This window comes from Melissospora conviva, from assembly GCF_049523535.1.
Classification (GTDB): domain Bacteria; phylum Actinomycetota; class Actinomycetes; order Mycobacteriales; family Micromonosporaceae; genus Melissospora; species Melissospora conviva.
The window spans coordinates 112406-167859 of the sequence record NZ_JBLLDT010000002.1 but is presented as its reverse complement, the minus strand read 5'-3'; the positions used below and the strand labels follow the sequence as shown (position 1 = coordinate 167859).

53 protein-coding genes, 1 tRNA gene, 1 pseudogene and 1 riboswitch (2 of these 56 running past the window's edge) are annotated in these 55454 nt (G+C 72.6%); of the genes and pseudogenes, 31 read left to right on the top strand and 24 right to left on the bottom strand.

The window, feature by feature from the left end:
- From ACK8GG_RS05945 to ACK8GG_RS05930, 4 genes are all read right to left on the bottom strand, one after another.
- Window positions 1-1405, bottom strand: partial view of a glycine hydroxymethyltransferase gene (locus ACK8GG_RS05945; protein WP_440351952.1) — the 5' portion only. Its footprint begins 44 nt before the window's first position; the window shows 1405 of its 1449 coding nt (coding positions 1-1405); its start codon is at window positions 1403-1405; the stop codon falls past the left edge of the window.
- A gap of 17 nt (window positions 1406-1422) precedes the next feature.
- A riboswitch (ZMP/ZTP riboswitch) is annotated at window positions 1423-1513 on the bottom strand.
- Between the two features lie 12 nt (window positions 1514-1525).
- The gene (locus ACK8GG_RS05940) at window positions 1526-2395 is read right to left on the bottom strand and encodes an NAD(P)H-hydrate dehydratase (protein WP_440355764.1); all 870 of its coding nucleotides are present in this window, start codon (window positions 2393-2395) and stop codon (window positions 1526-1528) included.
- Entirely contained in the window at window positions 2379-3110 is a 732-nt protein-coding gene (locus ACK8GG_RS05935) for a histidine phosphatase family protein (protein ID WP_440355763.1), read from the bottom strand. The genes ACK8GG_RS05940 and ACK8GG_RS05935 overlap by 17 nt, the downstream gene beginning before the upstream one ends.
- Before the next feature lie 66 nt (window positions 3111-3176).
- Window positions 3177-3932, bottom strand: coding sequence for a DUF1275 family protein (locus tag ACK8GG_RS05930; RefSeq protein ID WP_440353018.1), 756 nt, complete (start codon window positions 3930-3932; stop codon window positions 3177-3179).
- A gap of 486 nt (window positions 3933-4418) precedes the next feature.
- Between ACK8GG_RS05930 and ACK8GG_RS05925 the strand changes: the two genes are divergently transcribed.
- Entirely contained in the window at window positions 4419-5588 is a 1170-nt protein-coding gene (locus ACK8GG_RS05925; protein WP_440353020.1) for a cupin domain-containing protein, read from the top strand.
- Window positions 5589-5701: 113 nt separating this feature from the next.
- Here ACK8GG_RS05925 and ACK8GG_RS05920 read toward each other — a convergent pair whose 3' ends face one another.
- Entirely contained in the window at window positions 5702-7738 is a 2037-nt protein-coding gene (locus tag ACK8GG_RS05920) for a LuxR C-terminal-related transcriptional regulator (protein WP_440355762.1), read from the bottom strand.
- Between the two features lie 181 nt (window positions 7739-7919).
- Window positions 7920-8426 carry an Lrp/AsnC family transcriptional regulator gene (locus ACK8GG_RS05915; protein ID WP_440353022.1) on the bottom strand — a complete coding sequence of 169 codons (507 nt, stop codon included), beginning with the start codon at window positions 8424-8426 and terminating at the stop codon, window positions 7920-7922.
- A 104-nt stretch (window positions 8427-8530) separates the two neighbouring features.
- Between ACK8GG_RS05915 and pdhA the strand changes: the two genes are divergently transcribed.
- The 5 genes from pdhA (at window position 8531) to ACK8GG_RS05890 (ending at window position 15453) form a co-directional block, all read left to right on the top strand.
- Window positions 8531-9685 (top strand): pyruvate dehydrogenase (acetyl-transferring) E1 component subunit alpha, encoded by a 1155-nt coding sequence (gene pdhA, locus ACK8GG_RS05910; protein ID WP_440351959.1) that lies wholly within the window; start codon window positions 8531-8533, stop codon window positions 9683-9685.
- The gene (locus ACK8GG_RS05905) at window positions 9685-10701 is read left to right on the top strand and encodes an alpha-ketoacid dehydrogenase subunit beta (RefSeq protein WP_440355761.1); all 1017 of its coding nucleotides are present in this window, start codon (window positions 9685-9687) and stop codon (window positions 10699-10701) included. Before pdhA ends, ACK8GG_RS05905 begins: the two co-directional genes overlap by 1 nt.
- Window positions 10698-12101, top strand: coding sequence for a dihydrolipoamide acetyltransferase family protein (locus ACK8GG_RS05900; RefSeq protein ID WP_440355760.1), 1404 nt, complete (start codon window positions 10698-10700; stop codon window positions 12099-12101). Before ACK8GG_RS05905 ends, ACK8GG_RS05900 begins: the two co-directional genes overlap by 4 nt.
- Window positions 12102-12244: 143 nt before the next feature.
- On the top strand, window positions 12245-13933 hold the full coding sequence (locus tag ACK8GG_RS05895; protein ID WP_440353025.1) for a right-handed parallel beta-helix repeat-containing protein: 1689 nt from the start codon (window positions 12245-12247) through the stop codon (window positions 13931-13933).
- A 182-nt stretch (window positions 13934-14115) separates the two neighbouring features.
- A complete protein-coding gene (locus ACK8GG_RS05890; RefSeq protein WP_440353026.1) occupies window positions 14116-15453 on the top strand; it encodes a L,D-transpeptidase in 1338 nt (445 codons plus the stop codon).
- A 167-nt stretch (window positions 15454-15620) separates the two neighbouring features.
- Here ACK8GG_RS05890 and ACK8GG_RS05885 read toward each other — a convergent pair whose 3' ends face one another.
- The 7 genes from ACK8GG_RS05885 to ACK8GG_RS05855 form a co-directional block, all read right to left on the bottom strand.
- Entirely contained in the window at window positions 15621-15989 is a 369-nt protein-coding gene (locus ACK8GG_RS05885) for an FKBP-type peptidyl-prolyl cis-trans isomerase (protein ID WP_440351964.1), read from the bottom strand.
- A 144-nt stretch (window positions 15990-16133) separates the two neighbouring features.
- Complete coding sequence (locus tag ACK8GG_RS05880) at window positions 16134-16688, bottom strand: DoxX family protein (protein WP_440353027.1); 555 nt, start codon at window positions 16686-16688, stop codon at window positions 16134-16136.
- Between the two features lie 213 nt (window positions 16689-16901).
- On the bottom strand, window positions 16902-17477 hold the full coding sequence (locus tag ACK8GG_RS05875; RefSeq protein ID WP_440353028.1) for a hypothetical protein: 576 nt from the start codon (window positions 17475-17477) through the stop codon (window positions 16902-16904).
- The gene (locus ACK8GG_RS05870; RefSeq protein ID WP_440351967.1) at window positions 17474-17986 is read right to left on the bottom strand and encodes an Asp23/Gls24 family envelope stress response protein; all 513 of its coding nucleotides are present in this window, start codon (window positions 17984-17986) and stop codon (window positions 17474-17476) included. Before ACK8GG_RS05870 ends, ACK8GG_RS05875 begins: the two co-directional genes overlap by 4 nt.
- Before the next feature lies 1 nt (window position 17987).
- On the bottom strand, window positions 17988-18491 hold the full coding sequence (locus tag ACK8GG_RS05865) for an Asp23/Gls24 family envelope stress response protein (protein WP_440353029.1): 504 nt from the start codon (window positions 18489-18491) through the stop codon (window positions 17988-17990).
- Entirely contained in the window at window positions 18488-18688 is a 201-nt protein-coding gene (locus tag ACK8GG_RS05860) for a hypothetical protein (protein WP_440351969.1), read from the bottom strand. The genes ACK8GG_RS05865 and ACK8GG_RS05860 overlap by 4 nt, the downstream gene beginning before the upstream one ends.
- A 294-nt stretch (window positions 18689-18982) precedes the next feature.
- A complete protein-coding gene (locus tag ACK8GG_RS05855) occupies window positions 18983-19177 on the bottom strand; it encodes a hypothetical protein (RefSeq protein WP_440353030.1) in 195 nt (64 codons plus the stop codon).
- Window positions 19178-19192: 15 nt separating this feature from the next.
- Between ACK8GG_RS05855 and ACK8GG_RS05850 the strand changes: the two genes are divergently transcribed.
- Window positions 19193-19798: a hypothetical protein gene (locus ACK8GG_RS05850; protein WP_440351971.1), complete on the top strand. Its 606-nt coding sequence runs from the start codon at window positions 19193-19195 to the stop codon at window positions 19796-19798.
- A 94-nt stretch (window positions 19799-19892) separates the two neighbouring features.
- Here the strand turns inward: ACK8GG_RS05850 and ACK8GG_RS05845 are convergent, their stop codons facing one another.
- The 3 genes from ACK8GG_RS05845 to ACK8GG_RS05835 all read right to left on the bottom strand — a co-directional run bounded on the left by ACK8GG_RS05845 (window position 19893) and on the right by ACK8GG_RS05835 (window position 23740).
- Complete coding sequence (locus ACK8GG_RS05845; protein ID WP_440351972.1) at window positions 19893-20234, bottom strand: histone-like nucleoid-structuring protein Lsr2; 342 nt, start codon at window positions 20232-20234, stop codon at window positions 19893-19895.
- A 224-nt stretch (window positions 20235-20458) separates the two neighbouring features.
- Window positions 20459-22183, bottom strand: a complete 1725-nt coding sequence (locus tag ACK8GG_RS05840) for a DEAD/DEAH box helicase (protein ID WP_440351973.1) — start codon at window positions 22181-22183, stop codon at window positions 20459-20461.
- 195 nt (window positions 22184-22378) lie between these two features.
- On the bottom strand, window positions 22379-23740 hold the full coding sequence (locus ACK8GG_RS05835) for an LVIVD repeat-containing protein (RefSeq protein WP_440353354.1): 1362 nt from the start codon (window positions 23738-23740) through the stop codon (window positions 22379-22381).
- A gap of 318 nt (window positions 23741-24058) precedes the next feature.
- Between ACK8GG_RS05835 and ACK8GG_RS05830 the strand changes: the two genes are divergently transcribed.
- The gene (locus ACK8GG_RS05830) at window positions 24059-24748 is read left to right on the top strand and encodes a DUF305 domain-containing protein (protein WP_440356079.1); all 690 of its coding nucleotides are present in this window, start codon (window positions 24059-24061) and stop codon (window positions 24746-24748) included.
- A 20-nt stretch (window positions 24749-24768) separates the two neighbouring features.
- On the opposite strand, the gene ACK8GG_RS05825 is transcribed toward ACK8GG_RS05830, so the two are convergent.
- Window positions 24769-26157 (bottom strand): serine/threonine-protein kinase, encoded by a 1389-nt coding sequence (locus ACK8GG_RS05825; RefSeq protein WP_440355759.1) that lies wholly within the window; start codon window positions 26155-26157, stop codon window positions 24769-24771.
- A gap of 203 nt (window positions 26158-26360) precedes the next feature.
- On the opposite strand from ACK8GG_RS05825, the gene ACK8GG_RS05820 reads away from it, so the two are divergent.
- Window positions 26361-26945 carry a TMEM165/GDT1 family protein gene (locus ACK8GG_RS05820; RefSeq protein WP_440353032.1) on the top strand — a complete coding sequence of 195 codons (585 nt, stop codon included), beginning with the start codon at window positions 26361-26363 and terminating at the stop codon, window positions 26943-26945.
- Window positions 26946-27120: 175 nt separating this feature from the next.
- Here ACK8GG_RS05820 and nhaA read toward each other — a convergent pair whose 3' ends face one another.
- Window positions 27121-28428: a Na+/H+ antiporter NhaA gene (gene nhaA / locus ACK8GG_RS05815; protein WP_440355758.1), complete on the bottom strand. Its 1308-nt coding sequence runs from the start codon at window positions 28426-28428 to the stop codon at window positions 27121-27123.
- Between the two features lie 181 nt (window positions 28429-28609).
- Between nhaA and ACK8GG_RS05810 the strand changes: the two genes are divergently transcribed.
- Complete coding sequence (locus ACK8GG_RS05810) at window positions 28610-30109, top strand: tyrosine-protein kinase domain-containing protein (RefSeq protein WP_440355757.1); 1500 nt, start codon at window positions 28610-28612, stop codon at window positions 30107-30109.
- Window positions 30110-30169: 60 nt separating this feature from the next.
- On the opposite strand, the gene ACK8GG_RS05805 is transcribed toward ACK8GG_RS05810, so the two are convergent.
- Both ACK8GG_RS05805 and ACK8GG_RS05800 read right to left on the bottom strand, forming a co-directional pair.
- Complete coding sequence (locus ACK8GG_RS05805; protein ID WP_440353035.1) at window positions 30170-31648, bottom strand: MFS transporter; 1479 nt, start codon at window positions 31646-31648, stop codon at window positions 30170-30172.
- A complete protein-coding gene (locus tag ACK8GG_RS05800) occupies window positions 31629-31865 on the bottom strand; it encodes a hypothetical protein (protein ID WP_440351979.1) in 237 nt (78 codons plus the stop codon). Before ACK8GG_RS05800 ends, ACK8GG_RS05805 begins: the two co-directional genes overlap by 20 nt.
- A 180-nt stretch (window positions 31866-32045) precedes the next feature.
- Between ACK8GG_RS05800 and ACK8GG_RS05795 the strand changes: the two genes are divergently transcribed.
- Window positions 32046-33161, top strand: coding sequence for a geranylgeranyl reductase family protein (locus ACK8GG_RS05795; protein ID WP_440353036.1), 1116 nt, complete (start codon window positions 32046-32048; stop codon window positions 33159-33161).
- Window positions 33162-33179: 18 nt separating this feature from the next.
- Here the strand turns inward: ACK8GG_RS05795 and ACK8GG_RS05790 are convergent, their stop codons facing one another.
- On the bottom strand, window positions 33180-34214 hold the full coding sequence (locus tag ACK8GG_RS05790; RefSeq protein WP_440355756.1) for an alcohol dehydrogenase catalytic domain-containing protein: 1035 nt from the start codon (window positions 34212-34214) through the stop codon (window positions 33180-33182).
- A gap of 207 nt (window positions 34215-34421) precedes the next feature.
- Here ACK8GG_RS05790 and ACK8GG_RS05785 point away from each other — a divergent pair, with 207 nt between their 5' ends.
- Both ACK8GG_RS05785 and ACK8GG_RS05780 read left to right on the top strand, forming a co-directional pair.
- The gene (locus tag ACK8GG_RS05785) at window positions 34422-35015 is read left to right on the top strand and encodes a TraR/DksA family transcriptional regulator (protein WP_440353038.1); all 594 of its coding nucleotides are present in this window, start codon (window positions 34422-34424) and stop codon (window positions 35013-35015) included.
- A gap of 194 nt (window positions 35016-35209) precedes the next feature.
- Entirely contained in the window at window positions 35210-36109 is a 900-nt protein-coding gene (locus ACK8GG_RS05780) for an SDR family oxidoreductase (protein ID WP_440355755.1), read from the top strand.
- A 48-nt stretch (window positions 36110-36157) separates the two neighbouring features.
- Here ACK8GG_RS05780 and ACK8GG_RS05775 read toward each other — a convergent pair whose 3' ends face one another.
- Entirely contained in the window at window positions 36158-37048 is an 891-nt protein-coding gene (locus ACK8GG_RS05775) for a patatin-like phospholipase family protein (protein WP_440355754.1), read from the bottom strand.
- Window positions 37049-37645: 597 nt separating this feature from the next.
- Here ACK8GG_RS05775 and ACK8GG_RS05770 point away from each other — a divergent pair.
- The 9 genes and pseudogenes from ACK8GG_RS05770 to ACK8GG_RS05730 all read left to right on the top strand — a co-directional run bounded on the left by ACK8GG_RS05770 (window position 37646) and on the right by ACK8GG_RS05730 (window position 47579).
- Entirely contained in the window at window positions 37646-38233 is a 588-nt protein-coding gene (locus ACK8GG_RS05770) for a hypothetical protein (protein ID WP_440355753.1), read from the top strand.
- Window positions 38234-38410: 177 nt separating this feature from the next.
- Window positions 38411-41614 (top strand): annotated as a pseudogene (gene fdh / locus ACK8GG_RS05765) (formate dehydrogenase); the annotation flags it as partial.
- Between the two features lie 44 nt (window positions 41615-41658).
- A complete protein-coding gene (locus ACK8GG_RS05760; protein WP_440353041.1) occupies window positions 41659-42630 on the top strand; it encodes a 4Fe-4S dicluster domain-containing protein in 972 nt (323 codons plus the stop codon).
- Window positions 42627-43793 carry an NrfD/PsrC family molybdoenzyme membrane anchor subunit gene (gene nrfD / locus ACK8GG_RS05755; protein WP_440355751.1) on the top strand — a complete coding sequence of 389 codons (1167 nt, stop codon included), beginning with the start codon at window positions 42627-42629 and terminating at the stop codon, window positions 43791-43793. The genes ACK8GG_RS05760 and nrfD overlap by 4 nt, the downstream gene beginning before the upstream one ends.
- A gap of 107 nt (window positions 43794-43900) precedes the next feature.
- Window positions 43901-43996 (top strand) — tRNA-Sec (locus tag ACK8GG_RS05750).
- A gap of 22 nt (window positions 43997-44018) precedes the next feature.
- Window positions 44019-45326 carry an L-seryl-tRNA(Sec) selenium transferase gene (selA, locus tag ACK8GG_RS05745; RefSeq protein ID WP_440353043.1) on the top strand — a complete coding sequence of 436 codons (1308 nt, stop codon included), beginning with the start codon at window positions 44019-44021 and terminating at the stop codon, window positions 45324-45326.
- Window position 45327: 1 nt separating this feature from the next.
- Window positions 45328-47079: a selenocysteine-specific translation elongation factor gene (gene selB, locus ACK8GG_RS05740; protein ID WP_440353044.1), complete on the top strand. Its 1752-nt coding sequence runs from the start codon at window positions 45328-45330 to the stop codon at window positions 47077-47079.
- Window positions 47080-47122: 43 nt separating this feature from the next.
- On the top strand, window positions 47123-47320 hold the full coding sequence (locus ACK8GG_RS05735; RefSeq protein ID WP_440353045.1) for a hypothetical protein: 198 nt from the start codon (window positions 47123-47125) through the stop codon (window positions 47318-47320).
- A 67-nt stretch (window positions 47321-47387) separates the two neighbouring features.
- Window positions 47388-47579, top strand: a complete 192-nt coding sequence (locus ACK8GG_RS05730) for a hypothetical protein (RefSeq protein ID WP_440353046.1) — start codon at window positions 47388-47390, stop codon at window positions 47577-47579.
- A gap of 7 nt (window positions 47580-47586) precedes the next feature.
- Here ACK8GG_RS05730 and ACK8GG_RS05725 read toward each other — a convergent pair whose 3' ends face one another.
- Window positions 47587-48234 (bottom strand): HhH-GDP family DNA glycosylase, encoded by a 648-nt coding sequence (locus ACK8GG_RS05725; RefSeq protein WP_440353047.1) that lies wholly within the window; start codon window positions 48232-48234, stop codon window positions 47587-47589.
- 224 nt (window positions 48235-48458) lie between these two features.
- Window positions 48459-48668 (bottom strand): phosphatidylethanolamine-binding protein, encoded by a 210-nt coding sequence (locus ACK8GG_RS05720; RefSeq protein ID WP_440351030.1) that lies wholly within the window; start codon window positions 48666-48668, stop codon window positions 48459-48461.
- Window positions 48669-48797: 129 nt separating this feature from the next.
- On the opposite strand from ACK8GG_RS05720, the gene ACK8GG_RS05715 reads away from it, so the two are divergent.
- The 9 genes from ACK8GG_RS05715 to ftsR form a co-directional block, all read left to right on the top strand.
- Window positions 48798-50027, top strand: a complete 1230-nt coding sequence (locus tag ACK8GG_RS05715) for a PP2C family protein-serine/threonine phosphatase (protein WP_440355750.1) — start codon at window positions 48798-48800, stop codon at window positions 50025-50027.
- 88 nt (window positions 50028-50115) lie between these two features.
- Window positions 50116-50511: a DUF2267 domain-containing protein gene (locus ACK8GG_RS05710; protein ID WP_440351028.1), complete on the top strand. Its 396-nt coding sequence runs from the start codon at window positions 50116-50118 to the stop codon at window positions 50509-50511.
- Window positions 50512-50805: 294 nt separating this feature from the next.
- Window positions 50806-51444 carry a cardiolipin synthase ClsA gene (gene clsA, locus ACK8GG_RS05705; protein ID WP_440355749.1) on the top strand — a complete coding sequence of 213 codons (639 nt, stop codon included), beginning with the start codon at window positions 50806-50808 and terminating at the stop codon, window positions 51442-51444.
- On the top strand, window positions 51441-52379 hold the full coding sequence (locus tag ACK8GG_RS05700) for a DUF881 domain-containing protein (RefSeq protein ID WP_440355748.1): 939 nt from the start codon (window positions 51441-51443) through the stop codon (window positions 52377-52379). The genes clsA and ACK8GG_RS05700 overlap by 4 nt, the downstream gene beginning before the upstream one ends.
- Window positions 52379-52711, top strand: a complete 333-nt coding sequence (locus ACK8GG_RS05695; RefSeq protein WP_440351025.1) for a small basic family protein — start codon at window positions 52379-52381, stop codon at window positions 52709-52711. Before ACK8GG_RS05700 ends, ACK8GG_RS05695 begins: the two co-directional genes overlap by 1 nt.
- A gap of 10 nt (window positions 52712-52721) precedes the next feature.
- Entirely contained in the window at window positions 52722-53864 is a 1143-nt protein-coding gene (locus ACK8GG_RS05690; RefSeq protein ID WP_440353051.1) for a DUF881 domain-containing protein, read from the top strand.
- Window positions 53865-53928: 64 nt separating this feature from the next.
- Window positions 53929-54309, top strand: coding sequence for a glycine cleavage system protein GcvH (gene gcvH, locus ACK8GG_RS05685; RefSeq protein ID WP_440353052.1), 381 nt, complete (start codon window positions 53929-53931; stop codon window positions 54307-54309).
- Between the two features lie 210 nt (window positions 54310-54519).
- Window positions 54520-54972: an oxoglutarate dehydrogenase inhibitor Odhl gene (odhI, locus tag ACK8GG_RS05680; RefSeq protein WP_440351022.1), complete on the top strand. Its 453-nt coding sequence runs from the start codon at window positions 54520-54522 to the stop codon at window positions 54970-54972.
- Between the two features lie 50 nt (window positions 54973-55022).
- Window positions 55023-55454: the 5' portion of a transcriptional regulator FtsR gene (ftsR, locus tag ACK8GG_RS05675; RefSeq protein ID WP_440353053.1), read on the top strand. It continues 261 nt past the right edge of the window; 432 of the gene's 693 nt are visible here — the first part of the coding sequence; the start codon lies at window positions 55023-55025; its stop codon lies beyond the right edge, outside the window.

Genomic DNA, 55454 nt, shown 5'->3' with positions numbered 1-55454 from the left:
CGAGCAGGTCGTTGGCCTGCTTGCCGATGCGGTCGGCGACCGCCGGGTCCAGCTCGTACTTGGCCTTCGACGGCGTGCCGTCGGCGTTCGCGCCGGGCCGGGTCTGGCTGAGCACGGTGTGGATCAGCTCGGCCGTCTCGTCCATCTGGGCGGCGCCGAGACCACGGGTGGTCAGCGCCGGGGTGCCGATGCGGATGCCGGAGGTGTACCAGGCGCCGTTGGGGTCCTGCGGGATCGAGTTGCGGTTGGTGACGATCCCCGAGTCCAGCAGCGCCTGCTCGGCCTGGCGGCCGGTCAGGCCGTAGCCGTTGACGTCGATGATGGACAGGTGGTTGTCGGTGCCGCCGGTGACCAGCGTCGCGCCGCGGCGCAGCAGCCCTTCGGCGAGCGCCTGCGAGTTCTCCACGATCCGCCGGGCGTAGTCGGCGAACTCCGGCCGCCGCGCCTCGGCCAGCGCCACGGCCTTGGCGGCCATCACGTGCGGCAGCGGTCCACCGAGGACCATCGGGCAGCCCCGGTCGACCTGGTCGGCGAGCTCCGGGCCGCAGAGCACCATGCCGCCGCGCGGTCCGCGCAGCGACTTGTGGGTGGTGGTGGTGACGATGTGGGCGTGCGGCACCGGGTCGAAGTCGCCGGTGAAGACCTTGCCGGCGACCAGACCGGCGAAGTGCGCCATGTCGACCATGAAGGTCGCGCCGACCTCGTCGGCGATCTCGCGCATGATGCGGAAGTTCACCTTCCGCGGGTACGCCGAGTAGCCGCCCACCAGCACCAGCGGCTTGAACTCGTGCGCGACCCGGCGCAGGTCGTCGTAGTCGATCAGGCCCGTCGCCGGGTCGGTGCCGTAGCTGCGCTGGTCGAACATCTTGCCGGAGATGTTCGGTCGGAAACCGTGGGTGAGGTGCCCGCCGGCGTCCAGCGACATGCCGAGCATCCGCTGGTTGCCCAGCTCACGGCGGAGCTCGAACCACTCGGACTCGCTCAGGTCGTTGACCTGGCGGGCCTGGAACCGCTTGAGCGCCGGCACCTCCACCCGGTCGGCCAGGATGGCCCAGAAGGCGACCAGGTTGGCGTCGATGCCCGAGTGCGGCTGGACGTACGCGTGCGGGGCGCCGAAGAGCTCCCGGGCGTGCTCGGCGGCGAGCGCCTCGACGGTGTCCACGTTCTGGCAGCCGGCGTAGAAGCGGCGCCCGACGGTGCCCTCGGCGTACTTGTCGCTGAACCAGTTTCCCATCGCCAGCAGGGTGGCCGGGGAGGCGTAGTTCTCGCTCGCGATGAGCTTGAGAGATTCGCGCTGGTCGGTGAGTTCCGCGGCGATCGCGTCGGCGACCCGCGGCTCCACCGCCCGGATCACCTCCAGCGCGCTGCGGAAGGCGGTTGACTCGATGTTCGGCGACGAGGACATGCGACCCCCAGTAGTCGGCAACAGGCCCAGGCGCTCGGCAGACGTCGTCTTGACGGGGCCGCTTCCCGATGGTTTGCCCATCCCAACGCGCCAGTCACGACCCGCGGTGATCCTACCGGTTCACAGCTCCGCCAAGGTTCGCGGCACCTCGTCGAGCAGCTCACGGGCGAGGAACCCGACCCGGCCGAACCGGGGAATCAGCCGCTGCCCGCTGACGGCGTGGGCGTACGCGGCCCAGCAGGCGGCCTGGGCGGGCTCGGCGCCGCGGGCGAGCAGCCCGGCGAGGATGCCGGCCAGCACATCGCCGCTGCCGGAGGTGCCCAGCCCGGCGTCGGCGCTCTCCTCCCGCCAGCTGCCACCGGCCGGATCGGCCACGTGGCCGTACATGCTGACCACCGCCTGGTAGCGCTCGGCGAGCGCGGCGGCCTCCGCGGCGAGGTCCTCGCCGAGGTCGCGGCCGAGCAGGTGCCGGGCCTCGGTCAGGTTCGGAGTCAGCACCACCGGCCCGATTCCGTCGCCGAGCAGGCCGGGTTCGTGGCTGAGTGCGCCGAGGGCGTACGCGTCGAGTACCAGCGCGGTCTGCGGTCGGACGGCGTCGCGTACCCGGCGCAGCAGCACCCGGCTCTCGTCGATGTCGTGCAGGCCCGGGCCGATCGCCACCACGGTGGCCCCGGCGACCAGCTCCGGCAGCCGTCCGTCGCCGGTGCCGTCGATGTTGCTGTCGCCGTCCTCGGGCAGTCCGACCACCAGCGCCTCGGGGACCTGGATGCTCAGCGCCGCCGCGGTGGAGGCGGCGACCGCCAGCTGCAGCACCCCGGCGCCGGCGCGCAGGGCGGCGGTGCCGGCGAGCAGGACCGCCCCGGGGGTGAAGCGCGAGCCGCCGACGACCAGCACGGTGCCGCGGTTGTCCTTGCCCCCGGTCGGCACCGGCAGCGGCCAGCCCCGCAGCAGCCCCGACGTGATGACCTTCGGTTCAGACCGGCTCGGCATCGATCTCCTCCTCGCTGGTGGCGGCCGTACCCTGCTCGCGCAGGTGGTCGATGTGGTTGAAGAGGACGCCGGTGAAGCGCCCGTCGGGGCCGCACCGCCAGCCGCTGACCGAGCAGTTGCCCACCACCTCACGACGGGTAAGCGCGATCAGCGCCGCTTCGTCGAGCTCCTCGAGCAGGTAGCGCAGTAGGAAGATCAGCGCCTCGTGGCCGACCAGCAGCACCCGCCGGCCTGCGTGGTCGCGCCGCAGGTCGCCGAGGAGACTGCGCAGCCGCAGGGCGACGTCCGCCCACGACTCACCGCCCGGCGGGCGGTAGTAGAACTTGCCGAGCCGGTCGCGGCGCTGCGCCTCCTGCGGCATCCGGGCCCGTACGCCGTGGCTGGTGAGCCGGTCGAGCACGCCCAGCTCCCGGTCGCGCAACCGCTCGTCGCGCCGGGCGGGCAGTCCGAGCGCGGCCAGGATCGGCTCGGCCGTCTGCCGGGTACGCAGGTAGGGCGAGACGACGACGACCTCCGGACGTTCGGCCTCGGGCAGGGCGGCGAACCAGCGCGCGGTCGCCTCGGCCTGGGCGCGGCCGGTGGGCGAGAGGGCCACGTCGGGATCGCGGTCGGGGACGTCTATCAGTTCGGCTCCGGCCGCCTCGGCCTCGTACGCGAGCACGTTGCCCGCGCTCTCGCCGTGCCGGACGATCCAGAGCGATTGCAGCTGCGCCATGACCACCAGCGGTACCCGGCCCGCGGCCTCCGGTAACCCGTGACGCCGCGGTGCCAGGCGCCCGCCTCACGCCGCAACGGCCGGGCCGGGCCGGGTCAGCAGCACCATCGGCACGATCAGCACCTCGGCGATGATGAAGACCCAGACCGGCGCGTCGGTCGCCTTCGCGCCGACGAAGCCGCCGACGGCATAGCAGGCGAGGCATAGCAGGCCGAGGGAGGCGAGCTTGCCGGCGGCGTCGCGGGCCGGTCCGCGTTCGAAGAGCCAGTCGGCCAGTCCGTGGGTGGTGCGCAGCACGGTGCCGGTCTGGAACGTGGTGGAGGTCTGGTAGCTGAAGGTGCGCACCACCATGCCGCCCAGGATTCCGATCGGGAAGGCGCCGAGCGCGGTCAGCAGGACCCGTTCGCTCAGTGCGTCCCGGCCGGAGTCCAGGGCGATGTCGACCACCCCCCAGACGGCGATCAGGGCCATCATGGCGAGCAGTTCGATCGCCGGCGGGCTCAGCGGGCCCACGTTCGGCAGCCGGCGGATGCCGGCGCCGAGCAGACCGCCCAGGCCGAAGAGAATCAGCGAGGCCACCGCGCAGGGCCAGGCCTCGAGTTTCCCGGCCAGGCCCATCCCGACGAAGTCGACGTTGCCGGTCTGGATGCCGAGGAAGACCTTGTACTTGAGGAACGCGAAGGCGTCCACCACCCCGGCGAGCCCGGTGGCGAGCGCCAGCGCGACGAGCGGGGCGCGGAAGTCGATCTGCGTGTACCGCCACTGCTCGGGCGTCGGGCGCCGAGGTCCTGCTGAACCGGCCGGATCCTGCTGATTCGACATGCCGGGGGTTATCCGGCCGGCGGCGGGCTAAACCTCGGTCGCCCTGCCGTGCCCGCCGTTTCGGCGACGATCTGGGCAGAGCGCGATGAAGAGCCCTCGCCGGGGCAGGCGCCATCGGCGCGATATCGCGTGTTCACGTGATGTGCCGGGCCGGTGGGCCCGAGGAGCATTCAGACCATGCCCATGACGTTCTCCCCCTCATCCGCAGCCTCTGCTCGGGGGGCCGGTGGCGCTCTTCCGCCGAGGAGGTTGCCATGGAACCGGTCCCGATGACCCGGGCGCGTACGGCGTTCTGGTCCTGCGCGCTCCTGGCCGTGGCCGGAGCCGCCCTTGCCGCTCCCGTGTGGAGCATCGCGGCGCTGCTGTTCACCTGCGTCGCTATTCCGCTCGCGGTGTCGGTGCGGGGGACCCCGCACCACGTCCGAGCGCTGTTCGTTCCGTTCCGGTCCGCCTTCGGGCGGCCCCGACCCGAGAGGATTCTCGAGCATGCGCGACAAGGTCAGCGACATTGACGAGAGGCAGTCGAAAGCCGGCGACGGCACGGTGTTCAACACCGTTCCCCGCAACCCCGACATCGACCGGTCCCATCCGGACCTGATGCATCCGCCGGAGACCGACGAGGGCCTGATGCCGAACATGGTCTTCCCGTTCTCGCTGGCGCACACGCGTCAGGAGGAAGGCGGCTGGACCCGGGAGATCACCGACCGGCTGCTGCCGATCGCCCACGAGCTGGCGATCGTCGACATGAAGCTCAACCCGGGCGCGTACCGGGAACTGCACTGGCACGTGCAGTCCGAGTTCGGCATCATGCTCAACGGCAGCGGGCGGATCAGCTCGGTCGACCAGGAGGGGCGCAACTTCCTGGAGGACGTCAAGCAGGGCGACCTCTGGTACTTCCCGGCCGGGATCCCGCACCACCTGCAGGCGTCCGAGGAGGGCATGGAGTTCCTGCTGGTCTTCGACGACGGCTGCTACTCGGAGGACGCGACATTCCAGATCAGCGACTTCTTCGCCCACACCCCGAAGGAGGTCCTGGCGAAGAACTTCGGCTGGTCGATGGAGCAGATGCGCAACATGCCGGAGAAGGAGAAGTACATGTTCTCCGGCCAGGTGCCGCCGCCGTTGGCCGAGGACCGCGTCTTCAGCCCGACCGGTGACGTGCCCCGCAGCTTCAAGCACCAGCTGCTGGCACAGACGCCGGAGCGGTTCAACGGGGGGTCGGTGCGCATCGCCGACTCCACCAACTTCGCCGCGGCGACCACCACGGCGATCGGGCTGGTCGAGATCGAGCCCGGCGCGATGCGGGAGCTGCACTGGCACCCGAACGCCGGTGAGATGCAGTACTTCCTCTCCGGCTACGGGCGGATGGGGGTCTTCGCCAACCACGCCACCTCCCGGACGTTCAACTTCAGCACCGGCGACGTGGGTTACGTGCCGATCTCGTACGGCCACTACATCGAGAACCTCGGCGACGAGCCGCTGGTCTACCTCGAGCTGTTCCGGGCGCCGAAGTTCCAGGACATGTCGGTGATGCAGTGGATGGCGAACACGCCGCCGGAGGTCGCCGCGGACACGCTCAACGTCCCGCGGGAGCTGATCGAGGCGTTGCCGAAGGAGAAGCAGGTGGTGCAGAAGCACCCGGTGCAGCAGAGCTGAGCGGCGTCCGGCCGGCCCGGCTCCGGCCGGACCGGCCGGAAGGCTCTCCGGGCCCGCGACCGCCGGACGGCGGCGCGGGCCCCGCGCTGTCGGCAGCGCCGGTCCCGCGGTGCTCAGCGGGACGGCCGGTGGGTGTCCCAGACGCGGGCGAGCTCCACGCGGCTGCGGATACCGAGCTTGGCGTAGACGGCGCGCAGGTGGGTGTCGACGGTGTGGAAGGAGACGTAGAGCTCGGCGGCGGCCTGCTGCTTCGTGGCGCCGCGCGCGAGCAGTTCGGCCACCCGTTCCTCGCCGGCGGTGAGCGCCGCCAGACCGTGGCCCGGACGGGGCTCACGGGGGCGGGGACCGTGGCCCAAGCCGTGCGCCAGGCGGCTTGCCCGGTCCTGGTCGCCGAGCGCACCGAGGCGGGTGTAGACGGCCGCGCACTCCTGCGCGGCCGCCGCCGCTTCGTCCGGGGGTGAGCCGTTCGCGGCGGCGAGATCGAAGAGCGCGTCGGCGAGCGCGGGCCGGGCGTCGGTGGTACGCAGCCGGGAGACCGCCGCGCGCAGCGCGGCCGGGTCCCCGCTGACCAGCCCGTCCACGTGGTGGGCGACGCCGCGCCAGAGCTGATTGTTGACCCGGCCGGCGATGCGCTTGACGTGCCCGCTGATCGCGCCGGCCCGCCGGTGGTCACCGAGCAGCCGGGCGGCGCGGACCAGCCGGGGTGCGTGGTGCGGCACGAGCAGCAGCGGGCGCAGCGTCCGGTCGGGCATCCAGAGGGTGCGGCGCACCAGCTCACCGTGGCGGGCCGGTTGCGGGTCCGCGGCCGCCGCGCAGCCGAACCGGAACCATTGAAGATGGTCGGGCCAGGACACCGGCGGCGACTGGGCGTCGATCAGGTCGCGGGCCGCAGTCGTCTCGCCCCGGCGGAAGAGCACCTCGACGACCACCGCGAGCAGGTCGGCGCGGACCTCGTCGGGGAGGCGCTGCGGCGCGCGCAGCGCCAGCCGGGCCCGCGCCTCGGCCTCGGGGAGTTCGCCCACCGCCAGCCGTGCGATGCAGTCGAGCGCGGTGAGGGTCGGCGCCGCGGCGGCGCCGAGTGTGCCGATCTCACCGGCGGCGGCCTCGATCGCGGCGCCCGCCGTGGCGAACTCGCCGAGGGTGAGCTGGCCGGCGATGCGCTCGGTCCGCAGGAAGGCGGCCTGGGTGCGTGCCGAAACGCTGTCCGGATCGGCGGTGCGCAGGATGCGCCCGGCCGTCGGCGCGCTGCCGGCAGCGGCGGCGTGCGCGGCCCGGGCCAGGGCCAGCCGGATCTCCCCGCCGGGGCTGGGCGCGTCCCCGTGGGCAAACCCGGCGGCCTCCATCAGCTGCGCCGCGCGCGGGTGGCCCACCCGGGCGGCGACAACGGCAGTGGTCGTCAGGGTCCAGGCGCGGTGCACCGGGTCGTGGTCCGGCCGGCGCAGGGCCCGGTCCAGATAGTCCAGCGCCAGGGAGGGGCGTTCGGTGGCGTAGCACGCGCCCAGCCGGCCGAAGAGCATGCAGCGGTAGGCGGGGCCGTGCCGGTCGGCGGCGATCTCCCGGTGCAGCTGCTCCATCGCCTCACCCGAGCGGCCCGCGAGCATGAGGTGGTCAACGGCGGCGAGCAGCCAGTCCCGGCGTCGCTCGGTGTCGTGGCCGGCGGCGTCCCGGTCACAGGCGGCCAGCAGCAGGTCGGCGGCGAGTGCCGGGTCGACTGCCGCGTCGGTGGCGACCCGCGATACCAGCTCCGGGTCGACGCGGCGCGCCTCACGCAGGGCCCCGAGCAGGTGCCGGGCGGCGGCCGTGGGCCGGCCGGCCCGGACCTGGACGAGCGCGGCACGTTCCTGCAGCGCCGCGAGCAGCGACGGCGGGATGCCCCGCAGGACGCCGTCGCGCAGCCGGCGGGAGGTGAGCCGCAGGCCGGCCTGGGAATCGTTGAGCACCCCGCGGGAGATCAGCGTCTCGACCTCACCGTCGATCGAGGTGCCGGTGGCGACCCCGCCGAGGTCGAGCATCTGCTCCAGGAACCACAGCTCGCAGGGGGCGGTGGCCACGGCCACGGCGCGCAGAAGCGAGTGCTGGGCGGGCGAGGAGACCGGGGACGCGCCGGCGATGTGCATCTTGGGGCGGCTCGCCGATGGTGTGCCGGTCACCGCTTCCTCCCCTCCGGGGTGGCCGGTTGGCCCACGTCCGCACGACCCGGTTCGGACTCGTCTCGCCGACGCTATCGACGGGGCGCCCGGCACCGCCGAGGAATACGAGGATTCCTCAGATCGCCACCCGCGCCCGCAGGCGCGGGGCCTTCCCGTCCCGGCACCGGGCACACCTGCACCGTCAGCGCCACGGGCTGGTCGCGCCGTCGAACTCGTCGAAGACCAGCCAGGTCCGGGTCGAGAGCACCCCCGGTACGCCCTGGATCCGGTCCAGCACCACATCGCGCAGCGCTGCGTTGTCCGGTGCCCGCACCAGCGCCAGCACGTCATGGTCCCCGCCGAGCAGGGCGGCGTGCGCCAGGTAGGGCACCCGTGCCAGCTGCGCCGACACCTCCCGCCAGCTGTTCTGCTCGATCGTCAACGCCACGTACGCCGAGGTGCCCAGCCCGGCCGCCTCGGGCGCGACCCGGGCGTGGAAGCCGGTGATGACGCCGGCCCGGATCAGCCGGTCCATCCGCGCGTACGCGTTCGTCCGGGAGATGTGCACCTGTTCGGCCAGCGCGCGGATCGAGAGGCGGCCGTCGCGCATCAGCGCATCGAGGATGCGCCGATCCACCTCGTCGAGGCCGCGAACCGAACGTCCCGTATCGACGCCGAGCTCCGTCGATGCCTGGTCTTCCTGTCCCATTCCACTCGCTCCCGCGGTCATCCGTCCCGCCTTTACCGCGGATATTGAGTCACGCATCCGCACCCGTGAGCATTAGGACTACCACACGTCCCAGGAGGTCCGTCGTGACGACCACACCCCAGGCGGTCCGCAGGCCATCCCCGCGCCCCCGTCGCCGCGCCGCGCCGCCCGACCCGGCCCGCGCGCTGCTGCCCGCCGCCGAACCCGTCCGAATGCTCGACGAGGACGGTCACCGCCTGCCCGAACAGCCCGACCAACCCGAACCGGATGCCGGCACGCTGCGCGAGATGTACCGCCGGATGGTGATCGGCCGGCGCTTCGACACGCAAGCCACCGCACTGACCAAGCAGGGCCGGCTTGCGGTCTACCCCTCCGCCCGTGGGCAGGAGGCGTGCCAGGTCGGGGCGGTGCTCGCACTGCGCGACAACGACTGGGTCTTCCCGACCTACCGGGAGTCGATGGCCCTGGTCAGCCGCGGCATCGACCCGGTGGAGGTGCTGACCCTGCTGCGCGGGGACTGGCACTGCGGCTACGACCCGGGCGCCCGGCGCACCGCGCCGCAGTGCACCCCGCTGGCGACCCAGACCATCCACGCCGCCGGGCTCGCCTACGGCGAGGCCCGCCAGGGCCGGGACACCGTCGCGCTGGCCTTCATCGGCGACGGCGCCACCAGCGAGGGCGACTTCCACGAGGGAGTCAACTTCGCCGCCGTCTTCCGCGCGCCGGTGGTCTTCTTCGTCCAGAACAACCGCTACGCCATCAGCGTGCCGCTGTCCCGGCAGACCGCCGCGCCCGCCCTGGCGTACAAGGGGATCGGTTACGGCGTGCCGAGCGAGCAGGTCGACGGCAACGACCCCCTCGCGGTGCTCGCGGTGCTGGGGCGCGCCGTCGCCCACGCCCGCGCCGGCAACGGCCCGTACCTGGTGGAAGCCCACACGTACCGGATGGAGCCGCACACCAACGCCGACGACGCGGGCCGCTACCGCGACGACGCCGAGGTCGAGGCCTGGACCGGGCGCGACCCGATCGCCCGGCTGGAGACGTACCTGCGTGCCGGCGGTGTGCTCGACGACGCTGCCGTCGCCGGGATCGCCGCCGAGGCCGAGGCCCTCGCCGCCGACCTGCGGACCCGGATGCAGGCCGAGCCCCAGGTACACCCGCTGAGCCTCTTCGACCATGTCTTCGCCGAACCCACCAGCCAGCTGCGCGAGCAGCGCGAGATGGTCCGCGCCGAGCTCGCCGCCGAGGAGGAAGCCTGATGGCGCCCACCACCATGGCCCGAGCGCTCAACGCCGCGCTCGGCGACGCGCTCGCCGCCGACGAGCGGGTGCTGGTCTTCGGTGAGGACGTCGGCAAGCTCGGCGGTGTCTTCCGCATCACCGACGGGCTGCAGGACCGCTTCGGCGACCAGCGTTGCTTCGACACCCCGCTGGCCGAGTCCGGCATCGTCGGCTTCGCGCTCGGCATGGCGATGTCCGGCCTGCGCCCGGTCGTCGAGATGCAGTTCGACGCCTTCGCCTATCCGGCCTTCGAGCAGATCGCCTCGCACGTGGCGAAGCTGCGAAACCGCACCCGCGGGGCCCTCAGCGTGCCGATGGTGATCCGGATCCCGTACGCCGGCGGCATCGGCGGCGTGGAGCACCACTGTGACTCCAGTGAGGGCTACTACGCGCACACCCCGGGTCTGAAGGTCGTCACCCCGGCCACCGTCGCCGACGCCTACTCGCTGCTGCGCACGGCGATCGACGACCCCGACCCGGTGATCTTCATGGAGCCGAAGAAGCTCTACTTCGCCGCCGAGGAGGTGACGCTGCCGACGGCGACCGAGCCGTTCGGGCGGGCCGCCGTACGCCGCCCGGGGCGGGACGCGACGCTGGTGGCGTACGGGCCGGCCGTGCCCGTCGCCCTGGCGGCCGCTCGCGCCGCCGAGGAGGCCGGCTGGGACCTCGAGGTGGTCGACTGCCGCAGCATCGTCCCCTTCGACGACGAGACGGTGACCGCCTCGGTGCGGCGTACCGGACGCTGCGTCGTCGTCAGCGAGGCGCAGGGCTTCGCCGGCGTCGGCGCGGAGATCGCCGCCCGCGTGCAGGAGCGCTGCTTCCACTGGCTGCACGCGCCGGTGCTGCGGGTCAGCGGACTGGACATTCCGTACCCGGCGCCGATGCTGGAGCACACCCACCTGCCCGGTGTGGACCGCATCCTCGACGCGGTGGAGCGGTTGCACTGGGACGACCAGCCGGACCGGCGCTGGCTGGCCCAGGGGAGCGCGGCATGAGCGCGGTGCGAACCGAGCAGGTCTTCTGCCTGCCGGACCTCGGGGAAGGGCTCGCCGAAGCGGAGATCGTGCAGTGGCGGGTGGCGGTCGGGGACCTTGTCGAGGTCGACCAGGTCGTCGTCGAGGTGGAGACCGCCAAGGCCGTCGTCGACGTGCCCTGCCCGTACGCGGGACGGGTGGTGGCCCTGCACGGCGAGCCGGGGCAGAGCCGCCCGGTCGGCCAGCCGCTGATCAGTGTGGAGCCGCCGACCGGGGCGGCGGAGCCGGCGGCCCACACGACGTACCGGCAGGAGGAGCAGGCCGGCTCCGGCAACGTCCTCATCGGCTACGGCACCGGCCACGGCGCCGGCACCCGGCGGCGCCGCCGCGCGCGCCTGGCCGTGGTCGGCGATCCGGCCCTCGAACCCGACGGCCGACCCGCACCCGCACCGGCACCGGCGCGGGCACTGGCCCCGGCGTCGGTCGCCGCCGTGCCCGCGGCCCCGGTCGCCGCCGCCGACGTCGCTTCGCCGCTGGGCGGTCCACCCCTGGTGATCTCGCCGATCGTGCGGCGGCTGGCCCGGGAACACGGGCTGGACCTGGCGGCGCTGCGCGGCAGCGGACCCGGCGGGATGGTGCGGCGCGCTGACGTGGAGAACGCACTCGCCGTCGCCGCCGCACCGCAGCCGTCGCCGACCGCGGCGCCGGCCGACGTCGCCGCAGCCGCCCAGGACATCGTCATCCCGCTCACCGGCATCCGCCGGGCGATCGCGGAGAAGCTCTCGCGCAGCCGCCGGGAGATTCCGGAGGTGACCATCTGGGTCGATGTGGACGCCACCGCGCTGCTGGAGACCCGCGCCGCGATCAACACCGCCCGGCCCGACCGGCCGGTGAGCGTCCTGGCCCTGCTGGCCCGGATCTGCCTGCGTGGGCTGGGGCGATTCCCGCAGCTCAACGCCCACGTCGACACCGCGGGCGAGCGGATCGTGCAGTCCGCCGGGGTGCACCTGGGCATCGCCACCCAGACCGATCGCGGGCTGCTGGTGCCGGTGATCCGCGACGCGCAGCGTCTCGACGCGGGGGAGCTGGCCGAGCGGCTGCGGGAGACGACCACCGCCGCCCGCGCCGGCAGGCTGACGCCCGACCGGCTCACCGGCGGCACCTTCACCCTCAACAACTACGGCGTCTTCGGGGTCGACGGTTCCACGCCGATCATCAACCATCCGGAGGCGGCACTGCTCGGCATCGGCCGGATCGTCGCCAAGCCGTGGGTCGTCGACGACCAGCTGGCCGTACGGCGGGTGGCGCAGCTGAGCCTCACCTTCGACCACCGGGTCTGTGACGGCGGTGTCGCCGGCGGGTTCCTGCGGTACATCGCCGACCGGGTGGAGCAGCCGGCGCTGTTGATCGCCGAACTCTGACCGGCCGGTGCCGGCTCCGGCGTGAGCACGGAGCCGGCACCGGGGTGTTTCCCGGCCGGGAGCGGGAATGCGGCGCGCCTGCGGCCGAGTCGCCCCGCTGCGGATCAGGCGGGGGGCCACCAACCTGCCGATTGGAGCTCTGCGTGTCGCCCGACGCCGTCTCCCACCTTGTCGCCACCCGGCCCCCGCGCAGCGCCGCCCAGGCCGGTCACGTCGTCTTCGACGCCCGCGAGCACGGGCTGCGCGGTGACGGCATCACCAACGACCAGCCCGCGCTGGCGGAGCTGGTCGCCCGGCTCGGCGCGGGATACGCCGCCGACGGGATCGGCCGGGTCATCTACTGCCCGCCGGGCAACTACGCCATCCGCGACGCCGGAACCGTCTGGCGCAGCGGCGTCTCGCTGATCGGCGCCGGCCGCGGCGTGACCCGGTTCCTGCTGAGCAACGTCGGCAACCGGGCGAACCCGGTGCCGCTGGCCTTCTTCACCACCGTCGAGCACGGGGCGGGCCGCGACAACCACATCGCCGACTGCACCTTCGCCAACTTCGAGATCGACGGCTCGGCGGTGGCGCTGGCCGACTACCACTACCTGGCCAAGGGGCTCGGCCTGCAGTACGTGCTGCGCGGCTGCTTCCGGGACCTCTACATCCACCACACGGTCGCGACCGGACTCGGCTGCGACTTCCTCCAGGACACCGTCATCGACGCCGTGGTGGCGATCGGCTGCGGACGTGAGGACAACGGCGTGCAGTGGGGCGGTGCCGGAATCGGGGTGGGCATCGGGGGCTGGGGTCCGGTGGAGCGGCTGACCATCACCAACTGCACCACCGTGGCCAACGGCACCAACGGCATCTTCCTGGAGCTGCAGAAGCCGTACTGGCAGCCGCCGACCGGAATCCGGATCACCGGCTGCCACTCGGAGGGCAACCGGTTCGGCATCTCGGACTGGGGAGCGGACGGGCTGGTCGTCTCCAACTGCACCCTCGTCGGCAATCTCGAGGCCGGATTCGACATCTCCGCCCAGGGCACGGTCGGGGTGGCCGGGCGCGGCGGGATTCTCGCCGACTGCCTGATCGACGGCAACGTCCACGACGGGATCCGGATCGGCAACACCCCCGGACCGTACGTGGTCCGGGGAAACCGGATCAGCCGCAACGGCCGGCACGGCTACCGGCAGGACGAGCTCGGCCGGGGATACCGGGCCGCCGCGCACGCGCTCGTGGTCGAGTCGAACGACATCTGGGGAAACGGGCTCGACGGCATTCTCATCGAACGGGCAGTGACCGACGGCGCCGTGGTGGGCAACCGTATCCGCGACAACGGTGTGCAGTGCGCGCCTGCCGCCGCCGGCTCCGGCGAGACCGTCTCGTACACCGCCACCACGGTGACCGACACCGCCGCCTACTGGGAACCGGACGGTCATCGCGGCAAGCTGCTCGAGGTCCAGGGCCACGACATGGCGGTGGTGGTGGGCAACACGGCCACCGAGCTCCGGCTCGCCCCGGTGGGCGCCGACGCGCTGGTCGCATTCACCGGGCCGGTGCCCGCGCCCGGCACTCCGTACCGGTTGCCGGCCGCGCCGCCGGTGCGCGCCGGGCTCGCCATCACCGCGCCCGTGCACGCCGCGACGGTGCGGGACAACCGGATGTGGGACAGCCGGCAACCGAAGACGCAGACGCACGGCATCTGGATCGGGGAGCGGGGCAGTTGCGTGGCGTGCCGGGTGGAGAACAACGACCTGGCCGACAACGCCGTGGCCGCCACCTGGTTCCAGACACCGCCGGTGGGTGGCAACTGGTCCGGCAACCACGACGAATCGCACCAGGGCTGAGCCGCGTCCGGGGGATGCCGGCCGGCGGAATCCGGGCCGGCGCGTCACGGAAGCGGACAACCGGTGCCAAGCCGGGCAAGAAGCCCGGCCGACGCGTTCCGGTCGGTAGTTCCGAACGCCGGATCAGCCCTTTCAGGGCTGCAAGAGTGAGGCGAAAGACACGAAATGGGGTGCGAACAGAGATGGGAATTCGCCGCCGATTCGGGTTGATGGTGACATCCGTGGCGACCGTGCCGTTGGTCCTCGCCGGGTGCACCGGACCGACGTCGAAAACCGAGGATCGCGCTGATCCGGCCGCCGCCGCGGCCCAGCGTGCGCCGGCGCCGACGCTCGCGCTCGCGCCGGCCAACGACGCCCGGGACGTGCCGATCAGCACCGAGATCTCCACCGGGGTCCGCGACGGCAAGGTGACCGGGATCAAGGTGACCGACGCGTCGGGCGCCGAGGTGGCCGGGAGTCCCCGGCCGGACGATCCGGGTACCTGGGTGCCGGAGAAACCGTTGAAGAACAAGGAGACCTACCGGGTCGAGGTGACCGCGGCGAACGACGCCGGCGGCAGCACCACCGGGACCTCCAGCTTCACCACCATGGACAAGTCCAACCGGGCGCGTACGACGAGCACCCTGTACTTCGGGGAGAACCGCACCTACGGCGCGGCGATGCCGGTGACGGTGGCCTTCGACCCGCCGGTCCCGGAGGAGTCCCGGGCCGACGTGCAGCGGCGCCTCTATGTGCGGACCGAACCGTCCCAGCCCGGCACCTGGAGCTGGCTGCCCGACGGTTCGCAGGTGGCCTACCGGGCGCCGGACTTCTGGCAGGAGGGCACGACGATCAGCGTCCGGTCGGCGCTGGACGGGGTGCCGATCGGCAAGAACCGCATCGGTGACACCGACCGCAGCGCCAGCTCCAAGATCGGTGAAGAGGTCACCATGGTCGTCGACAACGCGGCGAAGACGATGGCGGTCTACCGCGGCGGCAAGCTGGAGCGCGAGATGCCCGTCAGCCTCGGCAAGCCGAGCACGCCGTCGTCCAGCGGCAACATGGTGGTGATGGAGAAGCACGAGCAGACCGTCTTCGACACCCGCGGCGAGCCCAACGGCGGTTACGTGGTGACGGTCCAGGACGCGCAGCGGCTGACCTGGGGCGGGGAGTTCATCCACTCGGCGCCCTGGTCGGTTTCCGACCAGGGGGTGCGCAACGTCTCGCACGGCTGCGCCAACCTCTCACCGGCCAACGCCAACTGGCTGATGGGCATCAGCAAGGTCGGTGACCTGGTCACGGTCAAGGGCACCGAGGTACGGCTGGAGAACGGCAACGGGTGGACGGCGTGGAACCAGTCGTGGGACGACTTCGCTGCCGGCAGCGCCTTGCCGGTGCCGGAGAACCTGGCGCCGACCCGCTCCATCGATCCGGCGTCACCGCCGCCGCAGCAGCCCGGCGCCCCGGCCTCGCCGGGCCCGCAGCCCAGCGGCGCTCCCGAGGAGGGTTCCTCCGGCGGGGACTCCGGCAGCGGCGGTTGAGCAGGCCCTCCTCCTACGGCGGCGGCGAGCCGGCGGCGGCGCGCCTGCCCCGCGCGGCGAGCCGGCGGTGGGAACACCGGAAGCGACGCGAGCGCCCCGGCCCCCGAGACGGGACCGGGGCGCTCCGTGCGCGGTAGGTCAGCGCAGGCCGAGCAACGTGCGGTAGCTCAGCGCAGGCCGAGCAGGTCGACGACGAAGATGAGGGTCTCGCCCGGCTTGATCACCCCGGCGGCGCCCCGGTCGCCGTACCCGAGGTGGGCGGGGATCGTCAGCTTGCGGCGGCCACCCACGCGCATCCCCACCACACCCTGGTCCCAGCCCTGAATGACCTGGCCGGCGCCGAGGGTGAACTGGAGCGTCTCGCCGCGGTTCCAGGAGGCGTCGAACTCCCGGCCGGTGGAGAACGCCACACCTACGTAATGGACATCGGCCACCTGCCCCGGCTGGGCCACCGGACCGTCGCCGACGGTGATGTCGTCGATGACCAGATCCGTGGGGGGTGCGCCTTCGATCGGGCCTACCTCCGGCTTGTCCATGCCGGCCTCCTGTCGTCGGTGTTCGGTTGCCATTCCCTGCCGATCCTGCCAAATCCCGCAGGGTGGATTCCCGGCAGTACGGCAACCCGGACACGCCGAAGGGGCGCCACCGGGTGGTGGCGCCCCTTCGAGGGGAGGGCCGTGCTACTTCAGCCAGGGCATCCGCTGCACGATCGGGAGCTTCTCCCACATCCCGCCGAGGCCGATCCAGCGGCCGGCGCCGATGAGGGCGAGGCCCACCAGGACCATGGCGTTGAGCAGGTGGTCGTCGAGGAACGGGTTGGTCGTCATCGGCAGCGCCGAGGCCCACATCATCACGTAGAGGAGCGTGCCGCTGACCGCTGCCACCCGCATCCCGATGCCGAGCATCAGGGCCGCGCCGATGCCGAGCAGGCCGAGCATGAACAGCCAGTCCGCCCATGCCGAGCCGGCCATGGAGGCGAAGAAGTCAGCGAACGGGCCCGACGAGTTGGAGAGGTAGCCGGTGGTCGGGCTGCCGCCGTTGAGCCAGGCGCGCTCCGACGGGGTGGACTTGCCGAGGCCGAAGAGCTTGTCCAGGAAAGCCCAGAGGAAGTAGAAGCCCAGCGCCAGCCGGACGGCGCCGAAGACGTACCGGGCGGCCGGCGAGACGACGTTCCGCTCCGTGGCCGGGGTGCCGGTGTGGGTGGTGCGAGCAGTCGTCGTGGTCATGGTTTCCACGTCCTTTCGGTGCCTTACCCGTGTGTTCTCGGGCTCGACTACAGACAACCATGTGTGCACGGCGAGCGCAGGGTCACTAGGTCCCGCATTGCGCAGGACCTTCGGCCCCTCCTGGGAAGAGCCCTGCTCAATGCCGGGTTCGTCGGAACCGGGCAGGATTTCCACGCATGATGGGCCGGGTGTGTCGGTGTCGCCCACGGTGATCGCCGGCGGTCAGTCGGTGACCGTGAAGCGGGCGGTGATGTCCAACCGCGCCGGTTGCCAGCCGGAGGTTTCGCTGAACCGCGCGACGGCGGCGCAGACGTGGTCGCGGACCGCGGGCAGCGGCGCGGTCTCGCTCACCCACAGGTCGATGTGGACCTGCGGGTCCGGGGGTGCGCCGAGCAGCGTCACCCGCGCGCTGTGTACCGGCGGACAGCGGATCAGGTCCCGTTCGAGTCCGTCGGTCAGTACCCCGGCGCGCAGCCGGGTCCATCCCGGGCCGGTGGGCCGGCCGCCCGGTACGGCCCGCAGCACCAGGTCCGCGTCGGCGTCGGCGGCCGGTCGGCGCCACTGGCGCTGCAGCAGCAACCATCCGGCGGCGACCGAGAGCAGCGCGAGCAGCAGCACCGCCGCCGGCGCCCACCCGCCGGCGTCCTGCCAGAACCGCCGAAGTCCGGACCAGAGGAGCGCGGCCTGCGGATCCGTTCCGGTCAGCAGGCCGGTCCCGACGGCGAGGACCGTGCCGCCGAGCACGGTGAGGATCAGCGCCAGGCATGTCCAGAGCACCCGCCGGCCCGCGTCGGTCATGCCGGTGGCCGGTGTGGCCCGAGCGTGATGTGATCGGGGGCGGTCAGCCAGCCGAGTTCGTGCCGGACGGCCGCCTCCGCAGCCGGGCGTACCTCGCGGTCGCACTCGATCCGCAGCCGCGGCCGCCAGCCCGCGGCCTCGTGGTGTAGCCGCACCCGGGCCCGTCGTACACCGGGAACAGCGCGGGCCGCGGCGGTCAGCCGTTGCTCCAGTGCGGCGCGTTCGAGATGCCAGCCTCCGGTTCCGGGCACCGCGACCCGCCACGGTCGCCACCGGAGCAGTTCGGCGACGAGCAGGGTCAGCCCGGCGGTGGTGGCCAGCGCCGACCAGAAGAGCACCACCGGATCGGCGAAGGAGGTGCTGGTGAGCGCCGCGTGCCAGCCGGGGAGGTCCAGCAGCAGCCCAGTACCGGCAATCAGTACCGCCAGGGTCTGTGTCGCGGCGAGCAGGCCGCCGAGGATCAGGGCCACCCCGAGCAGCGTCGAGGCGATCCGGTTGAACCGGCGCATCTCAGCCGCCGGCGGTGCGGAGACCGCTGCCGGTGTGGCCGCCCTGGTGGCCCCCCGCAGGCTGGGCACCAGCGTGCGCCGCGGTGGGCTCGGCGACGACCACGTCGTCGACCGTGATCGACACGGCGGTGACGGTGAGCCCGGTCATCGCGTGCACCCGGTGCACGACGTTGTGCCGTACCGCTTCGGCGATGTCGGCGATGTTGTGCCCGTACCAGGTGGCCAGGATCAGGCCGATGCTGGCGGTGCTCTCCTGCACCGCGGCGGAGACGCCGGCGGGGGACCGGTCCGGTGCCGGATGGGTGCTCCGGTCACCGCGGCAGCCGGTCGAGTGCACGCCCGGGGTCTCGCGCGCGGCACAGGCAGCGATCTTGGCGACCAGACCGCCGGCGAGCCGCGTGGGGTGCGGCCCGCCGGCGGTGTCGAGCGGGCCGGTGAGCTGTCCCAGGCCGGTGTAGGGCGGCTCGGCGCCGCCGCCGGACGTTGTCGTGGTGGTGTCGCTCATGGCATCTCCTGGGCGGCTGTGCGGTGCCGGTGAGTGGGGCGCGTCGCCGGCCCGAGGCGGTCACGGCGAAGCGCACCGGCGGCCAGCCAGCCGGCTGCGGCGGCCAGCAGGGCGGAGAAGAGCACGCCGGCGCCGCCGAGGGCCCAGACCGCCACGATCAGGAAGCCCGCGAGCGAGCCGAACTGCTGTCTGGACATGCCAGCTCCCCGTCCACACCGGTAGGTACGGCGGCTGAATACACGGCGGCGGTCACTTCGAACCTGCCGACCGAGGAGCACGATGTGATTTACATCACATCTCTTGGTGGTGCCGGCGTCCGACCCTGTCCGCGACGGCAGGGCTGCAAATGCCTAGCATGTGGAATCATTCTCGGAATCGCCCCGGGTGGCCGGGGAATTGAGCGATGGATCGGGTGCATGGCGGACGCGAACGTAGTGTTCAACGGCGGGTCGCGCACGTCGCGTGACGGTGACGGCACGACGATGCGAGGGTTACCGCAGCGTCACGGACAGCACATTCTCACCGGTCGGCGACTGGGTGAACTCATCCGCCGCAGGCCCGTTGGCGCCACCGCGAATCAATGGAATACCGCCCTGCGAACCCGCTTCGATTTCGCCGTCTGCGCAGCCGGCGACGCGGTGCCGGTCTTTGCCGTCGAATTCGTCGCCGCCGGCGATGGCGGCCACCTGCGAACGCGCCGGATGACCGACGCGGTCTGTGCGGCGGCGGGCCTGCCCGTGCTGCGTGTGGAGACCGAAGCCCCGCTGGCGGCGCGGGGCCGCCAGATCGTCGAGTACCTCATCGACGCCCGCGCATTCGCCGCGGCGACCACCGCGGACACGGCTGACGACGCCGACGGGCCGGAGCCGGCAACGGGGTTCCGGGAGATCGTGGGCCGGCTGCCCGACGGCCGGCAGGGCTACGTCAACGACCTCGGCATCCTGACCCGGCTGGCCGTGATGGAGGCCTACGTCGCCGGGCAGGTGGCGGACCCGATCGTCCGGGGGTTGCACCTGTCCTGGGCCGACGGCACGGCCGAGGGGTGGGCCTGGGCCGAACTCGGCGCCCGACGCTGCCTCTTCGAGCGGGTCCGGCTCAGCAGTGCCGGTTTCGCCTGCGGCCTGCCGCTGGACCAGTTCGCCGAGGACCTGGCGGTGGCCGCCATCGGCGACCGGCTCCGCGCGCTGGAGACCGACCGGGCGGCGGTCAGGCCCCGCGCCGAGGTGGCGCGGCTCTTCGATGAACTGCGCGAGCGCGGCGACGAGATTCGCGACGGCGCGCGGCTGGCGCACATCCGCTTCGACTAGCGGATCACGCGCCGACGGGATCGTGGCCGTCCCGGCAGTGCCGGGACGCCTCAGGATCACCCGACGAGTCGGGCTGCCGTCATCGGGCAGCGGTTCAGCGGCTCTGGTACGCGGTCACCACCGACACCGGGATGCGCCCGCGAGCGGAGATCTGGAAGCCGTTGCGGGTAGCCCATTCCCGGATGGCGCGGTTCTGCTCACGATCAGTGGTCCCACCGCGTGCCGGGCGGCGCGAGGCACGCGCCGGCTCGACGGCGCGACGGCCGACCCTGGTCGCGACGCGCAGGTACGGGTCCAGTGCCTTGCGCAGAATCCCGGCATTCTCGTCCGACAGATCAATGGTGTAGGCGACACCGTCCAGGCTGAACTCGACGGTGCGGTCCGCCTTTCCGCCGTCGAGGTCGTCGGTGAGAACGGTGATTACTTTCCTTGCCATGCCCGGTTACTCCTCGTGTTCGCGTAGTGCTAACCAGTCTCGCCCAGTGAGGCGGATTCTGGCAACAATTCCCAAACCGATTCCGGGCGCTTTCCCGGAATCGGTCAAGGGTGTTTACCACGCTGCCTCGGAGTTCTTCGGCGACGACGCCGGGACGGCACCGGTCAACGTGACGCGGGTCACGAATGGCCGGGGCCGTGCCCGTGCCGTCGCCGAGCCGCAGGTCAGTTGTCGCGGTCGCGGCGTACCGTCGTGCGCCGTCCCTTGATGGTGCACTGGCGCAGCACCGAGATCACCTCGTCGGCCGCGGCGCGGGGCACCTCGACGAGCGAGAACCGGTCGGCGATCTCGATCGCGCCGATCTCCCGGCCGCTGAGCCGTGTCTCGCCGGTGATCGCCCCCACCAGATCCTGCGGCCGTACGCCGACGCGCCGGCCGACCCCGATGAAGATCGGCGTCATGTCCGCGGAACGGGCCCGGCCACGTTCGCCGCGCCGTCCCTGCGCTCCCGCGCCGCCACGGCCCTCGGCGGTCTCCCGCGCGGGGCGGAGCGCCACCTGCGGGATCTCCTCCTCGTCCTCGGCCGGCCCGGTGACCGTCTCGTGCGCCAGCTTCACCGCAGCCAGCGCCACCTCCATCACGTCGAACTCGTCGGCGAGCGTCTCGACGATGGTGCGCATCGAATCCAGGTCGTCGGTGAGCAGGCTCTCCCGCAGCGCCGCCTGGGTCAGTTCCATCCGGCGGGTCCGCAGATCCGCCACCGTGGGGATGCGCTCGATCGAGATGCGGCGGTTGGTGACACGTTCGATGGTCTTGAGCATCCGGTGCTCGCGCGGTTCGGCCAGGGTGATGGCCACGCCCTGCCGCCCGGCGCGCCCGACGCGGCCGACCCGGTGCACATACGACTCGGGCGCCGACGGCACGTCGTAGTTGACCACGTGGGTGAGCTGCTCGATGTCCAGGCCGCGGGCGGCGACGTCGGTGGCGACCAGCAGGTCGGCGGTGCCGGCCCGCAGCCGTCCCATCACCCGGTCGCGCTGTTCCTGGCTCATTCCGCCGTGCAGCGCCTCGGCCCGGTAGCCCCGGCCGTTCATGGTCTCGGTGAGGCGGTCGACCTCCTCACGGCTACGGCAGAAGACGATCGTGGCGGTCGGCGACTCGACGTCGAGCACCCGGCTCAGCGCCGCCGGCTTGTGCGCCCGCGCCACGATGTAGGCGCTCTGCCGTACCAGCGGGGCGGTGTCGGAGGTGGCCGCCTCCCGGCCGATCTCGATGCGGGCCGGGTCGCTCAGATGCTGCCGGGCCATCCGGTCGATACGCGAGGGCATGGTGGCGGAGAAGAGCACGGTCTGCCGGGTCTGCGGCGTGTGCTCCAGGATCGCCTCGATCTCCTCGGCGAAGCCCATGTCGAGCATCTCGTCGGCTTCGTCCAGGACCACCGTGACGAGCTCACCGAGATCGAGGGTGCCGCGAGAGATGTGGTCCAGCGCGCGACCGGGCGTGGCGACCACGACGTCCACCCCGAGCTCCAGGGCGCGCAGCTGCCGGCCGATCGGCTGGCCACCGTAGATCGGCAGGACGCGTACGCCGATGCCCTTGCCGTAGCGGTGCAGCGCCTCGGACACCTGGACCGCGAGCTCCCGGGTGGGGGTGAGGACCAGGGCGAGTGGATTGCCGCCACTGCGGGTGGCGGGCAGCCGGTGCAGCAGCGGCAGGGCGAATGCGGCGGTCTTTCCGGTGCCGGTCGCCGCCTGGCCGAGCAGGTCGCGCCCGGCCAGCATCGACGGGATCGCCGCGCGCTGGATCGGCGTCGGCTCCTCGTACCCGAGGGCCGCCAGCGCCGCCAGCAGTTCTTCGCGCAGGCCGAGGTCGGCGAAGGAGACGGATTCGTCGGCGGGATGATCGCCGCCGGTGGGGGTGGTCGCCGGGGGGATGCTGTCGGAACTCATGTCCTAAGCCTTCCACCACCGGCTGCGGCGCGTCTCGGCACCCACCGCTGTGGTGGCGCGCGTCCCCCGCCGGTGTCGGCGTGTCCCGGCGCCCGGCCGCCGGCAGGGGCCGTGGCCGGTGCAGAAAAGGGCCGGGCCCGGCCTCCGTTGCGGAGGCCGGGCCCGGCGTACGGGACCCGTGTCGGATCGCGAGGGTTACCAGCTCTGGTAGCTGCCCTGCGACTGGACGTTGAGCTCCTTGACCTTGACCCGCTCGGCGGACTTCGTCCGCTTGTCGGTCAGCTTCAGCACGTCCAGACCCTTCTGGATGTCGCTGGAGTAGATGTAGCCGTTGTACCAGTACGCCGACCAGGAGCCGCCCAGGATGAGGCGCTCGTCCGAGAGCGGACCGCGCTCCCAGTAGGCGATCTCCACGGGGTTGGCCGAGTCGGTGAAGTCCCAGACCGAGATGCCGCCCTGGTACCACGCCTGGACCATGATGTCCTTGCCCTTGACCGGGATCAGCGACCCGTTGTGCGCGACGCAGTTCTCGGTGTTGGCGTTGGTGCGGGGGATCTTGTAGTAGCTGGCGAAGGAGAGCTCGTAGGTCTTCTCCTTGCCCTTGCCCTTGCCCTTGTCCGCGCCCTTGCCCTTGCCCGGGTGGTTGACCTTCTTGGTCTCCACGTCGTAGATGGCGTTGGCGCCCCGCTTCGGACCGATGGTGTCGTTGCAGGTGGCGGCGCCGCCACCACCGAGCTCGTCGGTGAAGACGACCTTGGTGCCGGCGTTGTTGAAGGTCGCCGAGTGCCAGAAGGCGAAGTTCTCGGCGTCCTGTACCTGGTCGATGACGACCGGGTTGGCCCGGTCGGAGATGTCGAGCAGGATGCCGTCACCCATGCAGGCGCCGGCGGCCAGGTCCTTGGCCGGGTACGCGGTGATGTCGTGGCAGCCGCTGGTGTTGCGGTAGCCACCGTCCGGGAAGAGGTTCGGGGTGGAGATGACCTTCGCCGAGGTCGGCTTCTTCACCGGGACCTCGATGATCGAGATCGAGTCGTGCGGCGGCTGGCAGTCCGGGAAGTTGGCGTTCGGGCTGTAGGACGACACGTAGACGTAGACCGTCTTGCCGTTCTTCGACGGCACCAGGGTGTGGGTGTGCGAGCCGCAGTAGGTCTCGACCGACTTGATGTACTTCGGCGCCTTCTTGTTGCTGATGTCGAAGATCTTCATGCCCTCCCACGACTCCTTGAGCGCCGCGGACTGCGAGACGCTCTCACAGGAGTCGTCGCTGCGGGAGGAGTCGGTGGAGAGGAAGAGCAGGTTGCCGTAGACCGAGATGTCGTTCTGCGAACCGGCGCAGTACACCTGGGTCAGGATCTTGGGGGAGCTGGGCTTCTTGATGTCGTAGATCGTGAAGCCGTCGTAGTTGCCCGCGAAGGCGTAGTTGCCCTGGAAGGCGATGTCGGTGTTGTACGCCGACGCGGTATCGAACGGCGCCTGCTTCGGCAGGTTGGCGATCTGCTTCAGGTTGGGGGTGCTGGCGATCTCGTCGACGCCCAGGGGTGCGTCGGAGTCGTCCATGCTGGCCAGTTCGGCGTCACAGGCCTCGGCGAAGTTGTCGCCGGCGCCGATCAGTTCGGCGCAGGCGTCGTCGATGGACGTTTGGGCATTGCTTGCGGGGGCGCTGAGGAAGCCGACCGCGAGAACCGCGGCGGCGCCCATGCCGAGCACTGTGGCCCGACGGCTAGTCCACTGCATTCGATGAACCCTTCGAACAGGGGAATTGGGGGTGCGGACACCTTACCGCCCATGGGGCATGATCAACGTGATCCCCATCACAAAACTTCGAGTTCGGGAACCGTTACGATCGCTCCCACCTTGACCCCCGGAGGTACGCGCATGACCGGCGAACGCCGACACGCAGTGATGGCTGTCATATCGATGGTGGTGCTGATCGCCATCGGCGCCGCGGTCTGGTCAGCGAATCGACCGTCCGTTAAGGACGATGCGGCGGCGCCGCAGGTGAGTCCGGCCCCCGGCGACGCGACCCCTGGACCGTCCGTGATCGTGCCCGGCCGCCCCGGCGAGGAGGCCTCCGTCCGGCCCGCCGAGGAGATCCGCCGGCCGGGCCTGCCCGCGTACAACGCGATGGATGTCGAGTATGTCCGGATGATGATTCCGCACCACACCCAGGCGCTGCGTATGTCGGCCCTCGCGCCCGAACGGGCGGCCGACGCCAAGGTGCGCGCCATGGCCGAGCGCATCCATGCCAGCCAGGCGCCGGAACTGGGTGTGCTGCGAGCCTGGCTCACCGAACGGGGCTTGGCCGAGGCGGCCGGCGATCACGATCACGGGACGATGCCCGGCATGCAGAGCGACACGGCGATGGAGCGCCTCGCCGACGCCCGCGGGGCCGAGTTCGACCGGCTCTTCGTCGAGATGATGGTCGAGCACCACGAGGGCGCCATCGAGATGTCGACGAACCTGCTCAAGGTCGGCCGCGACCTGACAATGGAGGAACTGGCCACCGGAATCGCCGCCGAGCAGGCGGTGGAGATCAACCGGTTGCGGGCCCTGCTGCCGCAGTGACCGCCGCGCGCCGTCGCCGGTCAGCCGCCGGCGGCGCCGTCGGGACCGCTGTTGCCGCCACCGGGATCCGGGGATGCGTCCGGCGCCGGTGTGGCCGAAGGGGCCGGCGTCGGCGGAAGTGCCGGAGTTGACTCCGACGGCGTCGGCTCGGTGCCGTTGCTCTCCTGCGGCTCCGGCGACGGGGAGGGGACCGTGCTCGCCTCGAGGGTGGGCGTGGGGGAGGGCCGCGCCTCCGGCGCCGCGCTCGAAGGCTGCTCCACCGGGAGCAGCGGCCCGCTCGGCCGGTCCTCGGCCGATCCGCTCGGCTCCGGGTCGGCAGCGGTGGGCACCGACTGCGGGGCAGGCGAGAGATTGGGGGCCGGGTTCGCCGGCGTCGCCTCGAAGAGATTGAGCGCCGTGGCCAGCCCCAGCACGGCGACCAGGACGGTCCCGGCCAGCATCATCAGCGCCGGTTGCGGCCGGCGGCGCTTCGGCGCCGGATCGAGGACCGCTGTGGACAGTTCGCTCAGCCCGGCGGCGCCGGCTGCCGCGCGCGGGGTGATGACAGCGGTGGCCGCCCCGGCGCCCGTCTCGGCGCTGCTGTCGCCGCGTTGCAGGGCCCGGGCCGCGTCGGCCAGCGCCTGGGCGCTGCCGAACCGGTCGTCGGGCTCCTTCGCCAGCGCGCGCAGGACCAGCGCCGCCACCGGCAGCGGGATCTCCTCCGGCAACGGTGGGGGTTCGTCGTCGAGGTGGCGGACCGCGACCTGCAGGGCGTTCTCCGCGGTGAAGGGCGGACCGCCGGTGAGGCAGCAGTACGCGACGGCGCCGAGTGCGTAGATGTCGGTCGCGGCGGAGACCGGCCGGCCGGCAGCCTGCTCCGGCGCCATGTAGAGGGCCGTGCCCGGGATGGCGTTCGTGCTGGTGATGCTGGTGATGCTGGCCGCCCGGGCCACCCCGAAGTCGAGCAGGACGATCGTGCCGTCGGGCTGCACCAGGATATTGCTGGGCTTCACGTCGCGGTGCACGATGCCGGCCAGGTGTGCCGCGTGCAGGGCGGTCGCGGTCTGGGTCAGCATCGACAGCGTCTCGTCGACGCCCAGCGCGCCGGCGGCCTCGATCCGCTTCGACAGCGGCGCGCCCTCGACGTACTCCATGACCAGGTAGTCGGCCCGGCCGTCGGGCAGATCGTCCTGGCCGACGTCGTAGACCTGGACGATCCCGGGATGCCGCAGCGCGGCGAGCATCCGCGCCTCGGCCCGGAACCGGGCGATGAAGTCCGGGTCGCTCACGAGAGCAGGCAACAGGACCTTGACCGCGACATCGCGGCCGAGCAGGAGGTCGCTGCCGCGCCACACGTCGCCCATCCCGCCGGTCGCCAGTCGCTCGGACAGGCGATAGCGGTCGCTGAGTACGACTCCCTCGGACAACACCCGGTCACCGTACCGACTATTCGCGGCAGTCACGAACTGGCCGTCCGGTCTGGGACTCGCTGTCCGTCTGTCCGCAGCCGCACGTGCGGTCCTCGGCGGGAGGCAGGTGCACCTGCGAGGGGCCAGGCCGCTGGGACTACCCTCGTACCCCGTTGCCGGACCCGGCGCCGGCGGGTTCCGGCGCTCTCTTCGAAACGGGTGTCATGGAGGGTTTTCTCGTCGCGCTGGCGGTCAGCTTCGGCGTCATCTTCGTCGCCGAACTGGGTGACAAGTCCCAGCTCATGGCGATGACGTTCGCGACCCGCTTCAAGCCGGTGCCGGTGCTGATCGGCATCACCATCGCCACCGCCCTGGTGCATCTGGTCTCGGTGGCCATCGGATACGGACTCGGCGCCACCCTCCCCACCGGGTGGATCTCGCTCGCCGCCGGTGTCGCCTTCCTCGGGTTCGGCGCGTGGACCCTGCGCGGTGACCGCCTCACCGAGGAGGAACGCCAGCGCGCCGAGCGCTCCGGCAAGTCCGCGGTGCTCGCCGTCGGCGCCGCGTTCTTCCTCGCCGAGCTCGGCGACAAGACCATGCTCGCCACCATCACCCTCGCCACCCAGTACGGCTGGTTCGGCACCTGGCTCGGCTCGACGATCGGCATGGTCGCCGCCGACGCCCTGGCGATCCTGGTCGGCCGGTGGCTCGGCAAGCGGCTGCCCGAGCGCACCATCAAGTACGGCGCCGCTGCCCTCTTCGCGATCTGCGGCATCTGGCTCATCGTCGACGCGATCGGCCAGATCTGAGCCAGGCCGGGCAACGGCGACGACCGACCCCGCTGCGGGCATCGGCGTCGCACTCGTCGTGCACCCGGCCCGCCGGCTCCGGGGCGGGCTACCACGCCGGCGGGGCCCCAGGACGCCCGTCGTCACCGCCGGGTCGCCCCGGAACCGGCCGGCGGCGCGGTGCGGGGTCGCGCCGTCAGGACTGCGGATCCTGCTGGTAGACGTCGGGGATACCGTCCCGGTCCGCGTCGCGGGTCTCCACGGCGTGAATTCGGCGGTAGTGGGCGTTGCGGCGCAGCAGGATCACCGAGGCGAGCACGGCCGCCGTCACCGAGCCGGTGAGCACGGCGATCTTGACGTGCTCGTCGGCGACGCTGCCGGTGCCGAAGGCGAGTTCGCCGATGAGCAGCGAGACGGTGAAACCGACCCCGGCGAGCATCGCCAGGCCGAGCAGGTCCGACCAGGTGATGTTCTCGTCGAGTTCGGCCCGGGTGAAGCGGGCCAGCAGGTACGTCGAGCCGAGAATGCCGATCGTCTTGCCCAGCACCAGCCCGCCCACGATGCCGATCACGACGGGGTCGGTGAAGATGGCGCCCAGGTCGGCGCCGCGCAGCGAGACGCCGGCGGCGAAGAACGCGAAGACCGGGACGGCGAAGCCGGCCGAGACCGGGCGCCAGAGGTGCTCGAAGTGCTCGGCGAGGCCGGGGCCGGTTCCGGCGCGGCGCACCACCGGCACGGCGAAGCCGAGCAGCACCCCGGCGACGGTGGCGTGCACCCCGGAGCTGTGCACGAGCAGCCAGGTCGCCGCCGCGAGCGGAATCAGCGCCCACCACCAGGTCTTGCGCGCCTGCACCAGAAGGGCGAACAGGGCGAGCGGGATCAGCGCGGCCAGCAGCGGCAGCGGCGCGAAACCGGTGGTGTAGAAGATCGCGATGACGGTGATGGCGAGCAGGTCGTCGACGACCGCCAGGGTGAGCAGAAAGGCCCGCAGGGCGTGTGGCAGGTGGGAGCTGACCACCGCGAGCACGGCGAGTGCGAAGGCGATGTCGGTGGCCGTGGGGATCGCCCAGCCGGCGGCCCCTTCGCCGCCGGCGTTGACCGCGAAGTAGATCAGCGCCGGGACCACCATGCCGCCGATGGCGGCGACGATCGGCAGGGCCGCCCGCCGCGGGTCGCGCAGGTCACCGGCGACGAACTCGCGCTTGAGTTCCAGTCCGACGACGAAGAAGAAGATCGCGAGGAGGCCGTCGGCGGCCCACTGGCTCAGGGTCAGGTCCAGGTGCAGCGACTGGGCCTGGGGGACCGGCACGAAGCTGCCGAGGCGGAAGTAGGTCTCGCTCCACGGCGAGTTCGCCCAGAACAGTGCCGCGGCGGCGGCCACCAGGAGCAGCGCCCCGCCGACGGTCTCGGTGCGCAGGATGTCGCCGACGAATCGGCGTTCGGGCCAGGAACCGCGCTGCAGCAGACGGGGACGGCGGCGGGCGGGCGCGGGGCGCTCTGTCATCGGGCTGCGTTACCTCTTCGTCGACGGGCGTGTTGATACCACCGCCGACCAGGCTTCCCGGCACACCGTTGATCATCCTAGCGCGCACGACCCGGCGGTGACGAGCAGCGCTGCGCGCGGTCGTTCTTCGCCGGCGGTCGCCAGTGGGACCGGCGTAGGGCCGAGTCGAGTGAAGTACCTGGTGAGGGGCAATGCCCGAATCGACGACGAGGGGACCGGTGTGATGACCTTGCTGCGCCTGGTGGGCCGCAACCTGTGGCTGGTGCTGATCACTGTCCTGCTCGCCGCGGGTGGCGCGGCGCTGTACACGCTGCGGACCGAGCCCCGGTACGAGGCCCGGGTGACCTTCTACGTCCCCACCGCGGCCGGCACCGCCGGGCAGGCCGCGCCAGAGGACCTGCTCGATCAGCGGATCCGCTCCTACGCGGGGCTGGTGACCAGCGACCGGGCTCTGCGCCAGGTCGCCCGCGACATCGGGGGAGAGACGCCCGTGTCGGCGCTGCGGGAGCAGTTGCGGGTCCGGGCCGACCCCGCCGCGATGATGTTGCGAGTGGTCGTCGCCGGGCCCCGGCCCGAACAGGTGCTGCGCGTCGCCGAGGTGATCGCCGCCCGGCTGCCCGGCCTGATCGGCGAGGTGGAATCCGGCGCGGGCCGGCCTACGGCGAGCGCCATCGAGGTCGTCGACGGCCCGGCCGCCGGCACCGCGCCCGTCGCGCCCCGTCCCGTACGCGACATCTGCCTCGCCGCACTCGCCGGTCTGCTGGCCGGGCTGCTCCTGGCGCTGCTGCGGGGCGTGACCGACACCCGTATCCGCGACGCCCGCACCCTGCGCCGCGTCACCGGCGCCCCGGTGCTGGGCGAGATCCCGTACGAGCCCGCCGCCCGCTCGGCGCCCCTGATCGCCGGTCGCGCCGGGCGATCGCCCCGCGGCGAGGCGATGCGCAAGCTCCGCACCAACCTGCGCTTCGTCAACGTCGCCGAACCGGCCCGGGTCATCACGGTCTGCAGCCCCGGTGCGGGGGAGGGACGCACCAGCCTCTCCTGCAACCTCGCCATCGCGCTGGCCGAAGCCGGCTGGCGGGTGCTGCTGGTCGACGCCGACCTGCGCGCGCCAGGGGTGGCCGGGCAGCTCGGGCTGGAACCCGCCGCCGGGCTGACCGAGGTGCTGCTCGGTGAGGTGCGCGTCGGCGAGGTCGTACAGCCATGGGGGGAGAAGTCGCTGCTGGTGCTGCCGGCCGGCGCCGTGCCGTCCAACCCGAGTGAGCTGCTCGGCTCGAAGGCGATGGCGGATCTGCTGCAGAGCCTGCGGGACTGCGCCGACATCGTGATCGTCGACACCGCGCCTCTGCTGGCGGTCACCGACGCGGTGGTGGTGGCGGTGCAGTCCGACGGTGCGCTGCTCGTCGCCCGCCGGGGGCGTACCGGTGCCGCTGCGGCGGCCCAGGCCGCCGACACGTTGCAGGCGGTGTCGGTGCGGCTGCTCGGCGGTGTGCTCAACCGCAGCCGCCGGGTACGGGCCGGGACGCACCGTACGCCGCCGGCGGCCGTCGCACCGCTGCCCGCGCCGACCGTCCCCGCCCGGCGGATGCCGTCGGTGGAGGCGCCGGGGTCCCTGACCGGCGCGGCAGCCCTCGATCCGATCGGAGAGCCGACGCAGGAACTGCGCCGTATCCCGCGCTGAGGGGGCGGGGGCTCTCCTGGCGCCTACCGGATCGGTTCGCCGCAGGAGAGCGTGTCCGGGTCAGCCCGGTCGGCTTCCGGCGTCGGTGGAAGCACCACGTCGGCGACGTCCGCCGAGGCTGTCCACCACCGCGATGACCAGGGTGACCAGCACGACCAGCACCGAGACGACGAGCGCCTGCCGGAACGCGTCGGCCCAGGCGCCCTGCCGGTCGGCGAGGACGGCGAAGAAGACCGCGCCGATCCCGGCGATTCCCGCGGAGGCACCGATGCGCTGTGCCGTCTGCAGCATCCCGGCGGCGCTGCCGGCCTGCGCCACGGGCACCTGCGACAGGCTCAGGTTCTGGTTCGGGGTGATCACCAGGCCGCTGCCCAGGCCGGCGAAGAGCAGCGGCAACGCCAGCACGAACGGCGCCGGGCGGCCGGGGACCAGCCCGGTGAGGACCACCGCGGCACCCAGTCCGAGCGCGACCATGGCCAGCCCGCCGGCGACCATCGGGCGGCCGAGCCGGTGCACGTACCGGCCGCCGGCGATCGCGGAGACCGCCGCGCCACAGGCGAACGGGGTGATCGCCAGCCCGGCTGCCAGCGGGCTGTATCCCAGACCGGTCTGCAGGTAGAGGGCGTAGACGAAGAAGATGGCGGTGAACCCGGCGAAGTAGACCAGCGAGATCAGCGTCCCCAGTCCGTACGAGCGCAGGCGGAACAGCGCCAGGTCGAACAGGGGCGTGTCCCGGCGGCGGTAGCGTCGCTCCCAGAGCGTGAAACCGGCCAGTACGGCCAGCCCTGCCGGGATCAGCAGCCACTTGCCCGCGCCGCGCCACTGGTCCCGCTGGATCATCGGCAGCAGCACCAGCGTCACGCCGGTGGCCAGCAGGAGCACCCCGGCGGGGTCCAGCCGTCCGCCGCGCCGGTGTGGGTCGGGCCCGGGCAGGTAACGCCGGCCCAGCAGTACCGCCACGATCCCCACCGGGACGTTGACGAAGAAGACCCAGCGCCAGCCGTGTTCCATCCCGCCGAGTTGGATGAGCAGCCCACCCAGCAGCGGTCCGATCGCCGTGGAGACCCCGACGACCGCCCCGAGCGTGCCGAACGGCCGATCCCGTTCGCGGCCCTGGAAGAGCTCCTGGATCAGGCCGGTCACCTGTGGGTTGACCAGTCCGGCGGCGGCGCCCTGCAGGATCCGCGACAGGATCAGCCAGGTGGAGTTCTGGGCCAGTCCGGAGAGGGCGCTGGCGGCGGTGAACAGCGCCAGCCCCGCGCAGAACAGCACCCGGCGGCCGTGGATGTCACCCAGCCGGCCGGCGGGCACCAGCACCAGCCCGAACGCCAGCGTGTACCCGGAGAGGATCCACTGCAGGTCGGCGGGGCTGGCGTCGAGCGCCCGGTCGATCGACGGGACGGCGACGTTGACCACACTGACGTCGAGCAGGGTCATGAACGACGCGACGACTCCGACGTAGAGCGCGCGCCAGCGGTGCGGGTGGGTGGCGGTCGCGGCGGCGCCGCCGGTCCCGGGGTCAGGCGGGTTGACGCGCACACCAACGGGGGCCGAAGTTGAGCCCCTCCACCGGGGTGTCCTCACGGTGCAGGAGATCCTTCTGGGCGAGGGTGCTCAGCGGGGCGTCGAGCTCCGCCTCGGTGAGCCCGGCCTCCTCGGCGATCACGGCCGGGTACGGCACCTGGCCGCGGGTTTCCAGCGTGGCCACGGCGGTGTAGACCCGCTCCTCGACCTCAGAGAGCCGGATCTGTTCCATGACGCCTCCTCGACGGCTGGCGAACCACGGTCGGTCGCCTCGCGGGACGGGCTACCCCGTATGGCGCCGATGATGCGCCGGCGGGCAGCGGATGCCGGGCTCGCCGGCCGCCCGTCGCTCGGCGGCCGGCCGTGCGGCGCGCCCTCGCCGTACCGTCCGGTTTGCCCTACGCTACGTCCCGTGACCGGATGGGATCTGGCCGTGGTCGGCGGTGGGCCGGCGGGACTCACCGCGGCACGGGTCGCCGCCGCGGCAGGTGTGCGGACCGTGGTGCTGGAGAAGGCCGCCCATCCCCGCTACAAGACCTGCGGTGGCGGACTGATCGGCACCTCGCTGACCGCGCTCGCCGGGCAGGTCGAGCCCCCCGCCGACGACCTGATCGACCGGGTCACCTTCACCCGGGACGGGGCCCGCCGGTTCAGCCGCTGTCACCGTGGGGGTCCGCTGCTGGCGATGGTCCGCCGGGAGGCCTTCGACGAGCGGCTGCGGGTGGCCGCGGTGGGCGCCGGCGCGCAGGTACGCCAGCGCTGCCCGGTACGGGCGGTCGAGCAGGACCACCGCGGGGTACGGCTGCGGCTGGCCGATGGCGAGATCGTCACCGCTGCGGCGGTGATCGGCGCCGACGGCTCGGCGGGGGTGAGCGCCCGGCACGTCGGCGTGCGCTACCGGCAGGTGGACCTGGGGCTGGAACTGGAGCTGCCGGTGGCCGGCGCGATGCGTGACCGGTGGCGCGGGCAGGTCCTGCTCGACTGGGGCCCGATCCCCGGCTCCTACGCCTGGGTCTTTCCCAAGGACGACCGGCTGACCGTCGGGGTGATCGCCGCCCGGGGCGGCGCGGAGCGGACCCGGGCCTACCTGCGCGACTTCGTGGCGGGGCTCGGGCTGGACCAGATTCGGCCGGCGCACGACTCGGGGCATCTGACCCGCTGCCGGGCGGACGACTCGCCGCTGCGCCGCGACCGGGTGCTGGTCGCCGGTGACGCCGCGGGACTGCTCGAACCGTGGAGCCGGGAGGGCATCAGCTACGCGCTGCGTTCCGGCGCCCTGGCCGGTGCGGCGGTCGCCGCCGGTGATCCGGCCGCGTACGAGCGCGGCGTCCAGGCGGAGCTGACCCCGTCGATGCAGGCCGGCTTCCGGCTGTTGGCGGCTTTCAGCCGGCGTCCCGGGGTCTTCCACGCGTTGCTGGCCACGCCGCCCGGCTGGCGGTTCTTCACCCGCTTCTGCCAGGGCAGCGCTTCCTTCGAGCAGACCCTGGCCCGGCCGCCGGTGCGCGCGGCGCTTGCGCTGCTGCGCTGACCGGCGGCCGTCGGCGGCTCAGGGCACGATCACCGCCCGACCCTCGATCTCACCGGCGCGCAGCTGCCGGTAGGCCTCGATCGTCTGATCCAGCGGGAAGGTCTGCACCGCCGAGTGGATCAGGCCTTCCCGGCCGAGCGCCAGCACCTCGTACAGCTCGGCGCGGGTGCCCCAGAAGGGCATCTCGACGACCGCCTCGAAGGGGACCGGCGGCGGGGCGTCCGCCACGGCAGCCACCGGCGTCGTGCCGCCGCCCAGTCCGATCAGCATCAGACGTCCGCCGATGGACAGGACGTTGCGGGCGGTCGTCATCGTCGCGTCCACACCGACGCAGTCCAGCACCACGTCCGCGCCGCCGGGCGGCGGCCCGACCAGCGACCGGATGCGCTCGACGGCGTCCGGACCGGCCTGCACGGTCTCGTCGGCGCCGAGCCGGCGGGCCAGGTCCAGGGCCGCGGGCCGGCTGTCGACGGCGATCACCCGTACCGCGGTCGTCTGCTTCAGGATCTGCACCGCCATGTGCCCGAGGCCGCCGACGCCGATCACCACGCACCAGTTGCCGGGGCGCAGCGCGGGCCGGGCCACCTCGATCGCGTGGTAAGGGGTCAGCGCGGCGTCGGTCAGCGGCGCGGCCGCGGCGAAGTCCAGATCGCCGATCGGCAGCAGACGTGAGGCGTGCACGCTCATCTGGTCGGCGAGGCCACCGTCGCGGCTGATGCCGATCCCGCCCACCGGCACGGTCCGGCACTGGTTCTCCAGACCCCGCAGGCAGGCCCGGCAGCGGCCGCAGCCCATGATCCCGTAGACGGCGACGCGGTCACCGGGCGACCAGCCGGTCACGCCGGCGCCGACCTCGGCGATCGTCCCGGCGACCTCGTGGCTGAGCGTCAGCGGGGTCGGGAAGACGCCGGCGGGGGCGTCGAGGATGTGCAGGTCGGAGTGGCAGGCGCCGGCGGCGCCGACGTTCAGCAGGACCTCGCCGGGTCCGGGCGTCGGGGCCGGGATCTCGACCTGTTCGAGTACACCGGGAGCGGTCATCTGGATGGCGCGCATCTGTTCTCCTTCCGGCCGGTGGCCCGCACCGGCATCGTCAGACGCCTCGTTCCGCGTGGCCGGCAAGGAGGTCCGTTCGTTCCGGGTGGCCGGCAAGGGCGTCCCTGGCTGCGGGTGCGTACCCGACCGGGTGGTGATGATGCGGTCCCCGGCGGCCTGGCGGCATTCTGCGTTGGCTTCCGCGGATCCGCGGCCTATGGTGTGGGAATGCCATCGCCGCGCCAGCAGCTCACCGGCACCGTCGTCACGGTGCCGGTGTCGCATGCCGCGTGGATCGTCGGGTTCGTGCCGGGCTGCGTGACAACGCCGGCGGCCCGGGACGCCGTGCTCACCAAGGTCCTTCCCACCTCCGGGCTGCCGAGCCCGGCTCGCTCCGGCCGCGGCCCACCGGTGGTGCAGTTCATCCTCAGAACAGCCACCAGGGCGAAGCGCTACCGCTTCGGCCCTTTTTCTTTTTCTGCGAAAGGTATGGCAATGAGCGCCCCTGCCGGCACCACCAGCATCGACCAGACATGGCTGCGCGACCTGCGCGCGAGGCTCGCCCACGAGCACGCGGAGCAGACCGCCAGACTGACCGAACTCACCGCCGACACCGGCGATCCGGGCGAGGCCCACACCCAGGCGGCCCTGCTCGTCGCCGCCCGCCAGAGCATCGAGCAGCTCGCCGGCGCCCTGCAGCGCATCGACGACGGACGGTACGGCACCTGTGACAGCTGCGCCGGGGTGATCCCGCCGGAGCGGCTCGAGGTGATTCCGCACGCCCGCCGTTGCGTGCCGTGTCAGCAGAAGCACGGCGCCTGACGAGGTCCCGCGGTGTGCCGCCCACCGGCGGCACACCGCGGTCGGACCGGGCGACCCGGCGGCGGTGATCGGCGCGCGTGACCGCGCCGGGGCCGGTCACCGCCGGCACATGATCGTCGGCGGTCGGCCGTTTTCCCGGCAACCGGGCGGGTAGGGCGCAGAGCGGGACGCCCACCGCGAAACGGAGACAGCCGATGGAGAACGACCAGTACGCCCAGCAGGACCCCGCCCGGCAGTACGGCCAGCGCGACGGTCAGCCCGTCCAGCAGCAGGAGCACCCGGGCCACACCGGCGACATGCGGCCGCAGCCCGACCACGGTGAGCGGACGTACCGGGGCAGTGGACGGCTGGCCGGCAAGCGGGCGGTGGTCACCGGCGGCGACTCGGGCATCGGGCGCGCGGTCGCGCTGGCCTTCGCCCGGGAGGGCGCCGACGTGCTGATCTCCTACCCCGACGAGGAGGAGGCCGACGCGCAGCAGACGCTGCGGCTCGTCGCCGACGCCGGCCGGCGGGGCGTCGGCATGCCTGGTGACATCACCGACGAGGACCACTGCAAGCTGCTGATCGAACGCGCCGTCGCCGAACTCGGCGGCATCGACATCCTCGCCAACGTCGCCGGATACCAGATGTCGCAGTCCGACGGCCTCGCCGGGATCGACACCGCTCAGCTCGACCGGGTCTTCAAGACCAACATCTACGCCATGTTCTGGCTCTGCAAGGCGGCGATCCCGCACCTGCCGGCCGGCGGGACCATCATCAACACCACCTCGATCCAGGCGTACGACCCGTCGCCGCAGCTGATGGACTACGCCGCCACCAAGGCGGCGATCGTCAACGTCACCAAGTCGCTCGCCGCGAACCTCGCCGACCGGGGAATCCGGGTCAACGCCGTCGCCCCGGGCGCGGTCTGGACGCCGCTGATCCCGGCGACGATGCCGCCGGAGGCGGTGGAGTCCTTCGGCGACAACTCGCCCATCGGCCGCCCTGGGCAGCCGGCGGAGCTGGCTCCCGCGTACGTCTTCTTCGCCTCCCAGGAGTCAAGCTTCGTCACCGGGGAGATCCTCGGCGTGACCGGCGGCCGGCCGATCAGCTGATCGGGGCCGCCGACCGCGCTGGCGACGGCACGTACCGTCGCGCCGCGGTCAGCCCTGCCAGACCTCGCGTACCCGGGCCGCCAGGGTGGCGGCCTGGGTACGTCCGGCACGGGCGGCCGGTCCCTGCCGCCGGGGGTCGAGCATGTTGCGGCCGATCGCCTGCCGGGCCGCCTGGTCCGGTGACATCAGTACGACCCGGGCGTGCTCGCGCAGCCGGCGCACCTGGGCCTCGACCGGCACGAGGTGCCCGACGCCGAACTGCAGCGGGGCCAGCACCACCACCCGCTCGTAGCCGGCCGCCAGGTCGGCGTTGGCCATCGAGCGCATCCCGCCGTCCATCCAGTGCCGGTCACCGATCGCCACCGGGGGCCAGACGCCGGGAACCGCGCAGCTGGCGGCGACGGCGTCGACCAGGTCGACCCCGCTGTCCCGGTCGAAGGCGACGAATTCGCCGGACTCCGCGTCGACCGCGGTGACCAGCAGCCGGCGCGCGGGCCACTGCGCCACCGCGAGGAGGGCGGCCACCCGGGCGCGGTGGGCCGCCGGTCCGGCCGGCGCGGTCACGGCCATCGCCGCCCGGCCGACCCGGGCACGGAACCGCTGCGGGTCCCGGCTGCGCACGCCCGCCCAGCCCCAGCGCAGCAGCGTGCCGGGATCCAGCCGGCCGCCGGCGCCCTTCTGCCCGCCCGACCTGGCCCTCTCGCCCGGTGGGCGGGATCGTTGCGGTCCTTCGGCGACAAGGGCCTGGTAGCTCTCCTCGATGTCGAGCCCGGCGGTGAGCCGGGCCCCGACCATCGAACCAGCCGAGGTGCCGACGACCAGGTCCGCAGCGCCGAGGTCGAGGCCGGCCTCCCGCAGGCCGGCCAGCACCCCGGTCATCCAGGCGATGCCGGTGAAGCCGCCGCCGCCCAGCACGAGCGCGCGGCTCGGCCCGCTCATCGGCCGAGGGGAGTGGTCGGGGGCGTACCGGTCACGGACCCGGGTGCGGTCCGGGGTCGCCTGGCGGATTCGGGATCTGCCGAGCGGGTGCGGGACGGGGACAACGTGACCACCTCCGAGAGGCCCCCGATTCCGCTGGTCGGCCCGGGCGGGCGGGAGTGCCACCCGAAACTAGGCAGCCCTCCCATCCCTGTCAATGCGCAGCGGGAGGCCCCTCGCCGGTCGCGGATGAATCGACGGCGGTAGGCCGGACCGCCGCCGCCGCCGACACGGGCGTCCGGTTGCCGCCGGTATGGTCGCGCTGTCCCCTGTGCCCCGTGACTTTCGCCGCGGATGTCCGGATTTTTTCGGGGCGGATCCGGGGTCGGTCCGGAATCGCTTCGGGGGTCGGGGTGGTTGTGTATGGCGTACGGCCGAGGAACGCGACCCCCGGCCCGGCGGTGAGCCGGCTGGTGTGTGTGCCGGGTGTGTGTCCCCCTTTCTCGGCCGTTTCCCATTCTTTTCGGTGAGGGCCCGTGCTTGGGTGTCGTGCTGAGTCGCGGCTCAGGTATTTGCGGGTTTTTTTCCCCTTGTTTCGAGCGTGGAGGAGTTCCCCTGATGAAGAACATTTTCCGTGGTATTGGTGTGGGTGTCGCGGGTCTGGCGTTCGCTTCTGGTGTGGTTGCGGGTCCGGCGGTTCCGGTGTTCGCGCAGGCGGCTGAGGTGGCGCAGCCGGGTACCGTGGCCGTGGCGCAGGTGCGGGCCGGTCCGGATCACGCTGCCCTGGCGACGAGTGTGCAGGGTAAGCAGTCGCGTATCGATCTGTCTGCGGAGCAGCAGGAGAACGCGAAGGCGATCGTGGCGGCGACGAAGGATTCGGGTATGAACGAGCGTGCTGCGGTGATCGCGGTGGCTACTGCGATGCAGGAGTCGAAGTTGGAGAACCTGGGTCATCTGGGTGCGGCCAACGATCATGATTCGCAGGGTCTGTTCCAGCAGCGTCCGTCCAGTGGTTGGGGCTCGGTGGAGCAGATTCGGGATCCGCAGTACTCGACGACTGCGTTCCTTGATTCCCTTGACGAGGTTGAGGGTTGGGAGCAGATGCCGTTGACCGTCGCGGCGCAGAAGGTGCAGGTGTCGGCGTACCCGAACGCGTACGCGCAGTGGGAGACCCAGGCCGCCGAGCTGGTCGCCCAGCACTGGTGACGGACACCGACAAAGAGCAACCACAACAGCAGACGAACGAAGGCCGGGCACCATGGGTGCCCGGCCTTCGGCGCATCGACATCCCGGACCGGTCACGTTCACCGGTCGTGCGCCGGCCCGCAGGCTCCTGCCCTAAGGTGGACGCAGACCCGTTGCCGACGAGGGAGGGCCGCGCTCATGGGCCTGCGCACGTTCCTCCAGGGCTGGCCCGTCTACCGCCAGCTCACCGGTACCGACCCGCTCGGTCTCGGCGCGGCCGCCCAATCGCCGCGCTCGCGCAGCCTGACACCGCGTACCGACACGGCCGACTCGATGGCCCGCTCGGTCTGCCCGTACTGCGCGGTCGGCTGCGGCCAGCGCGTCTACGTCTCCGACGGCAAGGTCACCCAGATCGAGGGCGACCCGGACAGCCCGATCTCCCGCGGCCGGCTCTGCCCGAAGGGCGCGGCGAGCAAGAACCTCGTCACCAGTGAGCGGCGCCAGACCAAGGTCCGCTACCGCCGCCCGTACGGCACCGACTGGGAGGAGCTCGACCTCGACACCGCGCTGGAGATGATCGCCGACCGGGTGCTCGCGGCCCGGGAGCAGACCTGGGAGTCCAGCGACGACAAGGGACGGCCGCTCAACCGCACCCTCGGCATCTCCAGCCTGGGCGGTGCGACGCTGGACAACGAAGAGAACTATCTGATCAAGAAGCTCTTCACCGCGATGGGCGCGATCCAGATCGAGAACCAGGCCCGTATTTGACACTCCGCCACCGTTCCCGGTCTGGGGACGAGCTTCGGTCGCGGCGGCGCGACGGACTTCCAACAGGATCTGATCAACTCTGACGTCATCGTCATCCAGGGCTCCAACATGGCCGAGTGTCATCCGGTGGGATTCCAGTGGGTGATGGAGGCGAAGAAGCGGGGTGCCACGGTCATCCACGTCGACCCGCGGTTCACCCGTACCAGCGCCGTGGCCGACCTGCACGTGCCGATCCGGGCCGGCACCGACATCGCCTTCCTCGGCGGCATCGTGCGTCACATCCTGGCCAACGAACTCGACTTCCGGGAGTACGTGCTCGCCTACACCAACGCGGCGACCATCGTCAGCGAGCACTTCGTCGACACCGAGGAGCTCGACGGTCTCTTCTCCGGCTTCGACCCCGAGACCGGCACGTACGACCAGACCAGCTGGCAGTACCAGGGCCAGGAGGACGAGGGCGACGAGCAGGACAGCGCGCAGCAGCGGGAGACCGCCGCCGGGCTTGAGCAGGAATCGCACGGGCCGCCGACCGACAGCGACAAGGACCGCGACGAGACGCTGCAGCATCCCCGCTGCGTCTACCAGATCCTCAAACGGCACTTCGCCCGCTACACCCCGGAGCTGGTCGAGCAGGTCTGCGGGGTGCCGGCGGAGCTGTTCGACCAGGTGGCGCAGGCCTGGACGCGCAACTCCGGCCGGGAGCGCACCGGGGCGCTGGTCTACTCAGTGGGCTGGACCCAGCACACCGTCGGCGTGCAGTACATCCGCACCGGCGCGATCATTCAGCTGCTGCTGGGCAACGTCGGCCGCCCGGGCGGCGGCATCCTCGCGCTGCGCGGTCACGCCAGCATCCAGGGTTCCACCGACATTCCGACCCTGTTCAACCTGCTGCCGGGTTACCTGCCGATGCCGCACCACGCCGACCATCCGACGTACGCCGAGTGGGTCGACAGCATCCGCCACCCCGACCAGAAGGGTTTCTGGGTCAACGCCGACGCGTACGCGGCGAACCTGCTCAAGGCGTACTGGGGCGAGGCGGCGACGCCCGACAACGACTTCTGCTACGACTACCTGCCCCGGCTGACCGGCGACCACGGCACCTATCAGCAGGTGCTGAACATGATCGACGGCAAGATCAAGGGGTATTTCCTGCTCGGGCAGAACCCGGCTGTCGGCTCCGCGCACGGCCGCGCCCAGCGCCTGGGCATGGCCAACCTCGACTGGCTGGTGGTCCGCGACCTGTTCATGATCGAGTCGGCGACGTTCTGGAAGGACGGCCCGGAGGTCGCCACCGGCGAGATCGTCCCGGAACAGTGCAGGACCGAGGTCTTCTTCCTGCCGGCCGCCTCCCATGTGGAGAAGGAGGGCACCTTCACCCAGACCCAGCGGCTGCTGCAGTGGCGTGAGAAGGCCCTCGACCCGTCCGGTGACTGCCGCTCCGAGCTCTGGTTCTTCTACCACCTCGGACGGATCATCCGGCAGCGGCTGGCGGGCTCCACCCACCCGCGCGACCGGGCGCTGCTCGACCTGACCTGGGACTACCCCGTCCACGGCCGCTACGACGAGCCGAGCGCCGAGGCGGTGCTGCGTGAGATCAACGGCTATGAGGTGGCGACCGGCCGGCCACTGAGCTCCTTCACCGAGATGAAGAACGACGGCACCACCGCCGGCGGCTGCTGGATCTACACCGGCGTCTACGCCGACGGGGTCAACCAGGCCGCCCGCCGCAGATCGCGCCACGAACAGGACCTGGTCGCCGCCGAGTGGGGCTGGGCCTGGCCGGCGAACCGTCGCATGCTCTACAACCGGGCCTCGGCCGATCCGCAGGGCCGGCCGTGGAGCGAGCGCAAGCGCTACATCTGGTGGGACGAGGCGGCCGGGCGCTGGACCGGGCCGGACGTGCCCGACTTCGAGGTGACCAAGCCGCCGGACTACCGTCCCGGCCCGGACGCCACCGGTCCGGCGGCGATCGCCGGCGACGACCCGTTCATCATGCAGGCCGACGGGAAGGGCTGGTTGTACGCGCCCACCGGCGCCCTCGACGGACCGCTGCCCACCCACTACGAGCCGGCCGAGTCACCGGTACGCAACCGCCTCTACGGCCGCCAGGCCAACCCGGTACGCAAGCGCTACGACCACCCGGTGAATCCCGCCCATCCGGAGCCGCCGCACGCCGACGAGCAGCTCTACCCGTACGTTTTCACGGTCAGCCGGCTCACCGAGCACCACACCGCCGGCGGCATGAGCCGCAACGTGCGGTACCTGGCGGAGCTGCAACCGGAGATGTTCGTCGAGGTCTCCCCGGCACTCGCCGCCGAACGCGGCCTGACCCACCTGGGCTGGGCACATCTGATCACCGCCCGCTCGGCGGTCGAGGCGCGGGTGCTGGTCACCGAGCGGATCCGGCCGCTGCGCATCGAGGACCGGTTGCTGCACCAGGTCTGGCTGCCCTACCACTGGGGTGGGGAGGGGCTGATCACCGGCGACTCCGCCAACGACCTCTTCGGCATCACCCTGGACCCGAACGTGCTGATCCAGAGCAGCAAGGTCGGCACCTGCGACGTGCGGCCGGGTCGTCGGCCGAGAGGGCCGGCGCTGCGGGCGCTGATAGAGCAGTACCACCGCCGCAGCGGCGGGCCGGGTGGGAGTCCGCCGAGCGCCGATCAGGAGAGACCGCGATGACCGACCTGCGCCCCGGTGCCGACACCCCCTCAGCCCGCACGGCCCACGCCGGTTCGCCGGACCGTGGCCCGGCCCCTGCCGGCGCCGATTCGCCCGCCGCCCGCGCCGGGTACGCCGATCCGCCGCCGCGAATGGGTTTCTTCACCGACACCAGCGTCTGCATCGGCTGCAAGGCCTGCGAGGTCGCCTGCAAGGAGTGGAACGGCGTCCCGGACACCGGTTTCGACCTGCTGGGCCTCTCGTACGACAACACCGGCGCCCTGACCGCGAACTCCTGGCGGCACGTCGCCTTCATCGAGCAACCCGCCGCCCCGGCCCCCGCCCCGGCCGCCGGGCGCACCCAGTTCCTCGGCATGCCCGGCGCCGCCCCGCCCGGTCGCGACAGCACGGCGCCGCGCACCGACTTCCGCTGGCTGATGATGTCCGACGTCTGCAAGCACTGCACCGAGGCGGCCTGCCTGGACGTCTGCCCGACCGGTGCGCTCTTCCGCACCGAGTTCAGCACGGTGGTGGTGCAGGAGGACATCTGCAACGGCTGCGGTTACTGCGTCTCGGCCTGCCCGTACGGGGTCATCGACAAGCGGGCCGGTGACGGCCGGGCCTGGAAGTGCACCCTCTGCTACGACCGCATCGGCGCGGGCATGACGCCGGCGTGCGCCCAGGCATGCCCGACGGAGTCCATCCAGTACGGCGAACTCGACGAGCTGCGACGGCGCGCCGACGAACGGCTGGCGCACCTGCGGGATGCGGGCGTGAGCTCCGCTCAGCTCTACGGGCATGACCCGGGCGACGGTGTCGGCGGTGACGGGGCGTTCTTCCTGCTGCTGGACGAGCCGGAGGTCTACGGTCTTCCGCCGGACCCGGTGGTCACCACCCGGGACCTGCCGAAGATGTGGCGGCGTGCCGGGCTCGCAGCGCTGGCCATGGCGGCGGCCACCGTCGCCGCCTTCGTGGGAGGTCGACCGTGAGCAGCGCAGCGCAGGACCCGGCCGGGCGCGAGCGCGCCGGGGGAGACGCGGACCGGGTCGGCGACCGCTTCCGCCGCTACCAGGCCGGGATGTCGGCCGGCGGGGACCCGGCCGGCGACCCGCTCCGCGGCCGGCCCGGTGCCACCCCGGGCCGCGGGTCGGCGGGCGGTCGCGGGCGGGGCGGTGGCCGCGGTGGTCGGGGGGAGCAGCCCGCGGTGCCGCCGGCGGAGTTCACCTCGTACCACGGTCGGCCGGTGCTCAAGGCGCCGGTCTGGACCCGGGACATCCCGGCGTACCTCTTCACCGGCGGCCTGTCGTCCGGGGCGGCGCTGCTGGCCGCTGGCGGCGACCTGACCGGCCGTACGGCGCTGCGCCGCGCCGGGCGGCTCACCGCGCTCGGCGCGATCGGCGCCAGCACCTACTTCCTCATCGCCGACCTGGGCCGCCCGGCGCGCTTCCACCACATGCTGCGGGTGGCGAAGCCGACCTCGCCGATGTCGGTCGGCACCTGGATCCTGTCGGTGTTCGGCCCGGCGGCCGGCATCGCCGCGATCGCCGAAGCCGCGCCGCTTCTGCCGCGCCGGGGCCCGCTCGGGCTCGTCCGGCGGCTGCTGCCCGGCGCGGGCCGTGCCGCCGGTCTGGTCTCGGCCACCACCGCGCCGGCGCTGGCGACCTACACCGCCGTCCTGCTCGCCGACACCGCGGTGCCCTCCTGGCACGAGGCGTACCCGTACCTGCCGTTCGTCTTCGCCGGTAGCGCGCTGGCCAGCGGCGCCGGCAGCGCCCTGATCGCGGTCGCGCCGCAGCAGGCCGGCCCGGCCCGCCGGCTGGCGGTGGCCGGCGCCGCGCTGGAACTCGCCGGTGCGCACCGCATCGAGCGTCGCCTCGGCCTGCTCAGCGAGCCGTACCGCACCGCACGGGCGGGTCGGCTGCTCCACGCCGGGCGGGCGCTCACCGCGGCCGGGGTGGCCGGGGCGCTGCTGGGGCGCCGTAGCCGGGCGGTCTCGGCGCTGTCGGGGGCGGCGCTGCTGGCCGCCTCGGTGGTGACCCGCTTCGGACTCTACGAAGGTGGCGTCGCCTCGGCCCGCGACCCCCGCTACACGGTGATGCCGCAGCGCCGTCGCCGCGATGCCCGGACGGCTGCCGGCACTGCTCCTCAATGAGCCGGCCGACGAGGATTGCAGAGTCGACACCACCACCGGCACTGACTGATCTTGATAGCATGGCGGGCGTTGGCTTCGATGGGCGTGCATGCACCCCGGAAGCCATTGGAGGCGTTCAGGCGGCTGGTGCCCCTCCCGGTCTTCAACACCGGTGTGGTCCGGGATCCGGGCCAGGCGGGTTCGATTCCCGTCCGCCTCCGCCACCCGACGACGTGAGGACGGTCCATGGGCGACGGTGCGAGCGACCCGCGCCGGCGGATACCCCGTACCGACGCGCTGCTCGCCGATCCGCGGCTGGCGGCAGCCGTGCACCGGTTCGGCCGCGCCCGCGCCAAGTCCGTGATCGCCGAGGCGCAGCAGCGTGCCCGTCGCGGTGAGATCCCGCCCGAGCAGGTCGCCGACACCGCCGCCGGGCTGCTGACGCAGGACCGCGGACGGCGTGGTGTCCTCAATGCCACTGGTGTCGTGCTCCACACCAACCTGGGCCGGGCCCCGCTCTCGGGCTCCGCCGTCGCCGCCCTGGTGGCCGCAGCCGGGCACACCGATGTCGAACTCGACCTGGCCACCGGCCGGCGGGCCCGGCGCGGCCGGGACGCCCTGGCCGCGCTCGCCGCGGCGGTGCCCGCCGCCGGTGACGTGCACGTGGTCAACAACGGCGCCGCCGCGCTGGCACTGGCCGCCGCGGTGCTCGCCGGCGGCCGGGAGATCGTCGTCAGCCGCGGCGAACTCGTCGAGATCGGCGACGGGTTCCGCCTGCCCGACCTGCTGGTCAGCACCGGCGCACGACTGCGCGAGGTCGGCACCACCAACCGCACCACCCTGGCCGACTACGCGGCGGCGATCGGTCCGCAGACCGGCTTCGTCCTCAAGGTGCACCCGTCGAACTTCGTGGTCTGCGGCTTCACGTCGGCCGTGCCGGTGCGGCAACTGGCCGGCCTCGGCGTACCGGTGGTGGCCGACATCGGCTCCGGGCTGCTGCGGCCCGATCCGCTGCTGCCCGACGAACCGGACGCCGCCACCACCCTCGCTGCCGGCGCCGACCTGGTGACCGCCAGCGGCGACAAGCTGCTCGGCGGTCCGCAGGCCGGGCTGCTGCTCGGCCGCGCCGATCTGATCGAACGGCTGCGGCGGCACCCGCTGGCCCGCGCGCTGCGGGTCGACAAACTCACCTTCGCGGCCCTGGCCGCGACTCTCGCCGACCCATGCCCGCCGGTACGCGCGGCCCTGCACGCCGATCCCGTCGAGCTCCGCCGGCGGGCCGAGCGCCTCGGCGCGGCGCTGGGGCGGGCCGGGCACAAGGCCGAGGTGGTCCCCAGCGCCGCGGTCGTCGGCGGCGGGGGAGCGCCCGGCGTCGAGCTGGACTCCTGGGCGCTCGCTCTGCCGGCGGCCCACGCGGCGGCGCTGCGCGGGGCCGACCCGGCCGTTCTCGGCCGGGTGGTGCGCGGGCGTCTCCTGCTCGACCTGCGCTGCCTCGCGCCGGAACAGGACGCGCTCCTGCTCGCCGCCCTGCTGCGCCTGCCCGCGGAGACCTGAGGTGTGGGTGGTCGCCACGGCCGGGCACGTCGATCACGGCAAGTCCACCCTGGTCCGCGCGCTGACCGGAATGGAGCCGGACCGCTGGGCGGAGGAACGCCGCCGGGGGATGACCATCGACCTCGGCTTCGCCTGGACCACCCTGCCCTCCGGCGCGACGGTGGCCTTCGTCGACGTACCCGGCCACGAGCGGTTCGTGCCGAACATGCTCGCCGGCGTCGGTCCGGTCCCGGCGGCGCTGATCGTGGTCGCCGCCGACGAGGGCTGGATGCCGCAGTCAGCCGAGCATCTGGCCGCACTGCACGCCCTCGGCGTCCGGCACGCTCTGCTCGCGGTGACCCGTACGGACCTCGCCGATCCGGGTCGTGCGCTGCGCCAGGCCCGCGCCGAGATTGCCGCCACCAGCCTCGGAGAGGTGGCGGCGGTGGCGGTCAGCGGCACCACCGGCGCCGGCCTGGACGAGCTGCGGTTCGCGCTGGACCAGCTCGGTGCGGCCCTGCCGGCGCCGTCGACCTCGGCGCCCGTACGGCTCTGGGTCGACCGTTGCTTCGTCGTGCGCGGCAGCGGCACCGTCGTCACCGGAACCCTCGGCGCGGGGCGGCTGCGCGTCGGCGACGAACTGGAGATCGCAGGCAGCGGCGAACGGGTCCGGGTACGCGGACTGCAGTCGCTGGGCCGGACCTGCTCGCAGGTGCCGGCGGTGGCCCGGGTGGCGCTCAACCTGCGCGGCGTCGCACATCAGCGGCTCGCCCGCGGCGAGGCGCTGCTGAGCCCGGGGCGGTTCCACCGCAGCGACTGCGTCGACATCCGCCTGGCCGGCGATCCGGCCGCCGACCTGCCCGCGCAGCTCACCCTGCACGTCGGCGCGGCCGCGGTCGGCGTGCGGGTACGCCCTCTCGGACCGGACACCGTCCGGCTGCGACTGGCCACCGCGCTGCCGCTGCGCGTCGGTGACCGGGCACTGCTGCGCGACCCGGGTCGGCACCGGGTCACCGGCGGGGTCACCGTGCTCGACGTCGACCCGCCGCCACTGCGCCGGCGCGGCGCCGCGGCGGCCCGGGCGCAACTGCTCGCCGCCATGGACGGCAGCCCCGACTTCACCGGCGAGCTGCGCCGTCGCCGCCTGGTGCAGGGTGCGCGCCTGGCCCGGATGGGGGTGCCCGTGCAGGGGACGCCGCTGGCCGGGGACTGGTACGTCGATCCCGCGCACCGCGACGACCTGCGTGCGCGTCTCGCCGCCGAGGTGGCCCGGCACCAGCGGGAGAACCCCCTCGCCGCCGGGCTGCCGGTCGACACGCTCTGCCGGCTCCTCGGACTGCCGGACCGGGCGCTGCTGGCACCGCTGGTCCCGGCGCCGCTTGTGCTGCGCGACGGCCGGGTGGGCACGCCGAGCCCGCTTCCGGCGGGGGTGCTGCGGGCCGTCGAGCGGATCCGGCAGGACTTCGCGCACGCGCCGTTCCGGGCACCGGAGAGCGACCTGCTGACCGCCCTCGGGCTCGGGCCGCGGGAGATCGCCGCCGCCGTCCGCTCCGGCCTGCTCTTCCGGGTCGCCGAGAATGTCGTGCTGCCCCCGGACGCCGTCGAGGCGGCGGCTCGGGTGCTGGCCGGCCTGCCGCAGCCCTTCACCCTCAGCGCGGCCCGCCGAGCCCTGGACACCTCCCGGCGGGTGGCGGTCCCGCTGTTGGAGACCCTGGACCGCCAGGGAGTCACCCGGCGGCTGCCGGACGACTCCCGGACGCTCGGCGGGCCGTGAAACCGGGCCCGCCGACGCCGCGGCTCGCCTACCGTGAGCAGGTATGGAGGCCGCTGCGATCTGGCGGGACAAGAACCACCGGTGGCGCATCGAGGCGTACCGGGCCCCGGATCTGCGGTTCGCCGTCTACGCCACGAACGCGCTGGCGGAGTCGGCGCCGCTCTGGCTGTTCGGCATGCGCTCGCTGGCCCGGTGGCTCATGTCGCACTCCATCGAGCTGGACGACCTGGAGAAGGCCTGAGCGGTGCACCTGGACTTTTCTCGGCGTTCGTAGTATTTGACCGTTTTGCGGGGTTTACCGTGCGGTGGTGAAGAACCGACGTTTTCGCATCTTCGTGGCGGTCGCCGCCGGCCTGGCGGTGCTCTACTTCGGCAGCGGCGGCGACTCGGCGGGCCAGGACCGCCAGATCTCCAACGGCGTCCTGATCTGGGCGCTGATCGCGGCAGCCGCCGTCTACCACCTCACCAGACCCAGCGACAGTGGCACCCCGGTGAGCTGAGCGCCGCTCACCGGGCCGGCTGGACACAGGCATCCGGTACGAGGTCGCCGAGGTCGACCCGGATCAGCGCGGCGACAAGCCGGTCGAACTGCCCAGCCGAGACCAGTTCGCGCAGCGCGCGCGCATCCGCGGGCAGCCCCACCCGGCGGGCGCCGGAGAGCACCCGCCGGTCGGCGAAGGGCCGCAGATCGGTCCAGACCCGCTGCACCTCGCGCAGGAAGATGTCAGCGCCGGTCGGCCCGATGCCGGGGAACCCGGTGAGCAGCCGCCGCAGCGCCACCGGATCCGCGCCGGCCTCGGCGTGCAGCCGGCGCAGGTCGCCGCGCCAGCGCTGCCGGCAGAGCACCGCGCCCTCCCCGAGCCGGGTCGCGGTGCTCTCGTCGTACCGCCGGTAGTGGGCCCGGCCGAGCGCGTCGACCCGTTGCTGCCAGCTCAGCCGTTCCATCCCCGACGGTGTCGCACCGCCGGCGGCGAAGAGTTCCCGGGCGGCGGCCACCGCCATGCCGGCGCGGATGCGGGTGCTGAGCAGCTCCGCCAGGACCAGCAGCTGGTACAGCGGCCGTGGCCGGTCGGCCAGCGTGATCCCCGCGCTTTCGGCGTAGGTCCGCCCGCCCTGGTCCACCAGGCAGCGGGCGAGCGTCGCATCGTCGGTCACCGGCACCGGTTACCCTCCCGGCCCGCCGGTATCCGCCGCATCCGCGTATGCGCGGCCGTGCCCCGGGTACGCGAAGCGGGGTCGTGCCGCGACCATCGGCGCGACCGGGAGAGAGGGGAAATCCGTGACGAACGTCCAGCAGCCGGAGATGCGGCGCAACGGCAAGAACCCGACCGTGCAGGACAGCAAGGGGCCGGCGCCGCATGCTCCTCGTCGCCTCCGGGTCAGCGTGGCTCGCCAGGGCCCCGTTCGCCCTTCGGGCCCAGTCCCCGGTCACTGCGGAGTACGCCCCGGCGCCCCCGCTCGTCCTTGAGGATGCGGTTGGCCTCCTCGTTGGCGTGCTCGTCGACCGCGCGGCCGGAGTTCTCCAGCTCCTTGCGCAGCCTGGCGCGTTCCACGTCGTACGCGTGACTTCCCGGTCGTGATCCCGGCATGATGCCTCCCCGTGTTCTGGTCCGGCCCCGCGCCTACCCGGCGGCACGGCGGTCATGCCGGTATCGCCGGCCGCGGACGGCGGGGCGGCCGCCGACCGGGCTCGGGCGCCGCCCGGTATGGTCTTTGCCGTGCAGCAACAGTTGCAGTCGGAGGGTGATCTGCCGGTGGTCGCTCCGGCCGGCCGGGCTTTTCTCGACTCGCCCCCGGACCAGCTGGCCGAGACCGCAGACCGCCTCGCCCGCGCCGAGCTCGGCGCGCGCCGGCTGGAGGTGCTGCTCGCCGACTACCGGCTCAGCGGTCTCTGGCCTGTGATCTCCGCCGGGAAGCCGACCTCGCTGATGGACGGTGCCGCCGCCGGTTCCCAGCGGTGTTTCCGCAGCCAGCGCCGGATCGTCGAGCTCCTCGCCGAGGGGGGCTGCCGGTGGCACCTGCCGATGACGATCTGGGGGGACCGGATCGGTGTGCTGCGCGTCGACTTCGATCCCGAGCCGGCCGAGCCGACGCTGCGCCGGGCGCAGTTGATCGCCGACGAACTGGCGCTGGCGTTGCGCGCGGCGGACCAGTGCACCGACAGGTACCGGCGCAGCCGCCGGCAGGAGCGGCTCAGCATGGCAGCCGAGCTGCAGTGGGAGCTGCTGCCGGGGCGCGCGCTGACCGGTGTGACGTACCGGCTCGCCGGGCAGCTCGAGCCCGCGTACACGATCGGCGGTGACCATTTCGACTGGTCGGTCGAGGACCGGCGGCTGGTTGTCACCGTGCTCAACGGCGACGGCTGGGGGCTGTCCGCGGCGCTGCTGACGTCGCTGACGGTCAACGCCATGCGCAACGCCCGCCGGGCCGGCGGCAACCTCGTCGAGCAAGCCGAGCTGGCGTCGGACACCGTCTACTCCCACCACCGCGGAGAGCGTCACGTGGCGACCCTGCTGCTCGACGTGGACCTGGACAGCGGACGGGTCCGGGCGGTCGACGCCGGTTCGCCGCGGGCGCTGCTGGTCCGCGGGACGACAGTGCGGCCGCTGGAGTTCGAGCAGCAGATGCCGCTGGGGATGTTCCCCGAGACCCGCTACGAAGAGCAGGAGTTCGACCTCGAACCGGGTGACCGGCTCTTCGTGGTCAGCGACGGGGTCCACTCGGCCGGGTCCGGCGCCAGTGCGCCGTACGGCGACCGGGCGATGCCGCGGGCGATGCGGGCGGCCCGGTTACAGCCCGCCGGGGAAGCCGTCGGCGCGGTCATGCGGGAAATGTACGCACACCATGCGGGCTCCGGCCTGCGTGACGACGCGGTGATCGTCTGCCTGGACTGGCTGGGGCCCGCGCGCGCCGAACCCGACGGCGGTCGCGGCGGCGTCTGTCCGTGATGTACCACGTGAGGCGGCATCAAAGCACCGGGAACGGGTACGCCGCCGGGCGATCCTCGAGGAGGGGACGCGCGGGCGGGGGCCCTCGATGCGTTATGACGAATTCGTCGGCCAGGTGCGCCGGCGCGGCGGGTACGCCGACGAGGCCGAGGCCGCGGTCGTCACCCAGGCGGTGCTGGGGGTGCTCGGCCACCGTCTCGACGAAGCCGATGCCGAAGAGCTCGGCTGCCGGCTGCCGCTGCCGATGGGGATGTGGCTGACCGGTGACGGCGGTCCGTCGGTGCCGATCGGCACCGACGAGTTCCTCCAGCGAGTCGGGATCGCGACCGGGGTGCCACCGGAGACCGCCGAGACCGATGCGCGCGCGGTGCTGCGTACGGTCGCCGCGGCGGTCTCGGCGACCGAACTCGACGCGGTGCTGGCCCGGCTGCCCGCCGGTTATGCGGCGCTCTTCGGCCAGAACGGCGATCATTCCGACACCTAGCCTCCTAGGACGGTCTGGACGGCGTGAGGTCGACGTCACCAAACGAACCCCGGGCCGAGCGCACGGCAGACAGGTCCCGGGCCAGCGGGCCGATATAGTGGCAGCGCGAAAGAGCGGCTTCAGGTCCACAGCCGGCCCCGGCAGCCGGCCGGCGAGCCGCCGGGCAGTAGGCGCAACGACCCGGTGGTGAGCGGAGCCGGCCCGGCCAGATGGCACCGGTCCTCTCCCCACCTGCCGCGGTGGCTGCGCCGCCGGGCACCGGAACCGCACAGCGGTGTTGCAGAGGGAGGTGCGGTGACGAGTCGGCCGTCCAGGACGACCCGCTCCCAGTCCGGCGGTTCCGGAGCAGGGGGCATCGGCGACCGGATCCTCACCATCCCCAACCTGATCAGCTTCGCCCGGCTGATCGGCGTACCGGTCTTCCTCTACCTGTTCCTGAGCGCACGGGCCGACCTCGCTGCCATGGTGGTGCTCGCCATCGGCGGCACCAGCGACTGGGTGGACGGCTACCTCGCCCGCCGGATGGACCAGGTCAGCCGGCTCGGGGAGCTGCTCGACCCACTCGCCGACCGGCTCTACATCCTCGCGACGCTGGTGGCCTTCACCCTCCGCGACGTGGTGCCCTGGCAGTTCACCGCCGCGTTGCTCGCCCGGGAGGTCCTGCTGTTCGGGTCGCTGCTGGTGCTGCGCCGCCACGGCCACGGACCGCCCCCGGTGCACTACGTCGGCAAGACCGCCACCTTCATCCTCCTTGCCGCCTTCCCGGTGCTGCTGCTGGCCGCGGCGGTGCCCGCGGCGGCCACCGTCGCCATGGCGATCGGCTGGGGCCTCGCGTGGTGGGGCCTGGTGCTGTACTGGGTGGCCGGCGCCCTCTACGTGGTGCAGGCGACCCGGCTGGTACGGGAGTCGCGGCGCCTGCGGGAGTCGCGGTGAGCCGTCCCGTCGACCCCGGCTCTCCCGGCGACCCGGAAGGCACTCCGGCGAGCAAGCCGGAACGGCACTACGCCCCCGATTTCCTCACCCAGCTCTTTCAGGACCCGCTGGATCCCGGCTACGCCGACGCGGCGGCCGGCCGCTCCGGTGACCGCGAGGCCCGCACCTGGCGCTGGGGAACCCTGCGCACCCTCACACTGGTCACTCTGGTCGTGACGGGGATGCTCTTCGCGATGGCGTACCGCAAGACCGTCGCCGAGGAGCCCGACCGCAGCCAGGCCCGGGCCGGACTGATCGCGCAGATCCACGAGCGGGAGAAGGACGCCGACGATCTTGCCCGCCGCACCGAACAGCTGCGCCGGGAGGTCTCCGCGGCCCGGTCCGCCGCGCTGACCGACACCGAGGCCATCCGGCTGCGTGAACTGGAGGCGGTGACCGGCTTCGGGCGGGTCAGCGGTGACGGTGTCGTGGTCCGGGTCGCCGACGCCCCGGACGCCGAGAGCGCCAACAGCCGCGTCCTCGACATCGATCTGCAGAAGATCGCCAACGCGCTCTGGAACGCCGGTGCCGAGGCGATCGCGATCAACGGGCAGCGTCTCACCTCGACCTCGACCATCCGGTCGGCCGGCGGCACGATCCTGGTCGATTTCCGGCCGGTCACCGGCCCGTACGAGGTCACCGCCATCGGACCGCGGCAGATGGAGCGCGAGTTCTCGGCCAGCGAGACCGCCGGCGTGATGCGCAGAGTCGTCCAGGTCTACGGCATCTCGTTCGAGATCGCCGACGCCGACGACCTCACCCTGCCGGCCGCCGCTGAGCCGCAGTTACGCTACGCCGAGCCGCTGGTGACTCCGGATCCCACGGAGTCGGGCGCGGCGAACGGCTCGCCGCCGATCGGGGCGAGCCCGCGACCGAGCTCCTCCGGAGGTGGCTGATGATCCCGGTACTGGCGTTGGTGGCCGGCATCGTGCTCGGGCTGTATCTCGACCCGGCGGTGCCGGCGCCGCTGCTGCCGTACCTGCCGATCGCCGTCGTGGCGGCGCTGGACGCGGTCTTCGGCGGCATCCGGGCCAAGCTGGACGGGATCTTCGACGACAAGCAGTTCGTGATCTCGTTCATCTCCAACGTCCTCGTCGCCGGCCTCATCGTCTACCTCGGTGACCAGTTGGGTGTGGGCGGCCAGCTCTCCACCGGCGTGGTGGTGGTACTCGGCGTCCGCATCTTCGGCAACGTCGCCGCGATCCGCCGACACCTGTTCAGAGCGTAGGTTTGCTGTGATGAGCCAGGAACCGAGCGATACCGGCACCGGCTGGCCCGCGGGTGCGGCACCGGGCCGCCCCGCCGGCGCTGCCGGCGAGCCCGATCCGCGCCCCGACGCGCCCCCGGCCGACGAGCTGAGCGACATCTCGCCGGCCGCGGCGCGCGAGCTCGGCGCCGACGGGACGCCGACCGGCACGGGCGATGCGCAGCAGGAGGTGCCGGCGAGCACGGCGCTGCCCGGCGTGCCGTCCGCGCAGCCGCAGCCGGCCGCGCGTCGGGCACCCGAGCGCGGCGCCGGGGCCGATGAACCCGGGCCTGCCGCCCTCGCGGAAGCGCCCGAGCACGGCGCCGCGGTCGGCGAACCCGAGCAGGACGCCGGAGCCGAGACGACCGGGGCGTCTGCCGGCGGGGACGGCGCCGCGCCTCGCGGCGGTCTCAAGTTCTGGGCGCCGTTCTCCGGGGGCACCCCGGCGGGACTGGTCATTGTGATCTTGCTGGCACTGCTCGGGTTCACCGTGGCGGTCCAGTTCAAGTCCACCGCCACCGACGGGTCGCTGAGCACCGCCCGGCAGGAGGACCTGGTCCGCATCCTCTCCGACCTGCAGTCCCAGGAGGAGCGCCTCAACCAGGAGATCCGTGAGCTCGAGGAGAGTCAGCGGCAGCTGCGCTCCGGCGAGGAGGGCCGGCAGGCGGCGCTGGAGGAGGCGGCCAAGCGTGCCGACGAGCTCGGCATCCTCGCCGGCACGCTCAAGGCCACCGGGCCCGGCATGGAGGTGACCTTCGCAGGGCGGGGTACGCCGATCAGCGCCTCTGTGCTGCTCAACGCCGTGCAGGAGCTGCGCGGCGCCGGCGCCGAGGCGATGCAGATCTCCGGGGCCGACCGCGGAATGGTGCGCATCGTCGCGTCCACCTACTTCGTCGACGCGTCTCCTTCCGCCGAGAGCGGTGTGATCGTCGACGGCCGGCGGTTGACCGGGCCGTACACGATCACGGTGATCGGTGATCCGGCGACGATGCGGACCGCGCTGAACATTCCGGGCGGGGTGGTCTCATCGGTGAGCAAGGACGGCGGTACCGTGACCATGGAAGAACGCAGGACGGTGGAGGTCATCGCCGTGCGCGGATCGATCAGCTTGAAACATGCCCAGCCGGTATCCTGACCGCGCGGCGCGCGGCGTGTCGCCTCGCCCCGCGTGATCAGCGCGACGACGAAGGACTCGACTGGTGATACCTGATGATCTGCGGTACACCGCCGACCACGAGTGGGTGGCCGGCGGCGAGGGCGCGAACGTGCGGGTGGGCATCACCCACTTCGCGCAGGACGCCCTGGGTGACATCGTCTACGTGCAGCTGCCCGAGACAGGTGCCGTGATGACAGCCGGGGATCCGTTCGGAGAGATCGAGTCGACCAAGAGCGTCTCGGAGCTCTACGCGCCGGTCGACGGCACGGTGGTGGCCCGCAACGAAGCGCTGGCCGACACCCCCGAGCTGATCAACACCGACCCGTACGGCGAGGGCTGGCTGATCGAGCTGGCGCCGGCCGAACCGGCCGCGGTGCAGAACCTGCTCACCGCGACGGCGTACGGCGAACTGACTGGAAGCTGAGCGCGCGGACATCGCGATGGCGGTGTGTGCGCGTCCGGTTGCTCTGTATTTCGGCGCTGGCTAGGCTCGTCCAGTTGACCGAGAAGAAACCATAGGGCGTTACGGAATTGCCTTCCCTGGGCACGGGGAGCCAGCCGCCGGGAGTGAAAGCACTCGGCGGCCAGACCCGCCATCCCTGACGCCGACTGAATAGAACCGTGAGGTGGTCCCATGACGCGCCCAGACGACGAGTTCCCCCCACTCGACGTCACTTCGACGCTCAATCTCGGTTCGCTCGAGGAAGTGCTCGAGGGTCCGGAGACCGAGGTGGCGCCGAACCGCATGTCCGGTTCGCTGCCCCCCGGGATGGCGCTGCTGGTCGTCCGGCGGGGTCCGAACGCCGGAGCCCGGTTCCTCCTGGACCACGACGTCACCACCAGCGGGCGGCACCCCGACAGTGACATCTTCCTCGACGACGTGACGGTTTCCCGCCGCCACGCCGAGTTCCACCGTGACGGCAACACCTTCACGGTCCGGGACGTGGGCAGCCTCAACGGCACCTACGTCAACCGGGAGCGGGTCGAGGCGGCAACGCTGAGCAACGGTGACGAGGTGCAGATCGGCAAGTTCCGCGTCGTCTTCATCGCCGGTCCGCGTGCGGAGCAGGGGGCCGGCCGGGGGTGAACGAGCCTGCGGCGGCGACGCCACCGGCGGTTGCGCACACCTCTGCGCTGATGAGCATCGGCGAGGTGCTGGCGCAGCTGCGGGTGGAGTTTCCCGACACCACCATTTCCAAGCTGCGGTTCCTCGAGGCCGAAGGCCTGGTCGAGCCGGAGCGGAGCCCGTCCGGGTACCGCAAGTACAGCTGGGCGGATGTCGACCGGCTGCGCTTCGTGCTGGCCGCCCAGCGGGACCAGTACCTCCCGCTGCGGGTGATCCGTGAGCAGCTTCTCGAGCGGGACACCGCTGCCGCGCCGCCGCAACGGCCGGCGCTGGTCGCGGTCGGACCCGACGGTGCGGTGCCGGGCCGCACCGACAGCGAACCGGTCCCGGTCGACGAACGACTGGGCCGGGCGGAGCTGATCGCACGGACCGGCATAGAGGAGAGCACGCTGGCCGAGCTGGAGCGCCTCGGCGTGCTCGGCTCGGGTGCCTCCGGCTGGTAC

Excerpts from the sequence above, each read along its gene's own strand:
- ACK8GG_RS05940 (WP_440355764.1), bottom strand. The coding sequence starts at position 2,395 with ATGCCGAGCCGGTCTGAACCGAAGGTCATCACGTCGGGGCTGCTGCGG.
- ACK8GG_RS05935 (WP_440355763.1), bottom strand. The coding sequence starts at position 3,110 with ATGGCGCAGCTGCAATCGCTCTGGATCGTCCGGCACGGCGAGAGCGCG.
- ACK8GG_RS05930 (WP_440353018.1), bottom strand. The coding sequence starts at position 3,932 with ATGTCGAATCAGCAGGATCCGGCCGGTTCAGCAGGACCTCGGCGCCCG.
- ACK8GG_RS05925 (WP_440353020.1), top strand. The coding sequence starts at position 4,419 with ATGCGCGACAAGGTCAGCGACATTGACGAGAGGCAGTCGAAAGCCGGC.
- ACK8GG_RS05915 (WP_440353022.1), bottom strand. The coding sequence starts at position 8,426 with ATGGGACAGGAAGACCAGGCATCGACGGAGCTCGGCGTCGATACGGGA.
- ACK8GG_RS05905 (WP_440355761.1), top strand. The coding sequence starts at position 9,685 with ATGGCGCCCACCACCATGGCCCGAGCGCTCAACGCCGCGCTCGGCGAC.
- ACK8GG_RS05900 (WP_440355760.1), top strand. The coding sequence starts at position 10,698 with ATGAGCGCGGTGCGAACCGAGCAGGTCTTCTGCCTGCCGGACCTCGGG.
- ACK8GG_RS05890 (WP_440353026.1), top strand. The coding sequence starts at position 14,116 with ATGGGAATTCGCCGCCGATTCGGGTTGATGGTGACATCCGTGGCGACC.
- ACK8GG_RS05885 (WP_440351964.1), bottom strand. The coding sequence starts at position 15,989 with ATGGACAAGCCGGAGGTAGGCCCGATCGAAGGCGCACCCCCCACGGAT.
- ACK8GG_RS05875 (WP_440353028.1), bottom strand. The coding sequence starts at position 17,477 with ATGACCGACGCGGGCCGGCGGGTGCTCTGGACATGCCTGGCGCTGATC.
- ACK8GG_RS05870 (WP_440351967.1), bottom strand. The coding sequence starts at position 17,986 with ATGCGCCGGTTCAACCGGATCGCCTCGACGCTGCTCGGGGTGGCCCTG.
- ACK8GG_RS05865 (WP_440353029.1), bottom strand. The coding sequence starts at position 18,491 with ATGAGCGACACCACCACGACAACGTCCGGCGGCGGCGCCGAGCCGCCC.
- ACK8GG_RS05860 (WP_440351969.1), bottom strand. The coding sequence starts at position 18,688 with ATGTCCAGACAGCAGTTCGGCTCGCTCGCGGGCTTCCTGATCGTGGCG.
- ACK8GG_RS05850 (WP_440351971.1), top strand. The coding sequence starts at position 19,193 with ATGACCGACGCGGTCTGTGCGGCGGCGGGCCTGCCCGTGCTGCGTGTG.
- ACK8GG_RS05845 (WP_440351972.1), bottom strand. The coding sequence starts at position 20,234 with ATGGCAAGGAAAGTAATCACCGTTCTCACCGACGACCTCGACGGCGGA.
- ACK8GG_RS05840 (WP_440351973.1), bottom strand. The coding sequence starts at position 22,183 with ATGAGTTCCGACAGCATCCCCCCGGCGACCACCCCCACCGGCGGCGAT.
- ACK8GG_RS05835 (WP_440353354.1), bottom strand. The coding sequence starts at position 23,740 with ATGGACGACTCCGACGCACCCCTGGGCGTCGACGAGATCGCCAGCACC.
- ACK8GG_RS05830 (WP_440356079.1), top strand. The coding sequence starts at position 24,059 with ATGACCGGCGAACGCCGACACGCAGTGATGGCTGTCATATCGATGGTG.
- ACK8GG_RS05820 (WP_440353032.1), top strand. The coding sequence starts at position 26,361 with ATGGAGGGTTTTCTCGTCGCGCTGGCGGTCAGCTTCGGCGTCATCTTC.
- nhaA (WP_440355758.1), bottom strand. The coding sequence starts at position 28,428 with ATGACAGAGCGCCCCGCGCCCGCCCGCCGCCGTCCCCGTCTGCTGCAG.
- ACK8GG_RS05800 (WP_440351979.1), bottom strand. The coding sequence starts at position 31,865 with ATGGAACAGATCCGGCTCTCTGAGGTCGAGGAGCGGGTCTACACCGCC.
- ACK8GG_RS05790 (WP_440355756.1), bottom strand. The coding sequence starts at position 34,214 with ATGCGCGCCATCCAGATGACCGCTCCCGGTGTACTCGAACAGGTCGAG.
- ACK8GG_RS05785 (WP_440353038.1), top strand. The coding sequence starts at position 34,422 with ATGCCATCGCCGCGCCAGCAGCTCACCGGCACCGTCGTCACGGTGCCG.
- ACK8GG_RS05780 (WP_440355755.1), top strand. The coding sequence starts at position 35,210 with ATGGAGAACGACCAGTACGCCCAGCAGGACCCCGCCCGGCAGTACGGC.
- ACK8GG_RS05775 (WP_440355754.1), bottom strand. The coding sequence starts at position 37,048 with ATGAGCGGGCCGAGCCGCGCGCTCGTGCTGGGCGGCGGCGGCTTCACC.
- ACK8GG_RS05770 (WP_440355753.1), top strand. The coding sequence starts at position 37,646 with ATGAAGAACATTTTCCGTGGTATTGGTGTGGGTGTCGCGGGTCTGGCG.
- ACK8GG_RS05760 (WP_440353041.1), top strand. The coding sequence starts at position 41,659 with ATGACCGACCTGCGCCCCGGTGCCGACACCCCCTCAGCCCGCACGGCC.
- selA (WP_440353043.1), top strand. The coding sequence starts at position 44,019 with ATGGGCGACGGTGCGAGCGACCCGCGCCGGCGGATACCCCGTACCGAC.
- ACK8GG_RS05735 (WP_440353045.1), top strand. The coding sequence starts at position 47,123 with ATGGAGGCCGCTGCGATCTGGCGGGACAAGAACCACCGGTGGCGCATC.
- ACK8GG_RS05720 (WP_440351030.1), bottom strand. The coding sequence starts at position 48,668 with ATGCCGGGATCACGACCGGGAAGTCACGCGTACGACGTGGAACGCGCC.
- ACK8GG_RS05710 (WP_440351028.1), top strand. The coding sequence starts at position 50,116 with ATGCGTTATGACGAATTCGTCGGCCAGGTGCGCCGGCGCGGCGGGTAC.
- ACK8GG_RS05695 (WP_440351025.1), top strand. The coding sequence starts at position 52,379 with ATGATCCCGGTACTGGCGTTGGTGGCCGGCATCGTGCTCGGGCTGTAT.
- ACK8GG_RS05690 (WP_440353051.1), top strand. The coding sequence starts at position 52,722 with ATGAGCCAGGAACCGAGCGATACCGGCACCGGCTGGCCCGCGGGTGCG.
- odhI (WP_440351022.1), top strand. The coding sequence starts at position 54,520 with ATGACGCGCCCAGACGACGAGTTCCCCCCACTCGACGTCACTTCGACG.